Here is a 57,671-nt window from a genome sequence, read left to right as displayed (position 1 = left end):
GAATAGGAAACCGTGACCTCGGCGCCCAGCTCCGGCGTTACGCCAAGCAGCTGCAACGCTGCCGTATCCATGGCTACCTCTTTGCCGCTTTCGGGCATCCGTCCGGTAGTAGGGGTTGCATAGCTCCATTTAGTGCAGTTGACATCCATGTAGCTGATCTCTGCAGGGGTTTTGGAAAAGACACCCTCCGCAGTGATACCGATTACCTTCCGTACCCCCGCAGCCTTCACCTTTGGGTGGGCAGCGATACGTTCCGCCTGCTCGGGGGAAACATCCTTAAAGGTACCGTGTGCATAGCCACCTACCTGCCGAAACTGGTAGGTTTCATAACTGGCGTTCAACGACAAGACAATGGTGAACATGGACGTAAATAGCAGCGTTGTCAGCGCAATGGCAAAAATAGCGATCAGATTGCGGCGACGGTTCGCATAAAGAGATTTTAAGCTGAGCTTTCGAATACATTTTCTGTTTTTGACATTCATCGTAGCCACCTCCCGTTAGTTCTGGGAGACGATCCGACCATCTTCGATACGGATAATGCGGTCTGCCATCTGCGCAATTTCTTCGTTGTGAGTGATCATTACGATTGTCTGGGCGAACTTTTGACTGGTGACTTTCAAAAGGCTCAATACATCCTGGCTGGTTTTGGAATCCAGATTGCCGGTGGGTTCATCTGCCAGAATGATAGCGGGTGCTGCCGCCAGCGCACGGGCAATGGCTACTCGCTGCTGCTGACCGCCGGAGAGCTGATTGGGCAGGGCATCCAGACGATCATCCAGCCCAAGTGTCTGTACAATTTGCTGTACGAAATCCTTATTGACCTTGCCACCGTCCAGCTCAATGGGTAGAACAATATTTTCATACACATTCAGCACCGGAACAAGATTATATGCTTGGAACACAAAGCCGATTTTCCTGCGGCGGAAGATGGTCAGCGCTTCCTCCTTCAGGGAGAAAATATCCTGTCCGTCCACCATGACCGTGCCACTTGTAGGGCGATCCAGCCCGCCCAGCATGTGCAGCAGCGTGGATTTGCCGGAGCCGGATGTGCCGACAATTGCAACAAATTCGCCCTTCTTTACACTTAAATCAACTCCATCCAACGCATGAACTGCGTTATTGCCGGAGCCATAAATCTTTTTCAGGTTTTTTGCCTGTAAAACTTCCATAAATGAGTACCTCCATGAAAAAATCTGTATGTATGAAAGGAAATCATCCTTTGATACATACAGATTATCGCATAGGAATCTTTCCACATTCTTTCCGGCGGAAAATGAAATCTAACAGTTTTGATAGAATTGTTGTTATTTCGGCAGAAATATGGAAAACGTACTTCCTTTTCCCGGAACGGAAGCAATCTTGATATAACCTCCCTCGCCGGATATGATCTGTCGGGCAAGGTATAAGCCGATGCCGACCCCTTCCTGCTCCTGAACCGCCTTTGAGCGGTAAAAGCGAGCAAATATCTTCGCTTGCTCAGTTTCCGGTATGCCTGAACCGGTATCCGATATATCGATCCTTGCAAACATTTCGTAACTTACGGCAGAAATCCTGATTGTGCCATGCTCTGTATATTTGATGGCGTTGTCTACGATATTCGCCAGCGCTTCCGCTGTCCATTTGAAGTCGAATACAGCAAAAGCATCTGTATCCTGCATTTGCAAAGACAATCCTTTTTCAGAAGCCTTGGCAGTATATTGTTCTACCACACTTTCAAGCAGCGGCTGCAGCGCTGCTTGCTGAGGGGAGAGTGAAATGATCCCGTTTTCCAGTCTGGAAAGCTTTACGAGAGAATCAATCAGAAATCGCAGCTTTTCCGATTGTTTGTACAGCGCCTCCACATTTGCCTTCGCCGATGCAGGCATAGTTTCCTCCATCAGAAGCTCGCTGTATAACAGCAGGTTTGCAATCGGCGTTTTTGTCTGGTGGGAGATGTCCGCAATCAAGGTTTTGATTTTGTCTTTTTCCTGCGCTATGTTTTGAGAAGATGCTTCTGCGGCGGAAAGATAGTGCGCAAACTTCGTTTCCAATGCAGATAGCCGGCTTTCATCAAAATTGGTTTCAGAAAAGGAGCCGGTCATGGCAGCGTCCAGCATCCTTTCGATTTCTTCCATCGTTTTTCTGATCTTCCTCCGCTCCCATAATACAGCAGCTATCGCCGCCAGAAAACATAGCAGTATGATCACAATGCCGGTTTTATTCATCTTTTGTCACCCAGCTATAACCGATTCCGTAGATGGTTTTAATGTATTTCTGTGCGCCAAGCTTATCCCTCAGACGCTTGATCGTAACAGACAAAGCATTTTCATCCACATATTCTGCGCCATCTGTCCAGATCCGGTCGACAAGGTCTCCACGGGTCATGGTTCGACCACGGTTTTCAACAAGCAGACGCAGTAATTTTTGTTCTGTTTTACTCAATTCCACTTTTGAATCTCCCACATAAAAGGTCATAGACTCAAAGTCAAAGTGAAATAGATCCATATGGAACGGCGCATTTTTATGGTTTGACGCTTGCTTTCGCAGTTGGGTATTCACCCTTGCACGCAAAACCGAAAGAGAAAAGGGCTTGGTAATATAATCATCAGCGCCTCTCTCCAGTCCGTCTACGATGTCCAGATCGGTGTCGTTGGCAGTCAGCAGAATAACAGGAATTCCGGGCAGGTTTTCCTTGACCTCCCGAAGCAGCTCAAGCCCGCTGCCATCCGGCAGATTGATATCCAGCAGGATCAGGGATACACCGCCGCAAAGAAGCTGTTCCTTCGCCGTTTTTAGGTCTTGGCAGGATATAATCTGACGGTCATCTGCTTTCAGTGCTTTACTTAAACCCTGATTCAACCCTATATCATCTTCAATAATCAATAATTGTTCCATGTATCTCACTCCCTCGTTATTCAAAGGCCACCATTATTTCCTTGGGTAATTTTTCGTTCTCACAGTTCAGAAGATAGGCGATTGCTCTGCTTGCAAATTTGTTTGTTTTCACTGTATCCCAATCGGCAAGCAAAATGACCTCTGCCTTTCCGTTCTCAAAATCTAATGATATTTCGCCCCATTCGCCGTCGCAGTCTGCCTGATATTCGTAGATTGCGGCGGCGATTTTCTTTTTTCGCTTGGTCTTGGATTTCTGTTTTAGCCGGACTGCATGGATTGCGCCCTCGGCAACCAACAATTCCGTCAACTTGTCCACTGCTTTTCGGTAGGCTCGTTCTGCACCGCTGGCTGTACTGCCCTCAAACATAACCGCCAGTTCTTCAAAGGTGGGGCGGTCTTTCCATGAGCTGACACGCCCACAAGTCATGCAAATTGCTAACCGTTTTTCGAGCAAGGTCTGTTCCCGGTAATTCAGTTTCTCAAATGCCTGCTGCACCTTTTCTGCTTGTATGCCGTTCCAGAGGATATCGGTATAGTTCCAGCTATCGTCAAGGGCTACATCCTCGCCTATTTCCTCGCCATCCTCGTCTGTTACATAGAATGGCTGCTGATTGCGGATACCTCGCACAACTTTCAGATAGTCTTCGGCAAGAGCAAGATCACAGTTGTATTTCTTGGAAAATTCGTTGACCGCATCCTTGGTATTGTGGTACAGCCAAGCCATTGACCGCACCATTTTGTAATTGGTCAGAGAGGACACCGACCATTTTTCTTCACCCATGCGGAAACGGAGCATAGCATCCCGGATGAACGGGAAAATGTATGTAGCATACTCTGCACCCTTGGCAAGGTCATAGTCCATCAGCTTTTGGAGCATTTGCTCCCGGCAGGAGAGCTTTATATCTATAAATCGGTCTGTGTCATACAGATCGCCGCCATCCACACCGAGAAAGTCTTTGATGCGCTTGTTAAGCTGCGGCTCGTAGTGGTGTAGGAAGAATGAGAAATATATCAAATTCTTTTCCTGCAAGGCAGACAGGATATATTCGTTCAGACTGCCCACCGCTGGCGGCTCCGGTTCCAGTTGGAAGATGCGCTCTGCCACATAGGGAATGATGCCGTCACCGTGCGGATTGACATGATGTTTCGGTATGTATCCAGTCATATTCCATGTAAAATCATTCAGCATAGCGCACCTCCTTCCGGTTTACCATATCAGTATTTAGAACTTTCTTTGCAAATACACCATATCCACCAACTGTACACCACCTTCATATATTGGGTGGTCATAATTGTCTGTAAAGAAATTTGGTATTATGTGAGAACGGACAAAACCACATTTTTCATAGAATGGTATTGTCAGTGGACTATCGCCCGTTCCAACTTGCAGAACAGCATATTGTCCGCTGTATTTCTCGATGATAAAGTCAATCAAAGCTTTTGCATAGCCTTTGCCTTGATGTTCTGGAACTGTTGCAATGTTCTTAATTTCAAGCACACCATTTCTTTCGCCGGTTATGACACATTCGCTTTTAACTCCATTATCATCGAGGATATACATCCTGCCATTATCAAGATAGCAATCTACCATGTTTTCCTGCTCATCAGCCAATAACAGCAAATCCAGATATTCCTTTTTGTTTTCTGTAACCTCAATAATTTTCATTGTTTATACCTATAAGTTACTTTCAATGCTTCTTTTTTCAAAGCCGCCTGTCCCATCTCTTTTTCGTAATCACCTTTGGCATAGGCGACATTGCTCAGCGCTCGAAGCATTTTATCCTTTGCCAGCTTCTTCATAGCCTCCGCAAGATCAGCGTCCAGAGTACCACGCTTCACATAGCGGTTTATGGTGTTCAGCCGTTTCTCATAAATCTGTTTCACCGGATGATCGTCCGCAAGTTCTCGCTGTTCTCTACCTTTCAGATTACCGATCTGCCGGCAAGTGCGGTGCAGCTTGTCCCCCGGTGCATAGCCGCCGCAGTATTTGGTGTGCCTTGCGTTGGTGGTCAGAAACCACTTGCCGCAGATTTTGCATTTCTTCGGTGCATGACCAACACATAAGCCCTCAAAAAGATCAGACCGGAACATCCCTACAAAGGATACATAGTGCATCCGCTTGACCAGCTTTGCTACATCCTCGCTGGGACGAATGGCGGATACATACTGAACGGAATTGTTCAGGATAGACATCCAGGCATTGCCCTCTGTGATGGAAAACTCCGGCGGGAAATAATTGCCGAACATTCTGGCAAAGCCCTCTGCGGTGCGGTCAGCTTCGTTTCTGTCCGATTGTTCTGCAAAATCAAGCATCGCCGTTTGGTATTCCCCAAGGGAGTATGCCAGATGCCCAAACACAGCAGTATAACGTTGGAGTATGATTGCATCAGCATAGTTCGGAACTTCTTCGAAAGGCAAGGAATTGGTTGCGGCTTTTATAGCGAACTCCACATATTTCAGCGCATTGTCCGCAGTAAAAACCCTTTCTATCCGTTCCCTGTGCTTTGGTATATCCATATAGGAGAACGGCGGCGTTTTGCTGAGAATCTCTAACATTGTCAATGCAGCTTCCTTTGCCATAGGAAAGAGTGCAGAAGTATCCTGTCCGGCGTTTAATATTCCAAGCAGCAGATTGATTTTCTCGCATTGCTCGTTCATCCTTGAAATGGTATCCGCAGGGACATTCAGCGCATCACAGGCAAGCATGCCGACAGGGAATGTTTTGCCCTCATATATGACCGTATCCTGCCAGAAGTCCAATGTCATCAATTCTTGGTTCATGCTTACCCTCCTGTCCTGTTTTTTCATTTTTCTAATTATATCATGTAAATGTGAAGAAATCTACGTCCTCAGATAAGTTGTCCTGTTTTTTGAAACAGGATTGTCCTGTCATTAGCCTGTTTTTTGAAAAATCCGGCATAACCATAGTAGAAAGAGCCAAACACCTGCCAATCACGGTGGGTGTTTCGTGCTTTCTGAATACTATGAACGGAGGTTTTCTATGACATTCTATGAAACCATCAAGGCGGCAATCAGCGTAAAGCAAGCCGCCGAACACTACGGGCTGAAAGTAAACCGAAATGGTATGGCTTGCTGTCCATTCCACAACGACAGGCATCCGAGCTTGAAGCTGAATGAGGACTATTTTTTCTGCTTCGGCTGCGGAGCCAAAGGGGATGTGATCGACCTTGTGGCAAGGCTGTTCAATCTGAGCAGTTATGAAGCAGCGCAAAAGCTGGCTTTGGACTTCGGGCTTGACCCGAAACCGCCCACTGCCGCAGCTATGGTCAAGCCGAAGCGTCCCTATATCCGTCAGTTCCGGGAGGATGAAATGCTGTGCTTCCGGGTGCTGACGGATTATTTGCATCTGTTGGAAGATTGGAAAGTGCGCTATGCTCCCAAGACACCGGAAGATGCTCTGGATGACCGTTTTGTGGAAGCCTGCCAGATGCACTGCCATATCGAATATATGGCAGATGTGCTGACGGTGGGTGATCTGGAAGAACGGGTGGCATTGGTGGACAAGCTGATGCAGGACGGCAAAATTGCTTTTCTGCAAGAGTATACCGCACAAAAGAAAAAGGAGGTGGCGCACCATGCGAAGAACCGGAAAACGCCTGATATGAACTTGCCCATGTGGTTTGACGGGCAGAACATCAACGAAGCTCTGTTTTGTGAAGAATTTCTGCAAGAGCGCAGGATCATCTTCGCAAACGGAGCTTTTTTCACGCCCGATGGTCGAGTGACGGACGATCTTCCTCTGCGTGGGGAGATTTACGACAAGCTGAAATTCTGTGCCGTAAACAATATCCCCCGGAAGATCACCAACATTCTGGAAGTGCTGAAACTGGAAGCGCAAGTGCCGGACTTTCCACCGGAGCAGGATCGGATTCATTTGTCCAACGGTACGCTGCTATTGAACGGCACATTTACCGAGGGCAGACCGGCTATCGTGCGGAGCCGTTTGCCGGTTGCTTACAATCCCGATGCTACTGCGCCGGTGATCTGGCTGAACTTTCTGGATGGGTTGCTTTACGCCGAGGACATTCCAACTTTGCAGGAGTTTATCGGCTATTGCCTGATTCCCTCCAACAAGGGGCAGCGCATGATGGTGATTAAAGGCAACGGCGGCGAGGGTAAATCTCAAATCGGTGCGGTACTGTCTACCATCTTCGGCACGAATATGAAAGACGGCAGCATCGGCAAGATTTCTGAAAACCGCTTCGCCCGTGCCGATTTGGAACACATTCTCCTGTGCGTGGATGATGATATGCGGATGGAAGCTCTGCGCCAGACCAACTATGTAAAATCCATCGTGACAGCACAAGGCAAGATGGATTTGGAACGTAAAGGCAAGCAGAGTTATCAGGGCTGGATGTTCGCCCGATTGCTGGCATTCAGCAACGGTGATCTGCAAGCCTTGTATGACCGCAGCGACGGATTTTATCGCAGACAGCTTGTGCTGACCACCAAGGAAAAGCAGGTGGACAGAGCTGACGATCCTGATCTTGCAGAGAAGATGAAAGCTGAAGCCGAGGGTATCTTCCTGTGGGCATTTGAAGGCTTGCAGCGGCTTGTTGCCAACAACTTTAAGTTTACGGAGAGTGACCGCATCCGTGAAAATCGGGAAGCGGTCAAGCGTGACAACAACAATATCTTTGATTTCATGGAATCAGAGGGATATATCCGGCGCAAAGCGGATGCGTCCATCAGCTCCAAGGATTTCTATGAAATCTACCGGATGTGGTGCGAGGAAAACTCCCTTGCACCGCTGAAAGCCCGCAGCTTCAGCGACGCCATGATTGCCAATGCCAGAAAATTCAATCTGGAGCATTGCAACAACATCACCAACTCTGCCGGACGGCGGGTTTGGGGATTCATGGGAGTGGAAGCCATTGCACGACCTCATATAAATGGGTTTTACGGAGATTCGCCGTGTACGTACGTACCGGAGGCCATTCCGGAGGATGGCGGCAGGTCGAGTAAATCCCATTGCTGGTACGTATGTACGCAGCAAAAGAGCGTGAAACGCTTGTTATAGAAACAGCACACATCCTCTCGTTCGGGCTGTTTCTATGTCCACAGGCTTTTGAAAAAGTGTCTGTGGACACCGGCTGCAAGAGGAAGTTGACACAGAACAGCTTCATGCAGACGGGCTGACCCTGGGAAAAGGCGCAGACATTTTCGCCTTGGTCAGCAGAGGTCACCGCAGTGACCGCATTCCCCCTCGGGAGAGCCCTCGGAGAGCCCACGGCACTTTGCAGCCAGTATGGATGAAAGTGTCATAGTGGGTTATTACACTTTGAAAAAGTGCCGTTCTCCAGCCTTCCGCTGTTGCAAATCTCAAAGAAAGGAAAAATCCAATGGCAAGAAATGATGGAATAGACCGTACCGTAGCCAGAAATCAGGACTTGGAAACACCGGCTGATGTGGCGAAGGTACAGGAACACAATGAGCGTGAAAAGGACAGCTACAGCAATCAGGACATCGTGCCGGAACGCACTTCTCTGAACGTCCATTTCAAAGCACCCACGGACGATTATGTAAAAATGTTTGAGCAGATGGAACAAGACGGCGTGATCTCCACCAGAGGTCTGAAACCGGATGCCGTCAAATACGGTGAGTTGGTATTTGCTGTGAATTCCGCTTATTTCTACAATCATGGCGGCTATGAATTTGCGAAACAGTTTTATGCCGATGCCTACAAAGCTGCTGCGGAGATCGTAGGTGGTGAGCAGTATATCCTCTCCGCTGTGATGCACGCCGATGAGCGCAACCGAGCAATGTCCGAAGCTTTGGGCGAAGATGTGTACCACTACCACCTTCATGTGGTTTATATCCCGGTGGTGGAAAAGCAGATCCTTTGGTCGAAGCGATGCAAGGATGAAGCCCTCCGGGGAACCGTTAAGGAGGTCATCACACAGGTCAGCCGCAGTAAGAAATGGGAGTCCAAGCCGGTGCTTGGCGAGGACGGAAATCCCATGCTCAACGCAAAAGGGAAAAAGATTTTGAAGTCATCCTACAGTGTGTTGCAGGATGACTTTTTCAATTTCATGCGAAACGCCGGTTATACCGATGTGGAGCGTGGAGAACGTGGAAGCACCGAGGAACATCTGACTGTGACCCAGTTCAAGGTGCAGGCAGAACAGCAGCGGCTGGAAGCTGTGACCGGGCAGGTGGCACAGGCAGAACAGAATTTGGAGGATGCCAAAGCTGCCACAGCAAAACAGAAAAAGAAACTGGAATCTTTGCAAAAGGAAACCAAGGCGGCAAAGACCATTGCGCTGACAGTGCAGGACATTGAAGTAATGGCAAAAAAGCCACATTCGGAAACAATATCACGCTGACACCGGATGAATGCGACACACTCAAACGCTATGCGGTCAATGGCATTATCGCCAATGCTGACAACAAGCGTCTGAAAGAAAAACTGGCTTCCGCAGAAAAGACGGTTTCCATCTGGAAGCAGCGGTATGAAGCGGTAAACGAAAAATATATGGAACTCAAACAGAAAGCCCAACCCTTTCTGGATGCACTGGAAATCGCATCCGAAAAGGTTCGGGCTTTTATCAATTCTATCCTCATCAGAGGAAAGCAAACACAGGAACACGAACACCCTGCCCGGAAGCGTGGACAGGATATGGAACTTTGATGGAGGAATCGCCTATTGAAGAAATATTATGAGGAAGCGAAATATAATGCGGCATTTGACCGCTGTGTGGATGTTATGAGCCAGATGCTCCAGAAATATGGACATCAGGTTTTGGATAAATTGGAACAGGACGCACCGCAGGGAGTGGAGCATTCCGAGGAAAGTAATCAAGCGCAGCTTCTGACGGATAAGGCTGCATAAAATTTGCAATTTACACGTTGCGTATTCGCTATGGCTATGCTATAATGATTACGCAACGTGTATTTTTTTGCTTTTGTGGAGAAAAGACGGATGGATTGTAAAAACAGAATTATAAAGTTGCGTGAAAGCACAGGACTGAATCGGAAAGATTTTTGCAAGCTCGTCCATATTCCTTACCGGACTATGACTGAATGGGAATTGGACAACCGCCATGCACCGGATTATGTGCTGTGGCTTTTGGAGTATTATATCCGCAACGAGGGACTTATGGTAAAAGGAAGGAATGAGGGAGGTGGAGATTCTGAAAAAGAAACAACTTAAATGCTATCTTTATACAAGAGTGTCCACCTCGATGCAGGTTGACGGATACAGCTTGGATGCCCAGCGTGACAAGCTGCGGAAGTATGCGGCATACGAGGATATGATCGTTGCCGGGGAGTATTCTGACGAGGGCTTTTCCGGAAAGAACATTCAAGGGCGGCAGGAGTTTCAACGGATGCTGAATGACATCCAGGACGGCAAAGATGATGTTTCTTATGTGTTGGTCTTTAAGCTGTCCCGATTTGGCAGAAATGCAGCGGACGTTCTGAATTCTTTGCAACTCATGCAGGATTTCGGTGTCAATCTGATCTGCGTGGAGGATGGCATTGACAGCTCCAAGGATGCAGGAAAGCTGATGATCTCTGTGCTGTCTGCGGTGGCAGAGATTGAGCGAGAAAATATCCGCACACAGACAATGGCAGGACGTGAGCAAAAGGCTCGTGAGGGCAAATGGAACGGCGGTTTCGCTCCATATGGATACAAACTGGAAAATGGAAACCTTGTCATTGCAGAGGATGAAGTGGAAGTAATTCGTGTCATTTATGACCGCTACATTCACACTAATGAGGGTGTTGCAGGAGTTGCAAAATATCTGAACCGCAATGGTTATACTAAGAAACTAAGACAGAATAATACCATTCCGGGATTTTCAAGAGATTTTGTGAAAAATGTATTGTACAATCCTGTTTATATGGGAAAGATTGCTTACGGCAGACGAAGAACAGAAAAGAAACAGGGTACAAGAAACGAGATGCACGTGGTTGAGCAGTCGGAGTTCCCGGTTTATGAAGGACAACACGAAGCTATCATTTCCGAAGAGGATTGGTATCTGGCACAGGAAAAGCGCAAGATCAATTCTTTTAAGCGGGAAAAGGTTAACAATCCAGACCACGCACACATCCTGTCCGGTATCTTGAAATGCCCATGCTGCGGAAAGAGTATGTACGGCAATATCGCCAAGGCGCACAGCAAGGACAAGAAAACACGGTATTATTACTACTGCAAAAATACGGTAACACCTACCGGGCATGAGTGCAGTTTCCGTCTGAATATTGAGCAGACGGAAATCAACAAATTTGTGGCGAAGGTTATCTCCGCTATGGTCAACAATCCACGGTTTGTAGAAGCGATTCAGGCGAAAATCGGAACAGCAGTTGATACAGAAGATATGGAACGGCAGATTGCTGTCCTACAAGGGCGGCTAAAGCAAGCCTTTGGAACGAAAAGCCGCTTGGAGCGTCAGATGGATACCTTGGACATCAATGATGCCCACTATGACAGAAAGATTTTGGACTTGCAGCGCCGCTATGATGAGCAGTATGACACCATAGAGGAAATCGAAGTTCAGATTGGCGAATTGCAAAGTCAGATCCGCAGCATCCAGCAGGAGAAGATTTCCGGAGACAATATCTATCGCTTGTTGCTGGCATTTGATGAAGTCTACCATTCCGCAACGGAAGCGGAGCAGAAGGAGTTTATGAAGGCCTTTATCGAGCGAATTGAGATGTTCCCGGAGAAAAGGAAAGACGGAAGCTGGATAAAGAAGATCGTATTCAATTTTCCTGTGCCTGTTGATGGTGAGGAAGTGAAAGAACTTCCCTTGGAAACTGAAACAACTGTCGAGACGGTAGTTTTAATGTCAAAGGTGAACCCTAATAAGTAAATAAAGTGTAGAAAACAAAGGACTTTCTCAAGGACTATCGTTAAAAGGTATATGAAGTCATTGTGAAAGTCCTTTTTTAGTGCTCGAAAATAGTCGAGTGGGAATTGGTCTACTCGGTCGGGTTGACACTAGGGAATGGATAACAAAGATTTGAACCCTAGAGGGGTTCATTATGTATTCAACCTTATGTTGGCGTACAGGATATAGATATCCACGGAATTGCAAAACGATAGGACATCTTGATAAAACTCAAATTTCGTGATATAATATTATGACTAAGTTTGACTAGAATTAAATTGCCGGAAGAGTAGATTAAGGAGTGGATAAATGCAAATTAGTTATAAGCCTTTATGGCATACACTTTTGGAAAAGGGAATGTCTAAAGAAGATCTTAGAACAATGGCAAAACTATCAACAAATGCCATTGCGAATATGGGAAAGGATAAGAATGTAAGTATGTCAACCTTACTTAAAATATGTGAAACCCTTCAGTGTGATTTGGATGCTGTGGTGGAATTAAAAGGACTGGATTCAGTAAAGGAAACGGAAAGTGAGGAAACGGTGACTCGGTTTGATCATAAAACATATTCACCAAGACTGGTGTCATTGTTTTCTGGCTGCGGTGGAATGGACAAAGGATTTGAAGATGCAGGCTATTCTAGAGTATGGGCAAATGACTTTGATAAAGATGCCCAAGCGGTATTTAGACTCAATCTAGGCGAAATTGATGGAAGAGATATAACTACAGTACCTGTAGATGATATTCCGGATTGCGACATTCTAACTGCTGGATTTCCATGTCAGCCATTTTCAAACGCCGGCAATCGTAGGGGTGTTTATGACGAGAGAGGTGAATTGTATCTCGAGTGTTTGAGAATTATAGAACATAAGCAACCACGAGCAGTATTATTTGAAAATGTTAAAGGTTTGATGTCTTCCAAACACCAGAGCGGAAAAAAATTAATTGATGTAATTAAGGAGGACTTAGAAAGACTGGGCTATTTCGTCAATTACAAGGTTGTAAATGCATCAGATTATGGAGTTCCACAAAACAGAGAACGTATGATACTAGTAGCTTTGAGAAAAGATCTTGGAAAGACATTTGAATTTCCACCTGTTCAGAGCGATAAAAGTAAGCTAACGTTACGACATATTTTGGACATTCCTGCAGATGTACCAAATCAGACATTTTGGCCATATTCTCCTCAAGCACAAAATATGGTTGATCAGATTCCAGAAGGAGGTTCATGGAAGAGCATTCCATATGAGAACCTTTCCCCGAGATTCAAAAGAATTAGAGATGATATGAAAAGATATCATGCTCCAAATTTTTATAGACGCTTTAGTAGAGATGAAATAAACGGAACGATTACAGCATCTGCTCAGCCGGAAAACTGTGGAATAACACATCCAACAGAGAATCGACGATATACAATTCGAGAAATTGCACGAATTCAAACGTTCCCGGATGACTTTAAATTTATTGATAATACAACTAAAAATATAGTAGCAATGTATAAAGTAATAGGAAATGCTGTACCTTGTCATCTTGCAGAGGTAATAGCAAATGCTATTTACGAGCAAGCTTTTGAGGAGGAAAAATAAATGAATTATTACATAAAAAAAGACCAGGTTAGTGAATCAATAGAATACTTTAAAAATGCAGGATTTGATACCGATGATATGCTGTTCTTGTTTTTAATGGCTAAGCATATGGGAGTGAGTGCTTCTTACCCTGTAACATTCTTAAACAGTGCTTTAACTTCTGAGCAAAAGAAGGAAGAGTTAAATTCTTTATGGTTGCTTGGTGGATTATTTGATTCTGGAGAAATGTGTAGTTCAAAAGGAGTTATGTTCCCAACTGCCTTTAGAAAGTTGGCCTTTTATCAACCAGGAACTGAATTTAATAAAATTCCAGGAAGAATGAAAGATACCGTTGAAAAGAAGAATATTAATGTGACTATTTTTAACGATGTGGATTCAAAACTTACCCTTAGAAGTAATTATAAGGATTTGATTGATGACAAATATTTAAAGGGTCAAAAAATATCATTATCCAAATTAGCAGCTTGGATTTTCCGCTTTAGCTCATTTGAGTTTGATTCAATACCAAATGAGAAGCAGTTTTCAAGAGTATTGGATAAAGCAATCAAGAAGTATTTTAAAATAACAAAGAATGATTTCCTTTGGTTGTTCGAGGATGACCTCTCAAATTGTCGTTTAATTCCCGATGCAGACAGTATTACGGGGCAGGAAGTAAGAGAGCAGTTTGATTTTGACGCAACAAAGATGCCTGAAGTTAATGTGATTTCAGCACCTGAAGACGCCCAGGTTAGTATCTATGATAAGGATACGGTGGCACATTACTTGGCATTAAATGGAGATAATCCTAGCGACAGCGATATATATGATATTCTGATGAATAAGGAACAAATTGTGTTAACTGGAGTGCCAGGTGTCGGAAAATCAAGATATACAAAAAATCTTACAGAAAGTGGGAAATTTGTTGATAGCTTAACGATACAGTTTCATGCAAATTATTCATATGAAGATTTTATTGGTGCTGAAGTTCTTAAATCAGAAGTTGGAGGAACATACGTCACTACTAAACAAGGAGTGTTCTTAAAATATATTGAGAAGGTCAAGAGTGATCCGAATAAATCAAATAAATATTTGCTGGTGATTGACGAATTGAACCGTGGAAATATTGCAGAAATATTTGGAGAATCAATACTTGCTTTGGACAGAAATTATGAGGCGAGTTTGTCAAAAGAATATGAAGATGTAGGAACGCTCTCAATTCCACGCAACTTGTACATTGTGGCAACAATGAATACAAGTGATAGAAATATTGCTTTCTTGGATTTAGCTATAAGAAGAAGATTTGCATTCGTACCTCTTTTGCCAAACTATGACTTCTTATCAGAGGAAGTTGTATTCCAAGACTTTGATTTGGGAAATATTTTAAAACAGATTAATCAGAGAATTATTGACACTTTAAAAGACCCAGAGCTTATTTTAGGCCAGTCCTATTTTATCCCGAGGCAGATGAGTCGGGTAAATATATTTGGGAAGCCAATGATTTTAAAAACCAGTTTAATTTTGTCTTGTTACCAACATTAAGAGAATACAGCTTTAATAATGCGAGTGCCATTGGATCAATTGTCGGAGAAAACCTGTCCGATGGAATACAAGATTTAGATGATTTCATGGCTTCATTCTCTGCTGAATTTGGAGAATGAGGAGATGTGCTATGGAAATAATGGAGTCTGCTGAACAAAACATTATTACTGTTCAACCAGAAGAAATTGCTTTTTTTGAAGAGTTCACTAAAAAGTATGCGATTAGCTGGACCAGAGAAGAAAAACTGAACAATATCCTTCCTTTAAGTAAGTCGTATGTTGGTTATATAACAACTCCAACAAGAATTATATCTTTGAATCCTAAGTATCACGAAATTGGATTTGAACACATTATACGAATTTATCTTTATGTGTATGGGTACAGACCAACTGATAGTGCAGCGATTTTGGATGTTTCTGAGTCTGAAACAAGTGCTGATGTTGCATCAATGTTTATTAAGAATCTCAAAAGAAATATTCAAGAGGGAATTATACGTTCTTATCAAAAGACAGATATTAGAAGCGAGTCGTTGCAGGGTAAAGTTAATTATACTCGAACTTATACGAATGTACTTACTGGTAAAGGGAAACCAGTTATGAGTAGAGTATCAAAATTGTCGATTAAGAATAATATTAATTCGCTGATACTATCTGCATTAGAAAAATTAAAACATACGGACGAATATTTCTCAGACGCGGCACAGTTGGAAATGTATTTTTACGGAGCGGACAGAAATGTTCAAAATGGCAGTGCTTTACTTCAAGAAATAACTTTTAATTCCAATACTGCTAGATATAGGAGAACTTTAACGTATGCAGCAATGATTATTGATCAATTAACATACAGTGATAAGGGGTCTTCCGTTGGAACTGACAGTTTTTTGATTAACTTTGATAGGCTGTTTGAAGATTTTGTGGCTAAAGTCCTTAAAGAAATCCCAGAAAAACGTGAATTTACAACGTGGTCAGCTAAGAAAAGATTTGCAGATGTAATAGGTAGTACTGGCGTATATTCCGGAAGAGAATATCAACCGGACATCATATATAGGTATAAAGAGGAAGATGAAGCATTTGACTATATGCCATCGGCTTATGCTGTATTGGATGTAAAAAATAAAGCATATGGACAATTTAAAAATGCAGATATCTACCAGATTATGATGTATGCAAAATTGCTTCATAGTGAAAAAGCATTGTTGCTATACCCATCGTTCACCAATAGAAGAACGGAAACACTCTCGTTAAATTCCGAAATTTTCAATCCATCCTTAATATATGCTTGTTTTGTAAATATAGGTGATGAGAGTGGTGAAAAATTTCTGCAATCGATTCATGAGTTTGCAAATAATGTTGTATATACAATACAGGATATACAGCATTTGTAGAGAATGAGCTAAACTAAGGCTTGATCAGTGAGTTATGCAAGGATATATTTCTTTGAAATTTCAACAATTAACACTTGACTATATAAGGAGGTGATCTGGTTGAAGATAATACTTAATTACAAATCGTATTATGAAGCATTTAAACTCGGTGTTACAGACAACGGGTTTACGGATGTTGCCAGATTGCTTTTTTATCCAATATTTGAAGAAAAGACTATTCTTGACGAGAAATTAAATCCATACGATGTGGATAATGTTAACGCAAGTGCCTGGGGAAACGGATATAAAACAATTCCTAAGGAAATACAGGCAGCTGTTGGGAAGAATGAAATGCTCACGAAGATCATTGCATATTTCAACTCATCAGTAGTTCCGGTATTAAGCGATGCAATTGCCGATGAAATGTATGATGGGATGTAAAGGATATAATAAAAGTGGTAATAAGAACTTAGAAAGCGAGTCATATCACAGACTTGCCGATCCAAAGTTGAAGATACAAGTAGTGTCAATGCTTATTGATCTTGATGGAGATGAAATTGTTTTATCAAGAGAAATAGACTCATCAGATATTAATATCTCAAGTAGATCTGAAAAAGTTGAATCTGGAACATATACTGTAGGAAATCCAACTAAGAAAAAAGGTTCCATTAGCAGTGTATGGCTTAAGCTGATGGGGATTGATGATGAGGGGATATTCATTCATCAATATGCAAATGGCTCTGTACAGGCGTTAAAGTTCAGGACATTTGCACATGTACTTTTGGTAAATGAAGACCGAATCACATCTGGAAATAGCGTACTCAAAAAACAGATTGGATACACAAATAATATTCCGGTAGACGTGATCTCCTCATTATTGTACTTTAAGGATGAAATTAGTACAGAGAAACCTTCTAAAGATGGTGATGATGATAAAATTATCACAGCAAGAAAATCAGCCGTACAGATGATGTATGACAGGAGCTTAAGTGCATTAGCGGAGCAAGATTTTATTCGTTTAAAAGATCAGACTGACCAACGTAGTGCTGCAGAAATTGAACTCGAAATAAACGATTTATTGCAAGACATTGAAGCAGCAGAAAGTTCGCTTGACGAAGCGATCAGTAAGAATCAAGAGTTGACTACACTAATCATAGATATTGATGATAAGATTGCCGAAAGTAAGATGTTAAAAGATCGGTATGCATCTTTGAGGACGCAGTATGAGTCAGACATAAGGCGATTGACTTTTATTGCAGAGGGTGACTTACATCGTGACAGTATTCCTAAAATTTCTGTATGTCCATTCTGCAATGGTGAATTGCAAAAAGATAAATCGGAATCATGTATAGAGGCAGCTGAATTTGAGGTAGAGAAAATCTTCTTGAAAATCAAAGATTTAAGAGAGGCTGATTTATCTATTGATGAAGAAACCTCCAGGTTGCTTTTGCAAAAAATCCAAGAGTGGCTTGAAAAGGAAGGTCGGCATCAATTACAGTTTTTGCTTTTAGATTCCCCGATTTTGAGTTTAAAAGAAAAAGAAGAAAATATTGGTACTCAAAAAACCAGTAGCGGAATGAGAAATGGCCTTTTTAAATATTTTGTAGATCACAGAAATGATAGACAGACTATTGTTCTTGAAAATGAAATACCGAACATTGATTATGAAGACGCCAACTTAATTCATTTTTCGAGAGTGGAAGGCCAGGGAAGATTCGGTCTACTATCTCCTCTGATGTAGAGGTTATGGACTGTGATAATGACCATACACGAAGGATGCAAAAGGAAACCTAATCGTTGATAAGAAAGAAGCGAAGGTTGTGAAGCGTATCTTCCGAGAGTATTTGGAAGGGGCAAGCTTTAGAGATATCGCAATGGGACTGGAACGGGACCATATAAAAACCGGAGGGAAACGTTACAAATGGCATCAGAGTACGGTTCGAGGAATTCTTTCGAATGAGAAATACATCGGTGATGCCCTTTTGCAGAAGACCATCACAACAGATTTTATCGAAAAAACAAGAATTAAAAATGATGGAACGGTTCCTCAGTATTATGTAAAAAACAGTCAGGAAGCAATCATACCGAGGGATGTTTTTACACAGGTTCAAGAGGAAATGCTAAGACGAGCCAATATGACAAGTGGGAGAGATGGGCAGAAGCGAAGGATTTATTCCAGTCGATATGCACTCTCAAGTATTTGCACTTGCATGAAATGCGGGGATATTTATAGGCGAGTGGCTTGGAATAACAGGGGTAAAAAATCAATAGTATGGCGATGCTGCACAAGAGTGGAAAATGGACCATCGGGTTGCACAGCGCCGACAGTGCCGGAGGAAGAACTTCAACAGGCAGTTATCGATGCCATGAATGCTGTATTGGAAAGTTCCAAGGATGTGATAGCTATATTGGAAGAGAATATTCTGGAAGTTATCAGCCAAGATAATTCTGATGAAATTGAGAAAATTAACAAGACCATTGCAGAAAAGCAGAAGGAACTCTTGGAATTGGTACACGGCAAAAAAGACTATTCGAAATGTGCCAATGAAATGGAAGAACTTAGGCAGAACAAACAGCTGCTTTTGGTAAAGCATGCTCAGACCGAAGGCACCAGACAACGAATCAATGAACTTGCTGCCTATGTTAAAACGCAGGATACGCGGATAACCGAGTATGATGATAAGCTAGTTAGGAAGTACATCGATCAGATAAAGATTTATGACGATAAGTTTGTGGTCTGCTTTAAGGCAAAGATGGAAATCAATGTTTTAAGATAAAATATAAAGAAATTAGTAGCGTCCAGACGGAAGTCTGGACGTTTTAATTTGCAAATAATAAAATTATATGAATAATAATTTAAAAATAATTGTGATATATTGACATACATAGTCGAAATATGTATAATAAAATAAAAATGTACGATAAGGAGAAAAATTATGGCTGAATCTAAGCATGATAAATTTATAAGAGTTGCTGAAGCTAGAACAAATAAAATTATTGATATGATTCGACTTTTAAGTAACTGCTCTAATACCGCAACATATGAATACACTGATGAAGACGTAAAAAAGATTTTCTCTGCACTAGAATCAGAATTAAAAACTTGCAAAAGCAAGTATCAGGATAATAGCAATAAAGAAAGCAAATTTACGTTGAGGTGATTTAGATGACTATTGAATGGAAATTTCCGCATAATGGATTTGGACAAGTGCGTGGAGTATCGGACGCAGGCATTGAAACCTTTACAGGAACAGAGATACAGTCGCTTGCAAGAGAAATTTGTCAAAACTCATTAGATGCAGCGGTGGAAGGCAGTAATGCGACCATCAAAGTTGATTTTGAACAGTATAGAATTCCTTCTTCTGATATTCCTGGATATGAGCAGTACGCTTCTAAAATTCAGAAGGCTTATGATTATTGGTCGAAAAAGAATAGTGAAAAGACCATTAAGGTACTGACAAAGGCATTAAATGCAATTAAGAAGCCTACTACAGTTGTTTTACGAATTAGCGATTTCAACACAACTGGACTTAGCCATCCGTATGAGGATAGTGACGAAGGCTGGAATGCATTGACAAAACTCGATGGTGGTGCGACAAAAACGGGTGATAAAGCCGGAGCATTTGGAATAGGAAAGAACGCACCATTTACAAATTCGGATTATAGATTAGTCTTTTATAGAACTCTAAATGAAGATCAAGAGACTGCTGCACAGGGAATGTCACGCTTTATATCCTTTCCAGAAGATTTAAGCAATAGTATGAATACGATGACAACTGGAATTGGTTACTACGGAAATCCGGAAGGTAATTTACCTGTTGATTCTATCAGTGAGTTAGAAAAATTATATCAGAGATCTGAGATTGGTACAGATGTTTTTGTGTACGGATTTAATGCAGGACATGAATGGAATAGCGATGTAATTAACGAGGTTCTAGAAAATTTCTTAATGTCTATTCACAAGAATTTATTAAGTGTTACAGTTGACAATAAAACCATCGATAATTCTACGCTTGCAGGATATCTCAGTACTTATAATACAAAAATAAAGAATGCATATTGGTACTACCAAGTGCTTGTTCGACCTGAAACAAAAGTGTTCAAAAAGGACTTTCACGGGATGGGAACTCTAAAACTTAGCGTTCTAGTCGATCCTTCGGAGAAATTAAATAGAAAAATTCTCATCACTAGATCTTCCGGAATGAAATTATTTGCATTGGGTAATATGTCGAGAATTATTTCATTTTCTGGTGTGCTTGAAATGGAAGGTAAAGAGCTTAATGAATTCTTTAGAGAAATGGAAACGCCAGCACATGATAAGTGGTTGCCAAGCAGACATTCAACAAATGTGCCGCTTGCAAAAGAATATAACAATGAGCTAAAGGATTGGATAAGAGACTGTATTCAAACGTTGGGCGAACATTCCAGTGACGATGAAATTGAAGTTGCAGGTTTGGCTGGTGTTCTTCAGAAGGAATCAGATAAGACTAATCAGCGTGGAGATGATAGCAATAAAGAAAGTCTTCAAGATACGATTGGTTCCATTACAATTCAGCCCCGAACATCAAAAACAAAGCCAAAGGGTTTATTTTACGGAAGTGATGGAAATGGAAAGTCGAAAAACACGGATACGGAAGGAACCATCGGTTCTGATGGAGGCGATCCAACGACTCGAAATTTAGGTGGAACTAGACATAGGAGTAAAAGGATTCTCATAAAGGAAGAGCGGAACAAGGTGGACATGATACCGTACATAAAAGATATGGTGGAGATATAAACCAAGAACTTAAGAATGTTAGAGTTATAAAAACTTCAAGAACTACCTATAGAGTTTCCTTTATTTTGCCACGAGATATTCGTGCAGGGCATGTTGAGATTGTTACAGTTGGTGAAAATGGTAAATCAAATCGACTGGCCATCCATTCCGCATCAGAGTTGATGGGGTGCACAGGAATAAAGAAGAGTTCGGAAGGTGTAAGTTTTTCTAGTATGAAGGGAAACGAAAAAGTCCAGTTTGAAATCGCTTTGCTTGATAACCGGGATTATGCGATGGAGGTGAATGTATATGAACATAACTAAAAGATTATATACATATCCAGTTCTAAGCGAAGAAAGAGATGATTACAATGATTCTGTCTTTGATGCAGATGTGCAGTATAAAATGAATGGTGTTAATAATCTGTTGTTTGATTTCGATATAGAAATGGATAACAAAGAACTTCAGAAAATGATTCTGGAAGGTGATGCTGAATACGTGGTTCATATTGAATGTGCAAACACATCATATAGAACTACGATTCATGATATTTCAAATCACGTAAGTAAAGAAATTTCGATTGGAAGAATCAACGGAAGAATAGAAATTATCGTTTTAATAGTGACAAAAAAAGATGTTAATCATTTTGTGAACTCTAATTGGAACGAGGACTATCAAGGTCTGTCATTTGAACTTGCAAGGGGAAGTATTCTTGCATATAAAAATATACCTGCAATTGATATTGTAAAGAATTACGAGGAATTTAACAATGCAAGTTCTATTTTTAAGGTGTATAAGCGATTAACAACGGAGTCAAAGCCTATGGAGGTGGAACTGTCAACTGCTCAAATTGGTATTGGTTTGGGATTAGAGGAGTATGAGATTTATTCTCGGTTCTGTGACAAAGAAGAATTCCAACCAATATTGAACTCCATGATGGTTTTCCCTGCTTTGGTATATGTTTTTGAAGAATTAAAGCAGGAGAATGGTATTGAAAATTACGCAGGTACAAATTGGTATATTTCTTTATCAAAGGCCTATGAGAAACGTGGAGTAGACTTGGAAAATGAGCTGTTATATTCTGATAAGACTTCTGTGCAGTTAGCACAGGAAGCAATGGAATTACCGTTGAATGCTGCATTGAGAAAATTTGCAGATTTGTTTGAAACTGGTGAGGAAGAGGAGGATGCCTGAATGAAATTATATTTTATGAAAAAAGAAGCACTGGACATCCTTAAATCAAACCTCGATATGGTTTACAACATGTATTTCACGGAAAAGGATAATAAATGGCTTTGGAAGGTCTGTGGAGGAGATCCATTTGTCGAATTTAAGGAGATACAAGATTTCCAGTTGGCACCGATTGATTCTGATATGTCAAAAGGTGAAGTTGAGTTTGCAAACTGTAAGATTATATATCAACACTTGTCATTTTTGACAGAGTCACAGGCTTGTGATGAAAGACTGTGGGCGGGTCTATGCCATTCGGTTTATTACGATTACCTTAGAAAAAGATGGGATTATGATACAAAATCACCTAAAACTCAGAAGGAGGCTGTATCAAATATAAAATCGAGATTTTTCTTTTCTGGTGGTACAAGAGCCGGATTATTTAGAAATTCCATAGCCAAGTGTTGGTGGGTTGGAAGAAATACCTATGATCCAAGCAATGTAACAAATCCATTTGAAAAATTGGATATTATAGGTAGTAACGATATTAGTAGTAAAATTTCCGATATTTTTTACAGTAATAATTTCTCTGCGAATCCGGTTATTTTGAATGGTATCGTTAAAGCATTCAAAAACTTCAAAGAGGAAAACACACAGCTTTCCCTCAAGGAACATATAAGACCATCATTGCAATTCTTGAATGCAGTAGGCGGTGGAGTTGTTTTAGATTGTCTTGATGAGGATGAGATTGCCGATATGCTCATTGATAATATTTATGGTATTTTACAAGGTGATGAGCAGGGTGTAGAGATTGAAGAGGAATCTGAAGAGTATGAAGATATGGATGTTGATGGCAATGACATATCAGAAGAAGAAAACTCTGAAGATAGTGTTGAAGAAGAGTATATAGTTATTGGTCAAAAAGTCAATGTTCGTATTAAGGAAACCGATGAAGCAAAAACGATACTGGTAAATTATCTTCCGAATTCCACAAAGATTCCGCCATTGGCAAAAAGCCTTTTAGGCTGCTGGATTGGAGATGAGGTTCCTTTCCAAGGAAAGACATATATTATAGAAGCAATTCAAAAGTAAAGGAGATATGAATGGCTAAAATGATAACTGAGCAGCAAGTAAAAGATGCTTTGCAAATTGATTCATTTAGGAATCTATCAAAAGAAAAAATCATGGAATTTGCTTCTTTAATCCCTAATATGGATAAAGATGTTGCAATAAGCATTATTAATCAGTTTCCAGCTTATGCTGAGTCTAGCAGAAAAATGGTAGAGCAGTTTAAAAATGTATGTGATGCAGCACTGGAGAATAATAAGGATAGTCAAAAGGATGCAATCCTGGCATACCGCAAAATTCTTGATGATTTAGGGGAAGTATTAAAAAAAGAGGAACTTACTCCTGAGGAAAGAAATCGTATAACAGAGAAAATGCTTGAGGTTGCAGATCGTATATCTGCAAAAGATACTGAAAATAAGCAGTTTATAGATAATCTTGTTAAATATGGAACTCAGTTAACAGCAGGTGCTCTTTTATTGGGAGCAGTTATTTTAGGAGTAAATGTGAAAGGCATTAATCTTCCTAAATTAAAAAAATAGGAATATCTAGCATTTACACCTTTTAACGATAGCTTTGACCTATCGTTAAAAGGTGTGTACGTAACAAGTGTGAGAAACTTGTATGACTATATCCTGATTGACTGCAATTCCAGCCTTGGCATGGTGACAATGAATGCCCTGACTGCGGCTGATTCGGTCATCATACCGATAGAAGCAGCGTACCTTTCCGTAAAGGGGTTGCAACAGCTTATCACTACCCTTGGCAGGACAAAGAAATATCTGAATCCGAATCTTGGGATAGAGGGAATCGTTTTCACAAAGATGGTTGGACGTACCAATTACGCAAAGGAAATCAAGTCCATGGTGGAAGAAATCTATGGCAAAAATGTCCGTGTGTTTGGTGCGGTTATCCCACATTCTGTGAGAGCGGCAGAGACTTCCGCAGAGGGTGTGAGTATATTCAAGCATGACCCAAACGAAAGAGTCCGAATAGAAGCACCAGAGATGTTTCGGGTGTTAGGAAAACGAACGCCTGAGCTTGTGCGACCATATTTAGAAAAATTAGAATATATAGCAACGCACGATGAGGTTAGTGTAGTTCGTATTCACGCCAAAGGGGCAATTAGAGCTATATTATCTAAAACCATCAAAGAGCCAGACGCTAAGACGCAGAATAAACAAGTGAGATAACTCATAGCTCATTGGCTCTTTCATTTCTGGCTATTCGGCTTAATTACAGTTTTCATGCATATTAGTGGAAAGTTTAAAGAAACGGACTTTGAAAGTGCAAAAGTGGACATTGAGAATGCAGAAGAGGACATTGAAAGTCAAAAAGCGGACATTCGAAACAAATTACTTGCTTTTTCAGATATGATTTCAGAAAAAACAATAAATCACACTTTTGAACTGTTTTCAAAATGTGGAAAAGAAGAATATTTCGGCAGAACGATTGTAGAAGATATTACCGGGATAAAATCAACAAGAGCATCCGAGCTGATAAAACTGTTGGTTGATAGTAAGGTAATCGTATCCGTAACCGGACATGGAAGAGGGAAATACCGATTTCAATTATAGTGAACGTTAAAGGAGTGTTATATAGGAAGTGGCATGGTGATTCGATAGGGAATGGAGGTACAGACTTGAAAGTACAGGAGGGATACCAACTTGGCAGCATTGTTCGCAGAGATTTTTGCCCTGCGTTACAAATAGATGCAGATTCCGAGCAGGTTGTAACTTCAATGCTGAATCAGAATTTTGTCCCCATCGTTGATGGCCGGAATGCTCTATGCGGGATTCTGACAAGGAAACGGCTGATTGAATTTCTGGCACAAGCTCGTGATAAAAAAGAATAAGTCCTGCATCTTTAGACGGTCTTAATACAGATGCGCATTCTCTTTTACTTTCTTTACTCCCTTTGATTTATAATTAAGGGCACATAAAGGGGTATAAAGGAGGATTGCAGTTATGGGAGTAGTGTTGTTAAAAAGGAAGTTGACTTCGTTTCAAATTATCATCCTCGGGTTTTCCGGTGTGATCCTTTTCGGCACCTTCCTTTTAATGTTGCCGTTTTCCAGCCGAAGCGGACTGGCAACGCCTTTCTCGGATGCATTGTTTACTTCTACCTCAGCAGTTTGTGTAACTGGACTCATTATACATGATACGGCAACATATTGGTCGACCTTCGGCCAGTTTGTAATTTTACTGCTGATTCAGATTGGAGGCATGGGGGTTATTACCATAGCCGCATCTTTTGCAATGATTTCCGGTCGGAAGATTTCTTTGATGCAGCGCTGTACCATGCAGGAGGCGATTTCAGCGCCAAAGGTAGGGGGAATCGTTCGCTTGACTGGCTTTATCGTCAGGGTGACACTGGTGATGGAACTGCTGTGTGCAGCCGTGATGGCGCCGGTGTTTTGCCGTGATTTCGGGAAAAAGGGACTTTGGATGGCACTGTTTCATTCCGTGTCCGCTTTTTGTAACGCAGGCTTTGATCTATTGGGTGTGCGCACTCCCTTTTCCTCCCTGACCAGCTATGCAGCAAATCCAGTCATAAACTTTACGATTATGTTCTTAATTGTGTTTGGAGGCATTGGCTTTCTGACTTGGGATGATATTCGAACAAATCGATTGCATTTGCACAAATATCGGATGCAGAGTAAGGTGATTCTTTGTACCACAGCGGTTTTATTGATCGTTCCGGCAATGTACTTTTATTTTTTTGAGTTTGCTGATCTTACCCGAAAGGAACGGCTTTTATCTTCTCTTTTTCAAGCTGTAACACCACGAACAGCTGGCTTTAATACGGTGGAATTAACTGATTTGAGTGAGGCGGGACAATTTATCACCATTGCGCTGATGCTGATCGGCGGTAGTCCCGGGTCTACCGCAGGCGGTTTGAAAACAACAACCATTGCTGTTTTGCTTACTACTGCGATTTCTACCTTTCGGCGCAGAGAAAATGCCAACCTCTTTGGACGTCGCATTGATGATGATGTCGTAAAAAATGCAGCGACAATTTCACTTATGTATATCACGTTATGTTGTACCGGTGGCCTTATCATCAGCGTTTCCGAAGGACTTCCCATGCTTACCTGCCTTTTTGAAACTGCCTCAGCTGTTGGTACAGTCGGCCTGTCCCTGGGAATTACGCCGGAACTGAATCTGCTCTCACGGAGTGTTTTGATTCTGCTGATGTTTTTTGGACGAGTCGGTGGCCTTACATTAATTTTTGCGGCCTTGTCCAGTGCACAAAAGAAAGTTTCAAAACTACCAAAGGAAAAAATAACAGTAGGATAAAGGAGACATTATGAAATCAATTCTTCTAATTGGTCTGGGGCGATTTGGAAAGCATATTGCCCTGCACTTAAATCATTTGGGTCATCAAGTGATGGCGGTAGATACTTCGGAGGAACGTGTAGAGGCTGTTCTGCCCCTTGTTACCAATGCACAGATTGGAGACAGTACGAATGCCGATTTTTTGGAATCTCTCGGTGTTCGCAACTATGATGTATGCATTGTGGCCATCGGCAACAACTTTCAAAGTTCATTGGAAACAACTTCTCTGCTCAGTGAATTAGGAGCGAGGTTTGTAGTTTCCAGAGCTGCAACTGACGTTCAGGAAAAATTTTTGCTGCGTAACGGTGCAAATGAAGTAGTCTACCCGGAAAAACAGCTCGCAAAGTGGACAGCAATCCGTTACAGTGCGGATCACATTCTCGATTACATAGAACTGGATGAAAATCATGCCATGTTTGAGATTCCCATTCCCAAAGATTGGGCGGACCATTCGATTGGAGAGCTTGATATTCGTAAAAAATTTAATATTAACATTATGGGAATCAAGAAAAGCGGCAAGCTGGAGTTATCTATTTCTTCAGACACAGTGCTGAAAGCAGGAGATACCATGTTGGCGTTGGGAAGTAACAGAAATTTGCAAAAGTGCTTTCATACTTGATTTTAAGAAAAATCAAAGGAATTGGGGGGTGAATCCATGCAGGATGTTATTTTACTTGTAAGTACATCAGCCATATTTATTTTTGGGTATTTTCTGATGAATAAACTGGATGTTTTTCTGGAAAACAATTTTGAGCCGATTACCCAGAATCAAATCACACAAATAGCACTATGGAGGGATTCCAAAAAATCACCTGCCGTCGATTTTTTCATTGGATGCCTGAACAAATTTGCCGTGGATCAGTCGCAGATGTAGGTTTTGACGTTGTGTGTTATAATATTGAAAAAGGAAATCGCTTTTACTTGAGTGACAGATAGGAGGGTTAAAATGGAACTGCCAAGACAAGATTCGGATCAGCTTCTTCGTGCGATCCGTAACGATGCATCCACTAAGAAAAGCGGAAAACTCAAAATCTTTTTCGGTTATGCCGCAGGTGTCGGAAAGACCTATGCCATGCTTCAGGCGGCTCATCAGGCTAAGGAGCGTGGCATCGATGTGGTTGCTGGATACATAGAACCCCATGCCCGACCCCAGACGATGGCACTTCTGGACGGCTTGGAGCAGCTTCCTGTGAAACAAGTTGCTTACGAAGGAATGGCCCTTCGTGAATTTGATATTGATGCTGCGCTCAAGCGAAATCCCCAGCTCATACTGGTGGATGAGTTGGCCCATACCAACGCCGAAAGCAGTCGGCACACGAAGCGGTATCAGGATGTTCAGGAACTGCTAAATACTGGAATTGATGTCTATACGACTGTAAATGTCCAACATATTGAGAGTCTCAACGATACGGTAGCCTCTATCACCGGAATTCTTGTGCGGGAGCGCATTCCGGATTCCACCTTTGATCAAGCAGATCAGGTAGAACTGGTGGATATTGAGCCTGCGGAGTTGCTGGAACGACTGGCAAGTGGAAATGTGTACCGGGAAGATCAGGCGCAGCGGGCAACAGTTAATTTTTTCACGCTGGAAAATCTCACCGCATTGCGGGAAATCGCCCTCCGTCGGTGCGCTGACCGGGTGAACTTGCTGACGGAAAGCGCCAGAGTACAGAGCCGAGGCGATTACCATACAGACGAGCGCATTCTGGCATGTCTTTCCTCGTCGCCATCCAACGCAAAAATTATTCGGACTGCTGCAAGGATGGCAAGAGCCTTTCGGGGAACATTTACCGCTCTTTATGTGGAAACGCCAAATACAGCGGCGATGAGTGACGATGATAAAAAGCGTTTGCAGGATAATAAGCGTCTGGCCCAGCAACTTGGCGCTGCGATTGAGACAAGTTATGGCGATGACGTGCCTTATCAGATTGCGGAATTTGCCCGTCTTTCCGGCATCTCAAAAATCGTAATTGGACGAAGTACCATTGCACGAAAGAATATTTTCAGCAAGCCCACCTTGACGGAACGCCTGATTTCCAGCGTACCTAATCTGGATATTCATGTGATACCGGATGCCAGCACAGGAACCAGCTATCAGGAAAAAAAGAGTAAGGTGCAGGTAGATGCGATGCCCCTGCGTGATGTTCTGAAGAGTATAGCTGTATTGCTGGTAGCTACACTGATTGGCTGTGGCTTTGACGCTCTTGGGTTCACGGAGAGTAATATTATCGCAGTTTATATATTAGGCGTACTTGTGACCGCTGTAATCACAACCAACCGACTGTGCGGGATTCTGACCTCGGTTGTCAGTGTGCTGGTTTTCAATTTCTTTTTTACCACTCCGAGACTGACATTCCATTTTGACGATCCGAACTATATTATTACCTTTACCATTATGTTTATAGTAACACTGCTTTCCGGATCTCTCGCTACCCGGCTGAAAGAAAATGCGAAACAATCTGCCCATACAGCTTACCGTACAAAGATTCTTTTTGAAACCAACCAGCTTCTGCAAAAAGAGCAGGATGAGAATGCGGTAATCACCGCTACGGCAGGGCAGCTCATGAAGCTGCTGAAAAAAGATATTGTCGTCTACCTGTCTGATGGTAAAGAACTTGCCACCCCTAACGTTTTTCGTGCTGTTAATAGCATTCAGGAAGATTTAATTTCTGAGAACGAGAAAGCAGTCGCCGATTGGGCCTCCGAAACAATAAACACGCCGGTGCCACAACAGATACATTATCCAGTGCAAAGTGTTTATACCTTGCGATTCGGGTTAACCAGAATGTATATGGAGTAGCTGGTATTGCTGTGAACGGTACTCCATTGGACTCTTTTGAAAATAGCGTGCTTCTTTCCATTCTTGGCGAGTGCGCATTGGCGCTGGAAAACATCAAAAATGCCAAGGAGAAGGAGGAAGCGGCTGTCCTGGCACAAAATGAACAACTTCGTGCCAACCTGCTGCGGGCAATCTCCCATGATCTTCGGACGCCTTTGACAGCGATTTCCGGCAGCGCAGACAATTTGCTTGCAAATTATAAAAAAATGGACGATGCACTACGGGAGCAGACCTTTACTGATATTTATGACGATTCCATGTGGCTAATCAATCTGGTTGAAAATTTGTTAGCAGTCACACGAATTGAGGGCGGACAGGTCAATCTAACTTGGAGTATCGAACTCATGGATGAGGTCGTTTCTGAAGCGCTGAAGCACATCAACAGAAAAAGTAAAGAACACACCATTCGTGTGACCAGCGGTAAAGACTTTATCCTTGCCCACATTGACGCGAAGCTGATCGTTCAGGTGATTATCAATTTGGTTGACAACGCCATCAAATATACCCCTGTCGGTTCAGTAATTGAAATACACACCGATCAAAAAGAGCAATGGGTCACGGTTTCCGTTTCCGACAACGGCCCTGGGATTCCCGATGAGCAGAAACCCCGTATTTTCGATATGTTTTATAGTGGGGCCAATAAAGTGGTCGACAGCCGCAGAAGCCTTGGATTGGGGCTGTCCCTCTGTAAGTCCATTGTGACCGCCCACGGCGGCACGATTTCCGTATCAGACAATCAGCCAAATGGCACTGTTTTTAAATTTACATTACCTGCAGAGGAGGTAGAACTTCATGAATAAACCTTTGATATTAGTGGTTGAGGATGACCCGTCTGTACGAAATCTCATTACGACCACTTTAAAAACAAATGATTATCGTTATGTGGTAGCACCTAATGGCTCGGCAGCCATTATGGAGGCCACATCGCACAATCCTGAAATCATCTTACTGGATTTGGGCTTGCCGGATATGGATGGCATTCAAGTCATTCAAACGGTTCGCTCTTGGTCCAATGTTCCGATTATTGTAATCAGCGCCCGAAGCGAGGATAACGATAAAATCAAGGCGCTGGATGCCGGAGCGGACGATTATTTGACAAAGCCCTTTTCGGTAGAAGAACTGCTGGCACGACTTCGGGTGACGCAGCGAAGACTCTCTCTGATGACGGCAGAGATGTTTACTGCCAGTTCTGTATTTGTGAATGGTAAGTTGAAAGTGGATTATGCCGGGGGATGCGCTTATCTGGATGAAAACGAACTTCACCTGACACCCATTGAGTATAAGCTGTTGTGTCTGCTGTCCAAGAATGTCGGCAAGGTACTGACCCATACCTTTATCACACAAAATATCTGGGGCCGCAGTTGGGATAACGATGTGGCTTCGCTGCGGGTATTTATGGCAACATTGCGAAAAAAACTGGAGCCAACAGAGGAGTCTCCACAATATATTCAAACACATATTGGTGTGGGCTACCGCATGATGAAAATAGAATAACGCTATGAGGACGGCCAGTGTTCTCTATGAAAAATAGACGATTGAGTTTTGGATTGCCCTAATCATTTTTTGATTTTTAGGAATAAGCACTCCAAACACAAAACCGTTGCTATTTAACAGCGATGATTTGCGCTTGAGATGTCGTGGCGGTTGAAACCAAACATTTCTGCCGCCTTCCTCCTCCGGGCAAGTATAACATTGCATCGGCATTATCGTTCCATGTAATTCAGTATAATAATGGCTGTTCTTGGCGCGCCAGTTTTCCCTCACGGAAATCTGGCGTTTTTTGTTGCCATTTTTTCGGAGGTGACCCGGTTGCCTGCCGGTGTCGGTCTCCGCCTCCATTCGATTCACCCGTCAATCACCCGTGAATCGAAATGGAGGTACATAATGAAGAAAATTAACCTTCGGGAACTTTATCCTGATGTTTATACAAGTAGGAGAAGAAGTTTATATCAGTATGATAAATAAAGCTGAAAAATATTGTTGGTTTATGACTCCATATCTAATCATAACAGATGAAATGACGCATGAAAAATAAATTTTGTTGAGGTTAAATTGAGATTGACTTTGTATTGTATAAGTATGAAATAAAAAGGAATCAGGTGATGTACAATGATAAAGCATAAAATATGTAAAATCCTTCTTGTTATACTGACAATTTTTTTATGTGTGGCTTTTTATGAATTGCTCGGAATCTGCGTTGCATATAAAAAGCAGCCGGAAGTGTCCAATACAACCAAAAAAGAAACAAAAAATGGGTCATGGAACGAATGCAGTGAAAATACAGAACGGGCAGTAATCATAGAAAAGAATCCAGAAGCGCTTTTACAAAGAGTGCGTTTGATCAAGAATGCAAAAAAGGAAATTATTCTTTCTACTTTTGCATTTCAATCCGATGAAAGTGGAAAATTGATTTTAGGAGCACTGCATGATGCGGCAGACAGAGGTGTACATATTCGTCTGTTAGTAGATGGAATGGAGAGCTGGATTGATATGGAAGGAAATCCGTATTTCTATGGATTATCTTCCCATGAGAATGTTGAAATTAAACTGTATAATAAGGCCAATCCGTTGAAACCGTGGAAAATGATGGGTAGAATGCATGATAAATATTTGATTGCAGATGGAAAGAGATATATTCTTGGGGGAAGAAATATACACAATTATTTCCTGGGTGATTTTCCGGGACATAAGAACTATGACAGAGACGTGTTAGTGGTTTGCGATGAACCTGAGAAAGAAAATTCAGTTAACCAGTTGTCAGAGTATTTTGAAACCATATGGAATCAGGAAGACAGTGGTTATTTTCATAACAATAAAAAACTGGCAAATAGAAAATCTGTAAAGAACGCAGTTTTAGAGCTGCAGAACAGCTATCAGAAATATTTTGAGGAGAATAAGGAAAGAATCTGCGAGACCGATTATACGGACGAAACTTTTGAGACAGAAAAGATTACATTAGTGTCAAATCCTATTCACACAGGTTCCAAAGAACCAGTAGTGTGGTATCAGTTGGGAGAATTGATGAAAAATGCAAAAAATCGTGTGAAGATCCACACGCCATATATTATCTGTAATGATATGATGTATAATACATGGGAGGAGATTGCAGAGAACGTTTCAGATTTTTCTATCATGACAAATTCAGTTGCGAATAATAGGAATCCATTTGGGTCTGCCGATTATGCGAAAAACAGAAATAGAATCTTAAGTACAGGAATTAATATCTGGGAATATGAAGGCGGTTATTCATACCACGGAAAAAGTATTCTGATTGACGATGATCTGTCTGTAATAGGTTCCTTTAATATGGACATGAGAAGTGCATATTTGGATACGGAACTGATGCTTGTAATACGCAGTAAAGATATTAATAAACAGTTGGAAGAGGGCATGATGGAATATGAGAAAGTGTCCCGCCAGATATTAGAAGGTGGAACTTATAATGATCCATATCATGTAGAGCCAATCGAATTAACAAAGAAACGTCAGAGAAAAATATTTTTGGTACAGCATCTGCTTGGATGGGCAAGGTATCTGTTTTAATAAGGAGGAAGGAAAACGTGTTTCAAATATTGATTGTAGAAGATGATAAAGAATTAAGCCAGCTATTCCAAAAAGTGCTTGAGAAGAATGGATATCAAGTCAAAAGTGCATCGGATGGAGCACAGGCATTAGAAGTATTGGATAAGGAATATATTGATCTGATCATTTCTGATATTATGATGCCGGTTATGGATGGCTATGAACTGGTGTCAGAACTTCGTTCAGCAGGATATCAGATACCAGTGCTTATGATCACTGCGAAAGGTTCCTTTGATGATATGCGTCAGGGATTTTTTTCGGGAAGTGATGATTATATGGTAAAACCGGTAAATGTGAATGAAATGGTTTTAAGAGTCGGAGCACTGCTTCGCCGTGCACAGATATTGAATGAACACAAAATTGTGATCGGTTCAACAGAGTTTGATTATGATGCAATGACGGTTACAACTGATAAGGAAAGTCTTGTTTTACCTAAAAAACAATTCCTGCTTTTATATAAGCTTGCAGCTTCGCCAGGCAGAACATTTACAAAACAACAGTTGATGGATGAAGTATGGGGGTACGAGACGGAGGCAGACCCACATACAATAGAGGTACATATAGGAAGACTCAGAGAGCGTTTTAAAGATAACCCGGATTTTGAAATCGTAACAATGCGTGGAATTGGATACAAGGTGGTGAAAAAATAATGGAACAAAAGAAAAAAAAAGGATTGCGGATCCGATCCTGTCTGACTGGTGCAATCTGGCTGGCACTTGTATTTTCAACAGTCATATCTGCTTTATTATTTGCTTTTTTGAATCATTTTTTTAATCTGCCGGGTAGCATACCTGTGCTTGGCTGGCTTTTGATTTTCAATACATTGATTGCAGGGCTGATCACTTCCTTTATCAATGCAAAGTTACTGGAACCAATTACCAGACTTAGTAAAGCAATGAAGGAAGTTTCTCAGGGAGATTTTGAACAGCATTTGGAAACGAACAGCCGTATAGCAGAAGTTGGAGAATCTTATCAAAGTTTTAACGTTATGACAAAAGAACTTCGTGCAACAGAGGTGCTGCAGATGGATTTTGTATCTAATGTTTCTCATGAGTTTAAGACCCCGATTAATGCCATTGAAGGATATACAATGCTGCTACAGGGAGAAGAACTGTCTCCGGATCAAGAGGAATATGTAGAAAAAATCTTATTTAACACCCAAAGGCTTTCCGGATTGGTTGGTAATATTTTGCTGTTATCCAAGTTAGAGAATCAGAATATACCAATGAAAAAAACAGAATATCGTCTGGATGAACAGATCCGCCAGGCATTTCTTTCATTGGAAACAAAATGGACAGAAAAAGAAATTGGTTTTCAGGTAGAATTGGAGGAAGTTAAGTATACTGGGAATGAAGGACTTTTTATGCATATCTGGATAAATCTTTTGGATAATGCGATTAAGTTCAGCCCTTCAAAGGGGACAATTACGATGTTTCTGAAACAAGAACAGGATTCTGTTAAGTTCATTCTGGAAGATGAAGGACCAGGAATAGAGGATGATGTAAAATCCAGAATATTTGACAAGTTCTATCAGGTAGATGGATCTCATAAAGCAGAAGGAAATGGCCTAGGTCTTGCACTTGTAAAACGGATTGTAGACAGTGCCGGAGGAACAATCAAAGCAGAAAATCGTGAATATGGTGGATGCAGATTTGTTATAGAGCTGCCAAAGCAGAAAGATGAGATTATATAGTTTTAAGATAAATTAGAAGATAGGAGGATTTATATGACATTTTATCAGGAGTTGCAGTTAAATCAGGCAGGTTCTAAAAAACTGTTGAAAAAGAGTGAAACACTAAAAGAAAAATTATATCATATGTGGGTATATCTGGTGAAGATAGCTGTTACAATGGCATTTTGTTTTTTCTTTGTTAGTATTTTCAGCACCCTATTTGGAAATGAGAACAGCATTGTAGGTGTAGTAGTCTTATTATGTCTCATGGTGTTTAGAAATGCGGATTTGGGGATCCACACCGGACAATCTACGATGCTTTTGGCTTTGTTCTTTGTAATTATGACTGTATGTCCGCATTTAGCAAATCAGTTTTCACCGGTATTGGGAATGCTGTTAAATATTGCGGCACTGGCTGTGTTGATTCTGTTCGGATGCCATAATCCACTCATGTTTAATCAATCTACATTGGTTCTTGGGTATCTGCTGCTATATGGTTATGATGTTACGGGAAAAAGCTATCAGATGCGATTAGTCGGAATGGCTTTAGGTGCAGCACTTACCTGCTTCGTATTTTATCGAAATCATAAAAACAGAACTTATAAAAGAAATCTGAAAGATCTGATACAAGAATTTGATATCACTTCTTCCAGAACAAAATGGCAGATATGTCAGATTTTATGCGTACCGATTGTCCTTTGCATTGCAGAACTTTGTAATATGCCACGTGCAATGTGGGCTGGTATTGCGGCCATGTCCGTGATTTTGCCGTTTATGGAAGATATGCACTACAGAGTCCGTAAAAGGATTGTCGGAAATATTGCAGGTGTTATATGTTTTACAGTATTATATTTTCTGCTTCCTTCGTCAATCTATGCATATATAGGAATTCTTGGTGGAATCGGTGTAGGATTTTCAGCACAATATGGCTGGCAGGCGGTATTTAACACATTTGGTGCTTTAGCCATTGCTGCAGAGACTTATGGACTACAAGGAGCGGTTAGTCTTAGAGTAATCCAAAATGTTTTTGGTGTTGTGTTTGCTTTAGCATTTTGTGTTATATTTTATTGGTTTATGTCTAAAAAAAAGGAAAGTGAGGTGCCCGTACATGCAGAGTGAAGTGAATCAGGAAGAAAATTTGAATAGAATTATTACGGTTCCTAATCTTCTTTCTTTTTTTCGGCTTTGTTTGATTCCGGTAATTATATGGAGTTATTGTGTAAAGAAAAATCCTCTGTTAGCTGGTGAAATCTTATTGCTGTCTGGTCTTACGGATCTTGCTGATGGATATATCGCAAGAAGATTCCATAGGATTAGTAATTTAGGAAAAATACTTGATCCGGTGGCTGATAAGCTGACACAGGCAGCGATGTTAATCTGTCTGTTTACTCGTTTTCCGCATGTGCTTCTTTTAATCGTAATAATGGCAGGTAAAGAGTTGTATATGGTAGTCAGTGGATGTCTTGTGATACGAAAGACAGGAAAAGTACATGGTGCAGACTGGCATGGAAAGATAGTAACCTTTTTATTATATGGAACTGCAGCGGTGCATATTATATGGTTCCACATTACACCGATGGTATCAGATCTATTGATTGGTTTGTGCGCTATAATGATGGTCATATCGGTCGCTCTGTATATTATCCAGAATACCAGGACTCTTAAGGGAGAGACTGTATAAGCAATTTTATATTGCAATGACTAGAAAAATATTTAGGAGAAGATAGATATAAACAGTAAGTCAAACACACAAACTATGGAGTCTTTAGTCGGTTTAATAAAATTTTAGATTCTCTATTTACCAGGTTCTTCCACAGCTGATTAAACTCTGGGGACTGAATGTAAAAACGGATGTTGAATCTAAAAAAAGTTCGCCCAACTGAGCGTGAAATGACAACCCCATTGTTTCTGCTTCGATGTGTGCAGTTAGGCTTATCGATGGCAGATCTTGATATGCTGTCGATAGGTCTTATCAATGATATGTATGCAGAGAGCAGAAACGATGATTGCAAATATGCAGAACTAGCAACGCAGGAAGATTTCGACAAGTTTTAATGGTAATAATTATTAATAATATGTTATACTCAAATCAGTAAAGAGGTGATTATATGGTTAATAGCCATTTTATTCCTCAACTCATTTTGAGACATTTTTGTGAAGACGAAAAAATCCAGTATTATGATTTGAATTCAGGAAATATAGAGTCCAGGAGTACCAAATCAGTATTTTCCGAAAAAGGGTATTATCCTGAGAATATTGAGAAAGACTTATGTCACAAGATAGAGGTTCAGTTTGCTAATATATTGAACAACAAAATTCTTAAAGAAAACTACAATATTGCTTTAATATCAGAGGACTTATTAACAATAAAGAAGTATTTAATTATTACGACTTTAAGAGTTAAGGATGAAAATATGGAGCATAATCTCTGGTATAAGACCTTAAAAAGAGATGGATTTATTTTTGAGAATGACCCATTTAAGGATATATTCAGTGGTGATTTCTACGAAAACATGAATAAGATTTTAGAATGTCAAAATAAGGAAGAGTTGGTTAGGATAGCAAAAAAAGGCGAGAACATGAATCTTTTTAATTATGTGAAAGATGTTGTTTTTTCGTATAATGTATTTGTAAGAACAAACAATAGTAAAGAGGATTTAATTATTACTGATAGAGGATGGGCTGCATATATGGGGCCTATTGGTGTAAGAAAGATGAACGCACTAATGCAAAGTGGTCGGATTGAAGATGCTATGTTGCTTCAAATGGTATCACCGCAAGATTATGGTATATTTCCTTTATCAAGAAATATGGCAATAATTACAATGAGTCCTGCATATAAACAGCACTTAAAGGGTTCAGGTACAAGGATAATATATCCGCCACATGCCCCAACTTTATCTGCGTGTTTGGGATTTGGGAGTGAAGATACGATAGAACCACCTACAAATAAATTTTTAAAATCTGGTGCGATGGTGTATCAATATAAAATTAAACAGTTAGTAAAAAGAGATGTTATCTTTTTGAATTCATTGTTACTAGATTATGCGAATCAGTTTTTTGGCTATGCAAATGCAGATAAAGTAAGATCAAGTTTGAAGGAAAAGAATATTGATATTTAGTTGAGAGCATCAATCCTTAAGTGGGTTGGTGCTTTTTCTTGCTCGGAGAAATCCGAGCATTTTTATGTCAAAATTTAGGAGAGAGGAGGTGAGAATTCATGGCAAGGCGTATACAAGGAATTACCGTAGAAATTGGTGGTGATACAACCAAATTACAGAATGCCCTTAAAGGTGTGAATGGACAGATCAAGTCCATCCAGTCGAAGCTGAAGGATGTTAACAAACTGCTGAAACTGGATCCGGGCAATACGGAACTTCTGGCACAAAAACATAAACTGCTTGCTGAGGCCGTTGGTGAAACGAAAGAAAAACTGGCAACCTTAAAGACGGCAGCAGAACAGGCAAATACAGCACTTGCCAATGGAGAAATCTCACAGGAACAGTATGATGCCCTTCAAAGGGAAATCGTAGAGACGGAGCAGGATTTGAAGAACCTTGAAACACAGGCAAATCAGTCAGCTACGGCAGTCCAGAAGATAGCCACAGCCGGAGAAAAGTTAAAGACCACAGGAGATAACATTTCCTCTGCCGGACAGAAACTATTACCCGTTACAGCAGGGGTGACTGCTCTTGGAACAGCATCGGTTACTACGGCTGCCAATTTTGAATCTTCCATGTCACAGGTACAGGCAACAATGGGAATCACAAAAGATTCTATGTCAAAGGTAAACGGTCAGTCAGTGAATACAATGGATACCCTTTCTAAACTGGCAAAGAAGATGGGTGCAGAAACTGCATTCTCTGCATCAGAGTGTGCAGAGGCTCTTAATTATCTGGCTCTTGTAGGATATGACACACAGCAGATCTAGAAGGTTGGTTAGGTTTCCAACATTGACCTTGTGGTAACTTTGGACAGGAAAAGGAAACATAACAAGTAAAAATATCTGTTAATATAAAGGATACTACAGAATAAATTTAAACAGGTTTTATCGACAATGCAATGTTGGTAGAACCTGTTTTCAGTTTTGGGATGACCTGTGTTATAATGAATATTAATTTATTTATAGTTGCAAAAGAAAAAGGAGATGCATAACATGTGGTCTGTGACCAGAATAGATGAAGCAGATTATGGCTGCGAGGAGCGGATGCCCGGGGAACCGCTTCTGGTGCTGGTAACAATCGAAAGTGACGATGGCAGAATGTGCCGGTTTGAGTGTGCGGAGAACTGGCTCCTGCAACAGGGCATAGATGAGGGTGATGAATGGCCGGAGGATATTGAACAGGTGGAAGCGGACAGAGAACAAATTGACCGGATGAGCGAGTGGATGAACAAATACTATGAAGCCGTAGAGGAAATGGAAGACCTGTTTGATGCAGAGTGAATAAGTAAACGAAGAAAGACAGAAAAGAGAGGACTTACCATGCAGATAATGAATGCAACAGAAGAAGATAAAGATGAACTGCTGGCTTTATACCATGCGATGATCGGGGGACCATGTGAGTGGAGCGAGACATACCCGGATGAGAACACGATCGCATTTGACCTTAAGAATGAAGACCTGTTTGTGATGAAGAACGATGCAGGAGAGATCATTGCGATGATCTCAATCGACCATGACGATGCCGTAGAGTCACTGACCTGCTGGCATGAAGATCAGGCACCGTCGGGAGAATTGTCCAGACTCTGTGTAAGAAAGGATATGCAGGGACAGGGAATCGCAAAGCAGATGATGAATTATGCCGGTGATGTGTTGAAGAACAGGGGCATGAAAGGAATCCATATTCTGGTTCGGGAAGGCCATGTGGTAGCACTTTCGACATATGCAAAGATCGGATTTAGAACTGTCGGGGAATGTGATCTGTTTGACAAACATTTTATCTGTATGGAGAAGAAATTCTAAGGAAAATTATAGACATAAAAATTATATCAGTCAGGAAATATAGCACTGCGTTCCGGTCTTTGCCGCAACGCCTCAAACACGCTATTTTCCTGACTTTTTCATGATTTTTCTTGCCTGAAACGCTTGTGGAATCAGGTGCTTTTTGATAGAATGACTGCAAATAACTTCCCTGGGGAGGGAAGCAGATGGAGGACAAAATTATGAGGAAAAAATTAGGGATTTTTCTAAGTTTATGGCTGTGTATCAGTATGATATGGTTGCCATTTGCCAGCACACAGGTAAGGGCTGCAGAAACCAACATGGCAACATTGAATTTTATCGGGGCATCTATTGAAAATGGAAAAGCGACCTTTGCTGTTGATGATGCCTATAAAGTAAGGCTGACATTATGTACGAGAGATATTGTTATGGACAGTTACACAAATTGTCCGATCAATGGAAATAACATGCAGATCGATCTGTCAGATAAAGAATATTATCTGAAAGCAACTACCGTTTTGGATGTTTCCTCACCAGATGACCTGCTTGGAATCTCAAGTGTGAAACTTCAGTTATATATCAATGATGAATCGTATGATATCAGCTCGAATCCTTATGTAAAATTGGATACAAACCGTTTTAGCGGTAATCTGAATTTCAGAATAGAAAAAGTATCAACGCCTCCGAACCCCGGTTACCCGGATGATATTCAGATCATGGGAACCTATGATGGATTTGGAATGGAAATTTATCTGAATTCAGAGAAGATCGGAGCTGAGAGCAGTCATATACAGGGAACTGGAAAGGGATATGCGTCCGGCGAAATCTATAATCTGCTCAGGATTCAGTTGGCATTTGGAGATGGAGATATCGGAACGGTCACAGTAAATGGAAAGACGATCACATTGCCGGAAGGAACGAAGGATACAGTGGAATTCACGATTGCGCCTGCCAGTGAATATGTGATCGAAGTTACAAAGAAGCCGACGATCATACCAAGAACTATTATATGGGCCAAAGATAAAACAGGTAATAATGGATTGAAAGATTATGAGCTGTTAAAGAATGGAACGCTTGAGATCCTTGAGATCAAAAACCCGGATGGAACATCGATCGGTTTAGATGGTGTTAAGCAGGACACCAATTATGGATGGGCAAGTGTTATACCGGGTTCAGAAATTATTCTCCGGGCAGTACCGGAATATGGATATCAGCTTGAATCGATAACGATAAATGGTCAGTCTTTAACGCCTTTGTCAGATGCATCTATATTTTCATATACAATGCCGGATGAAAATGTACATATCAGCAGCATATTTACAAAGGCAGAAGATCAGGTAGAGCTTAAAACAGATAAAGTGAAAAGAGCATTGATCCAGCTTGCGGAAAATGAGATCACATCAGGAAACAGCAGACTGACGATAAAGGATGCAGTCCTCACACAGCAACAGCTTGAGGCTTTTAAAAAGGCAGCAGGTGATTATCAGATCACCGGGTATTTTGATATCAAGCTGGCACAGATCCTGTATAAGAATACAGCAGCAAATCTGTGGGTAAATAATATAGAGACTTTGAAGAAAACGGCAAAGGTATCCCTTCAGATAGAAGCCGACTGGGAATCTGAAAACAGTGAGCTGGCAGTTATTCATGAGAAAAAGGATGGAACCTATGAGATTATTCCTGCTTCTTTTGATGTGGCAACTAAAATGGTGATGTTCCAGACGGATGGATTTTCTAATTATGCGATCGCATATAAGAAGGTTGAGACGACAACAGAGGATCAGACAGGAGCAACGACTGAGGATCCATCGGAGGATACGACCGGGGATGTAACAGAAGCTTCAACAGAAGAAACAACAGAACCGGAAACAGAGACCACAACCGGAGAGACAACAGAAGTTACGACGGAAGATTCTTCAGAGGCCACAACAACAGACCGTACAGAAGATGGAACAGGCAGCACGACACAGAGTGGTGATGGTGATACAACAGAAGTGAAAAAAGATGATAAGACAGCATCACCCAAGACAGGAGATGATATGAATCTGGCTGTGCTTTATATTTTGTTGGCGGTGTCTGGAATGGGATGTCTGTATACGATTCGAAAACGGTAATCTGGTATTGGTAACAGATATAGGAGTAGTTCTCTTATTTGAAAAATAATGTAGAACAAATTGTGTAAATAATCTTGACTTTTATAAAATAACAGTGTTATAATAACACTGTTATTTTATATTGGATATAAATGATTAAGGTGTGTTTATGAGAAAAGAATCAGAAGGTGTAACTGAAAATTTACTGGCCAGTGCCAGAAAGGAATTCTTAGAATACGGATTCCATGATGCAAGTCTGCGGAGAATATCGGCAGACAGTGGTGTCAGCACGAATTCAATCTATACAAGATTTGGCGACAAGAGTGGATTATTTACAGCGATTGTAAAGGAAGCCGCAGATGAGTTGATGGCGATTTATTCTGACAGCATAAAGAAAGCAGGAGAAGCGGCAGATATCAGCCGGGCAGAGGATGCCGGGGATGAGGGAACGGATCTTGTACTGGAATATATTTATGGACATCTGGAAGAATTCAAACTGATCTTCTGCTGTTCGGCGGGGACAGAATATGAGACATATTTTGACAGGCTTGCGGCAAAGGAAGAATACTATTATAAACAGTTTGCGAAGCAGTTTTCGGATGGAGGACATCCGATAGATGATTTTTTTATCCATGTATATTGCAGGAACGGATGGCAGTATGTGTATGAACTCATCACACATGATAAGAGCTATGAAGAGGCAAAAGAATTTATGGCAAATGTCAGAGCATTTAACTATGCGGGCTGGCAGGCGGTGATCGGAATGAAGTTCTGATAATAGGGACTGCTGCATGAAATACAACATGCATCAGTCCTATAAAAATAAATATAGGTTAGCAAATACTAACTTTAGTAACAGGAGGTTAACTATGAAAGAAAAGAAACAAAGTGCATTGTCCAGACTCATGGGCATAGCAGGAGGGCATAAGTATTTTACCTATGCGTCCTGTGTTTTTGCGATCCTTTCTGCTTGGATCGCATTGATACCATTTTATGATATCTGGCGTATTATGAAAGAGATCCTTGAGGTTCGGCCGGATTTCGCAGATGCGACACATATCAAAACCTATGGCTGGCAGGCGGTTGGATTTGCTCTGCTTGCAATGGTTATCTATATTGTCGCGCTGATGTGCTCCCATATTGCGGCCTTTCGTGTACAGGCAAATATGAGAACCACTATGATGGAGCATATCATGAAGCTGCCGCTTGGCTACGTTGAGAAAGAAGGAACCGGAAAGCTCCGTAAGGTTGTAAATGATTCAAGTGCAGCAACAGAGACTTTCCTCGCACATAACCTTCCGGATAAAGTAGTTTCCGTTGCAACGCCGGTTGGACTGTTAGTGGTGATGTTCGTATTTGACTGGAGACTGGGAATTGCCAGTCTGATTCCTGCGGTTCTGGCATTTATCATGATGGGAACATTGATGATGGGACAAAAGATGGCAGAGGATATGAAGCAGTATCAGAATGCACTTGAGACCATGTCTTCCGAGGCAGTTGAGTATGTAAGAGGTATTCCGGTTGTTAAGACCTTTGGACAGACGGTGTACTCATTCAAGAAGTTCAAAGCGGCAATCGATGATTATGAGAAATGGACGCTTGATTACACCAAGGGGATGATGAAGCCGATGGTGCTGTTTACAATGTCAGCAAATGGAATCTTTGCAGCACTAATCATTGTTGCTTACATTCTGGGTGGTAATCATGTAAGTAATACATTTGTATTAAACCTGATCTTCTATATCCTGATCACTTCGGTTCTTACAACTACACTGATGAAGATTGCCTATGCAGGCGAATCCCAGATGCTGGTGGAGGATGCATTACAGAGAATGGATGATATTCTAAATGCAAAGCCTCTGGTAAATACAGAAAAGCAGGAGATACCAAAGGATGCATCGATCACGATGGAGCATGTTACATTTGCCTATGACGAAGCAAAGAAAAATGCAATTGACGATATATCCATGAAGATTCCGACCGGTGCACATATCGCTTTCGTTGGACCATCCGGTGGTGGTAAGACGACATTGGCATCTCTGGTTGCAAGATTTTGGGATGTAAAGGATGGCAGCATAAAGATCGGTGGTGTGGATGTTAAAAATATTGACACTAAGAAACTGATGGAAGAAGTATCGTATGTATTTCAGGACAGCAAGCTGTTAAAGATCAGCATATTGGAAAATATAAGAATGGGTAGACCGGATGCGACTGACGAAGAAGTTATGCAGGCACTTTCTGCTGCTCAGTGTATGGATATCATAGAGAAGTTCCCGGCGGGGGTACATACGATGATTGGCTCCAAGGGAATCTATGTATCCGGTGGTGAAGCACAGCGGTTATCGATCGCAAGAGCATTTCTTAAAAATGCACCGATCCTGATCCTAGACGAAGCAACAGCATTTGCCGATCCGGATAATGAGCGTCTGGTTCAGAAAGCGTTTGAGAATCTGGCAAAGGACAAGACGGTTATCATGATCGCGCATCGCCTGTCAACCATAACGGATGCGGACTGCATCTATGTGCTGAAGGATGGTAAGATCGCAGAGAACGGAACACATGAGGAACTGTCGGAAAAGAACGGAATCTATACTCATATGTGGAAGGAATATAACAAATCTGTCAACTGGCAGGTAGGAAGGAAAGGTGAAACAGCATGATAGAAAAATTAAAGCACAAATATGCCTTGTCCGAAAAGGGTGCAAATGCTATGGTTCGCGCCTTTGTGGCAGTTACGATCTCCAATCTGGTGCTGATGCTCCCGGTAGGACTGCTGTATCAATTAGCTTCCTACCTGTTGGAGAACCGTGTTCCAAAGGATAAACTGATATTCTTTATTATTGGAATCAGTGTAACTTTATTGTTAATTGTAATATCAACAAGTTTTCAATATAATTCGACTTTCTATTCGACCTACGTAGAGAGTGGAGTCCGTCGCAGAACGCTTGCAGAAAAGCTGAGAAAGCTTCCGCTTTCTTTTTTTGGCAAGAAGGATCTTGCAGATTTGACAAATACAATCATGTCCGACTGTGCATTGATCGAGACAGCAAGCTCACACTGGATTCCTGAGCTTGTAGGCGCATTTATATCTACAACATTGATCGTGATCGGGCTGTTTTTCTTCGACTGGAGAATGGCGCTGGCGGCTGTATGGGTTATGCCGGTAGCATTTGCCATCGTTGGTTATTCAAAGACAGTTATGGGTAAGGTTCATGAGAAGACGATAACCTATAAGCTTGCATGTCTGGACGGGATACAGGAAGGTCTGGAAACGATTCGTGATCTTCGTTCCAATAATATGGCTGATTCTTATATGGAGGGTCTGAATAAAAAGATCAAGGATGTCGAGCATCATGCGATAGTATCCGAATTTGCAAATGCAGCATTTGTCTGCTCCGCACAGATGATCTTAAAGCTTGGTATCGGGACAGTGGCACTTGTTGGAAGTATTCTTCTGGTTGATGGCAAGATCAGTGTACTGACGTTCTTTGCATTTCTGTTGGTTGTAACCAGAATGTATGAGCCGCTTCAGATCTCGCTTCAGAATCTGGCTGCCGTTATCAGTATCAATAAGAACTGTGAGCGTATGGATGAGATCCTGTCTCATGATGAACAGACAGGAAGAGAGAATCCGGATAATAAGGGATATGACATCGTATTTGATCATGTGGCATTCTCCTATAAGGCTGGAGAGCAGGTACTCTCCGATGTCAGCTTTACGGCAAAGCAGGGTGAGGTCACAGCCCTGATCGGACCATCCGGCGGGGGTAAGACAACGGTTTCCAGACTGGCAGCAAGATTCTGGGATAACAATGCCGGTACGATCACAGTCGGCGGCATGAATGTTCTGGAAATTGATCCGGAGCAGTTATTGTCCTTGTATTCGATCGTGTTCCAGGATGTTACATTGTTCAATAATACAATTATGGAGAACATCCGGATCGGTAAAAAGGATGCGACCGATGAAGAAGTTATGGCAGCAGCAAAGCTTGCAAACTGTACAGATTTCATCGAGAAGCTTCCGGATAAATGGGATACCATGATCGGTGAAAACGGTTCCGAGTTGTCCGGTGGCGAACGTCAGAGAATCTCGATCGCAAGAGCGTTCTTAAAGGATGCGCCGATCATTCTGATGGATGAAGCAACCGCATCTCTGGATGTAGATAACGAGTCTGTTATTCAGGAATCTATCTCCAAGCTGATCCAGAATAAGACGGTACTTATCATTGCACATAGAATGCGTACGGTAGATGGCGTTGATAAGATCGTTGTGTTGAAGGATGGCGTAGTTGCGGAGCAGGGAACACCTGCGGATCTGAAAGCCGGGAACGGCATCTACAAGCATATGGTTGACCTCCAGCTGCAGTCTGAGCAGTGGAAATACAATTAAGGTTATGAAAAATTTGGAGCCGGTGGGATATATATATTTATTACGCAGAGCACTTTCGTTCGATTATTACGTAGCGGTACTAAACTCATCACCAGATGGTGATTCGTTAAGGACCGACGTAATAATAGGTCTGCTTCATAAAATATATATCCCTCCGGCTTCAAATTTTTTAGGCGTTAGTTCATCATACCAATCGTTTGTATTTCCACTGCTCTATGTTAGTGTTGGTCTGAATGGAATAAGTTGCAGTTTGGGTTAAAATAGAGTATGTTGAGTATATAATTATGTAGAATATAGAATAGTGTAAAATATAGAGTAGTGCAGAATATAGAGTAATGCAGAAATTTTGAATAAGAGAATGTATAATAAATTACAGGGCTGCAGGAGGTTGTGATTATGGCGAAGATTGATATTAGGGAGATACAGATACCATCGATATTAAAGGTGGAGAAAGATCTGCTCAGACGGATCGGGGGGTATCTTGCAGATGAGGGAATCTACAAGGTTGTGATTCTGTTTGGCAATGGGTTGATCGATATGTTTGGACATACGGTGATGGAGGGGATGTCAGACAGCGGTATTGAGGTGCTTCAATATATGGAGATGGATACCGTTCGGATCGACTATCTGGTGCAGCTTGCATTTTCATTCCCGAATACTGCACAGGCGGTACTTGGTATCGGAGGCGGTAAGGTGGTTGATGCGGCCAAATATTGTGGCTTCTTAAGAAAACTGCCATTTATCAGTGTGCGACGTCGGCATCCAGTGATGGATTTTCCAGTGCCAGCGCATCTCTGATCGTGGAGGGACGACGCAAATCCGTACCGGCAGGGATCGCATATGGAATCTTTGCAGATATCGATGTGATAAAGGGGGCACCGGAGGCATTTCTGTTTTCCGGTATCGGTGATATGGTATCGAAGATCACGGCACTTTATGACTGGAATTTTGAAGAAGCACATGGACATGGTTCAGTAAATGACTTTGCGATGATGATATCGAAGAAGGCGGTTAACAGCTTTGTGCGGACGCCGTTTAAAGACATTCACGATGAACGGTTTATCAAAGAACTATTAGATTCTCTTGCCATGAGCGGTGTGGCAAATGAGATTGCAGGAGACAGTGCGCCGACCAGTGGAAGTGAGCATCTGATATCACATGCATTGGATCAGATGTTGGAACGTCCGCAGCTTCATGGTATTCAGGTCGGAGTTGCAACATACCTGATGAGTGTTGTTCAGGATCACAGATATGAGCGGATCAATACGGTATTTACAGATACAGGATTCTGGGATTATGTGAAGACAGTCGGCATGAAGCGGGAAGATTTCATTCGTGCGATCGAAAAAGCACCGGCTATAAAACCATTCCGGTATACCTATCTTCACGAAGAACAGTACCGAAAGAAAGCGATAGAAGTATTGCAGTCAGACACGAAGCTGTCAGAGGTTTTACAGGCATAATTTGTGCCAGGGACGGATAAGCGAAGGAGGGAACAGTATGACATACGAACATTTTTTAGAGGAATACAGACGAAAACTCCGCACACCGGAGGAAGCGGTTTCCGTTGTAAAAGATGGTGACTGGGTGGATTATACCTGTTCACTTGGAAAGCCGGAGATCCTGGATCGGGCATTGGCGAAACGTAGAGACGAGCTGTTTGATGTTAAGATCCGTGGTAATCTGATCTCAGGACCGATCGCAGTTGCAGAATGTGATGAGAGTCAGGAGCATTTTACTTATCACAGCTGGCATTGTTCAGCATATGAGCGGTCGTTATGTGATCGTGGACTCTGTTATTATATTCCGATGGTATTTCATAATAATGCAGCATATTATGAGTATTTTCTTAAGGTAAATGTAGTTATGCTCAGTGTGTCACCGATGGATCGGCATGGATATTTTAATTATTCGGTCAATACCGGAGTGGCAGCACCGATCGTGCGCGCGGCAGATATCGTGATCGTAGAGATCAATGAGAATCTTCCGAAGGTTCGCGGCGGTTATGATGAGTGTATCCATATTTCGGATATTGATTATATCGTGGAAGGAGAGCATGAACCGTATCCGGATATGCTGATGCCAGAGCCGACTGCAGTTGATCGTAAGATTGCGGAACTGATCATTCCTTATATTGTGGATGGAGCAACCCTGCAGATCGGTATTGGAAGTATGCCGAATGCACTGGGTGATATCATTGCGGAGTCTGATCTGAAGGATCTTGGTATGCATACGGAGCTTTGCAGCGATGCATATCTGAAAATGTATCTGGCGGGAAAACTCACGAACAAATACAAGCAGATCGATCGCGGAAAAGGAGTATTTGGTTGTGCGGTCGGAAGTAAGAGCCTATATGATTGGATTGACGATAATCCGGGAGTCGCGGCATATCCGTTAGAGTACGTGAATCGTCCCGGAGTGATCGGTGAGATTGATAACATGGTTTCCATCAATAGCTGTGTTGCTGTTGATCTGTATGGTCAGGTGGCAGCGGAGAGTGCAGGTGTCAGACAGATATCCGGAACCGGTGGACAGTTGGATTTCCTCGTTGGTGCATCTGCATCTAAGGGAGGTAAAGCATTTATCTGCATGAGTTCTGTGTACAAGGACAGTAAAGGGGTGGTTCATTCAAGAATTCATCCACAGTTTAATGGAGATATCGTTACTTCTCCAAGAAGTCAGGTTTATTTTCTGGCAACGGAATATGGGGTTGTGAATCTGGAAGGCCGTTCAACATGGGAGCGGGCAGAGGCTCTGGTATCGATTGCACACCCTGATTTCAGAGATGAATTGATCAGGGAAGCAGAAGCGAGAAAGATTTGGCGGAGATCCAATCGGAGATAGACAATGGATGGTGCAATTGATATATGTCATATATCAGATGGTTGATAACAGGGGGCTGAATAGAAGAAAGGCAAAGATAATGGTTGTGCATAGCTCCACTTTTCTTTTATAATTGCAGTATAAGAATATACAGATATAAGAGGCAGAGATGAAGATAACATTAGCGGCTACATTACGTCATTATGATAAGAAAAATTTCATAAAGGATCTTCTTGCAGGTATTATTATCATGGCAGTATCCATTCCGATCTCCATGGGATATGCGCAGATTGCCGGACTTCCTGCGGTCTATGGACTGTATGGTTCGGTATTTCCGATCTTGATATTTGCTCTGGCCTCGACATCGCCTCAGTTTATTTTTGGAGTGGATGCAGCTCCGGCAGCCCTTATTGGGTCGGCATTGTTAAGCCTTCATATAGAGAGTGGATCAGAGGAGGCGATGGCGGTTGTTCCGGTACTGACCTTCTTTGTGGCATTGTGGCTTCTGGCGTTTTATATTATGAAAGCAGGAAAACTGGTCAACTATATATCGGCACCGGTTATGGGCGGATTCATTACCGGAATCTGTACGACTATTATACTAATGCAGGTACCGAAGCTGATGGGAGGATCGGCAGGAACCGGAGAGTTTTTTGAGCTGGCAGAACATATTATAAAGACAGCCAAAGATATCAATTGGCAGTCGGTGGTACTGGGACTTGCGGCTCTTGTGCTATTGCTGGTATGTAAGAAGCTGATCCCAAAATTCCCGATGGCGGTTCTTTTGATGATAGCCGGGGCAGGCATGACATATCTGCTTCCTATAGAGAACTGGGGTGTGCAGACACTTGCATCTGTTGATACCGGACTCCCACACTGGGCGGTTCCGGATTTTAGTGTGATATCGATCCGCGAGGCTGTAACGATCAGCCTGTCGGTAGCAGTCGTTATAATGGCAGAGACACTTCTGGCGGAGAATAATTTTGCGCAGAAGAATGGTTACCGGATCAATGATAACCAGGAGATTCTGGCATTTTCAATGGGGAATTTCCTTGCGGCATTTACCGGCTGTTGTCCGATCAATGGCTCGGTATCAAGAACGGCAATGGGAGAACAGTATCAGGCAAAGACACAGCTTACCGGTATCATAGCAGGTCTTTCCATGATCGTTGTTCTGGTCTGTGCGACCGGATTTATCGGTTATCTTCCGGTCCCTGTGCTTACAGCCATTGTGATATCAGCGTTGCTTGGAGCAACGGAATTTGATCTTGCGGTAAGACTCTTTAAAGTCAGCCGTACAGAATGCCTGATCTTTTTCGGGGCATTCTTTGGTGTGCTGTTACTTGGCACGATTAACGGTGTATTGATCGGTATTCTTCTTTCCTTTACAGAGATGATCATACGGACAGCCAAGCCTGCAAGATGTTTCCTTGGAATCCAGCCGGGGCATAAGCATTTCCGGGATCTGAAGGAGAGCAGCCAGATCCATGCAATCTCCGGTGTACTGATCTATCGGTTCAGCAGCAATCTGTTCTTTGCGAATATACAGATCCTCCAGAGAGATATTGAAGATCATATCACGCCTGAGACAAAGGCGGTTATCATAGATGCCAGTGGAATCGGCAGTATCGATATAACAGCGGCTGACAGGATCGCCATGTTATATCAGTCGTTAAAGGATAAGGGAATCCGTTTCTACATGACAGAGCATATCGCAGATGTGAATGAACAGCTGCGTAAGTTGGGACTTGGTTATCTGATTGAGGAAGGCTGTGTCAGACGAACAGTACATATTGCCTTAAAGGATATGGGAATTAAGCGACCATATCCATTAGAGGGGGATGTAGACAATCAGCCGAGAAGTGCGTCCAGAAAGCGTGCAGATAACAGGGTTCAGGAATTTGTCTGGGCGTTTGGAGCGGAGAGTGAAGATGAGATAGAGAAGCAGATCAGACTTCAGATCGAGCATTTGAAACAGACCGGAGATGTTGATGAGCTTTTGCATGGAAGCTGGTCACATATGGAAGCTATGGATGAGGATGAGTGGTTAGAGCATCTGGAAGAGCATCTGAAGGAGATCGTTCATATATCAGGTAAGGAAGAGGAAACGATTGCCAGACGCTTCGAGGAGCATCGTAGAGAGATCCATGACCGTATTGCAAAGGAACATCCGGAGCTTGCGGAGAAGTTTAAAGAACGAAGACATTTGCTGGATGAGCATTTGAAAGAAAAACATCCTGAGGTTTATGAGTTGGTCGTAAAACTCCGGGAGAAAGATAATTAATAAAAATAACAAAATAAAAATTCTGTCATATATCGTACTATACCTGAATATAAGAAAGGAAGAGAGCAATTTATGGCACAGTTTACAAATCAGGCACAGCTTCGCTATGGTAATTCCATAGCAAATTCCAATATAGCAGTCGGAGAACTGCTGGAGGTACTGTCAGCAAGTAAGACCGCAGTCAGAAAGACATATGGTCAGAATGATACAGTGACATATGTTATCACGATCGTAAATGCAGGAGCCACAGCACTTAGCGGTATCACGATCACAGATAATCTGGGAGCATATACATTCGGGGAGGGAACGCTGGTTCCACTCACATATATTGCAGATACTGTAAAATATTATGTGAATGGTGTTCTTCAGACTGCACCTGTTGTAACAGGAGCACCATCGCTTGTAATCTCGGGGCTTACAGTTCCTGCAAATGGAGATATTACAGTTGTATATGAGGCAGAGGTGAATGCATTTGCACCGATGGATGCAGCAGGAACGATCACGAATACAGCAGTTGTATCCGGTGGTGGCATTACTCCGATCACGGTAACAGAGACGATCGGTACAGAGAGTACGCCGATCCTTACAATCACGAAGTCTGTAAGTCCGGTTCCTGTAACAGAAAACGGAACATTGACCTATACTTTCCTGATCCAGAATGCAGGAAGTGCACCGGCAGATATCGGAACCGATGCGGTGATAGTGGATACCTTTAATCCGCTTTTGTCAAACCTTGCAGTATCCTTTAATGGAACGGCATGGGCAGAGACAACAAACTATACCTATGATGAGACAACAGGAGTGTTTACAACGATTGCGGGTCAGATCACAGTTCCGGCTGCAACCTATACACAGAATCCGGCTACCGGTGTATGGACGGCGGATCCGGGTGTCAGTACATTGGTTGTAAAAGGCACGATCTAGGGATTTTCTGTATGCAGAATTGTGTTGAGCAGACAGACGAAAGTCTGTAGTGACATTATATAATATTGTAAGACTACAAAGGCGGTTGCTTCTTTGACCTGTAAGAAGCAGCCGCCTGTCTATAAATTACCCCTCATATGAATAAAGTGAACATCAAATGATGTAACAATAAAAACAATTAAATATTACCATGCTGATGTACAAAAAACCAGAAGTGGCATTTATAAAGTTGAATCTGCCACTCTGTTTTGATTTTCAGAAATTAACTTTTGGAGCTCGTGTTTTACATATTTTTTATCCAGAATAAAATCATTAAAATCTACGGAATGAAAGGTATAAGTTAATGCCTGTATAATATCCGGATCAGACACACAGATGATAAAATCTAGTTCTTTATTTGGAACAAGCAGGGCATATTGATCTGGATATAAAAGGAAAGCCCAGTTATCGGATACCGGAATTTTTTCGGTATCAAGGACAAAGAGGTTCCGGTCAAGCCGTGATTTTAACTGTTCCAGAGCATTGATAATATCTGCCGTGTTTGCTTCTACATAGAACCCGGATTCGGAAATCACATGATTTCTTGCAAATTCCCGGATGCCGTCCAGTGTGATGCCCTCACTGGCATTCATTTGCTGCATGAAATGAAAATGCTGTTTTAGGGTTTCCTTGAATTCTTCAGGAACATATTTCTCAACCAGATCATCGGTCACCATCAGGCAGGCACCGGGATGCTTCTGGATAAAGATCACTTCTTCTGCAGGAATGGATCTTGCCTGAAACTGTGGAAGCTCCTTCTGGCTGAAGCTGGACAGAAATGGTTTCGCATGGTCAAATACCGAATCAAATTCTTTACGCATAAATCCGATGAGGCTCGGATCGGTCAACAGACAACCTTTGTTGGCATCGGCATTTAGCAGGAGACTGGCATCATCCGTTATGATATAGAACGGGAAAAGTACACCGGAGTTCTTGCTGACTTTTTGTTCATTGGAATAATAGTAAATGTTATAGGTGATGTTGGTCCCTTTTGTAAGAATCGATTCTAACAGCGTGGCAAATCCGTCCAGTTTTTCAGTGATGTCATTCGGATTTTTTGTTTGGAAATGCAGTATCTGGGAAATTGTTGCATTTTGAAATTTCCCAGAAGTGATAAGTGAGTGAATGTTGGAAAACAGTTTGATCCGTGATGACAGGTCGAACGGAAGTGATACCTGTAAGTGATTGTTTTCTTTTTTGCTGGCGTGTATTAAGAATTTAGTCAGACCACAGATGATCTCATCCGTGGAGTGATAAAGTATAGTTCCTGCGGCAGCCTGTGACTGATCTGTATCAATCGGATTGTCAGATAGTTTATTTTGTAATTCCTGTGAGCAGGAAGGTGTCTGGTTGTTAGATGCATTGGCGTCTATATATGGAGAACCGATCACCCTCAGACATTTCTCTGTGAATTTCAGGTAATGATAATTGGTCTCGCCCAGCCGTTCCAGATAAAAGGCATCATATAAAGCCATCTCATCGGCAGCAGATATATCAAGCTGGCGGATAATATTTGTAATCTGATCTTTTGTGGGAATACGTTTGCCGCTCAAAATCTGATAGAAGCTTGAACGGTCGATCCCGGTTTCATTGATCAGAGAATTTTTCGTTACGGATTGTGAATCGATGATTGAATTTAATAATGAATGAAATGACATGCAGTTATACCGGCAATAACTTTAGATTAGTAAAACATGGAAGTAAATATGTAATGTTAAGCCGATCTTCCTCCTAACAATAGTATTTACATCTGTATAGTTTAACTGAAAACGTAATATGTGTCAACATCATTGCGTGTAACAAGAGAAGACAAGTGTAGTTTTCTACTGATTCAACAAGAGCTGGGAGTATAAATCATACTGCATATTTGTTGGCTATAAGAAAAACTTATAGCCAGTCAAATATATATCCTATAACTTAAATAGGATATAATGGTTGACAACCGGAAAAACGGACGCTATAATCATGAAACATGAAAGGAACAAAACAGATAAAACATATCAACATAGTATGAAAAGTTCCTGAGAATAAATCATAGAGAATTTACAAGGAGGATAAGCATATGGGCTCAGAAAGAATCATGACAACTGCAAAGAACAATATGTGTTGCTGCCGGATGATGTGTGATTGTATGGCGTTTATTTCATATGCTTTGAACACCTGATTTGTTAGATATATAGTATTGTTTATCATATAACAAAGGGCAGTTGTCATAAGCATATGATGACTGCCTTTTGTTATGCGGCAGGATGGTATCTATTACATGGATAAAGTAGAAGACTGTCTGATTTATAATAGGAAAAGAACTTGAAAGGGGAGAACAATATGGCAATTATTCAGATCGAGCAAGTGTCGAAGACGTTTCAGACCAAAGACGGAACGATCGATGCTTTAAAGGATGTATCACTGAATATTGAAGCCGGCGACATTTATGGAATTATCGGAATGTCCGGTGCAGGAAAAAGTACCCTGGTACGATGTATCAATCATATAGAAGTACCGACATCGGGAACGGTCGTGGTACAGGATAAGGAGCTTGGTGGTCTGTCAGATAAAGAGCTTCGTAAACAGAGAGAACATATCGGTATGATCTTCCAGCATTTTAATCTGCTGATGCAGAAATCGGTTCTTGATAATGTATGTTTTCCACTGTTCATTCAGGGAAAATCAAAGGCAGAGGCGAGAAAAAAGGCATATGAGCTGTTAGAGATCGTTGGTTTGCGGGATCGTGCAAAAGCATATCCTTCACAGTTGTCCGGTGGACAGAAGCAGAGAGTTGCGATCGCAAGAGCACTTGCATCCGATCCACAGATCCTGCTTTGTGATGAGGCAACCAGTGCACTTGATCCACAGACAACATCGTCGATTCTGGAACTGTTAAAGGATATCAACCAGAGATTTGGAATTACGATCGTTGTGATCACTCACCAGATGGCGGTTGTCCGAGAGATCTGTAATCAGGTAGCGATCATGAAGGATGGTCAGGTCGTTGAGCATGGTAGAACGATTGATATCTTTAATCATCCAAAGTCCGAAGTAGCCAGAGAACTGTTACAGAAGGACGAAGGAAATGCTACAGAGCCGAAGACGTTAAAAACGGCTGACCGCATAAAGAATGGAACCAGAATCCGAATCGTATACACGGAGAATTCAGCATTTGAACCGGTAATTGCAAATATGATCCTGACATTTAAGGAGCCGGTCAATATCTTAAAAGCAGCGACAAAGAATGTCGGAGGAGTGGCGAAGGGTGAAATGATACTTGAGCTTCCGAAGGGTTCAACAAATGTTGCAGCGATGGAAAAGTACCTGAAAGAACGGGGACTGGAGCTTGAAGAATTAAGTGACAATGTGAATGGAGGTGAGGAACATGTGGACGGAACAAATTAGAGAAATGATCTTAAATGGTATCTTAGAGACACTTTATATGACAGTTGTTTCTACATTGTTTGGATATGTATTCGGACTTCCGATGGGCGTGCTCCTCTGTATCAGCGATAAAGACGGACTGAAACCGCATCCGGTTTTGTATAAGATTCTTGATTTTATCGCAAATATCGTTCGAAGCGTACCATTCCTGATCCTGTTGATCTTATTGATCCCATTTACCAGATTTCTTCTTGGTAAGAGTTACGGATCGACAGCAACGATCGTACCGCTTACGGTAGCAGCTATTCCGTTTATCGCAAGAATGGTAGAGTCATCCTTGAAGGAAGTTGACAACGGAGTTGTTGAGGCTGCCCGCGCGATGGGTGCTGGAACGATGCGGATCATCCTTCGTGTGCTCCTTGTAGAAGCAAGAACATCGCTGATCACCGGAGCAACGATCGCGATCGGAACCATCCTTGGTTATTCTGCGATGGCAGGTGCAGTCGGAGGTGGTGGACTTGGTGATATCGCAGTCCGCTATGGATATTACAGATACCAGACAGATATCATGATCGTGACAGTTATCTTACTGATCGTGATCGTTCAGATCTTCCAGTCAGTCGGAATGCTGATCGCAAACCGATTAGACCGGAGAAAATCATAATCAGATAAACCCTGACCATGACAGCCGGATCAGTACCGGAACGTTATTGGCGGTTTACAAACAGATGTCAGGAAAGTGCACACCGGGCATCCGATATATAAAAATGAAAATAAAAAAGGAAAAATAAAGAAAGAGAGGAATCTTCCATGAAAAAGACATTTAAGAAATTATTAGCACTTACATTAACAGGCGTATTAGTAGCAGGAGCCCTTTCAGGCTGCGGCAAGAAAGAAGATAAAGACAGCAAAACAAATTCAAAGACAATTACGATTGCAGCATCTGCAACACCACATGCTGAGATTCTTGAATATGCAAAGACAGCATTAAAGGAAAAAGGATATGATCTTCAGGTTACAGTATTTGATGATTATGTAAAGCCAAATGAAGTTGTAGAAAGCGGCGAGTTCGATGCAAACTACTTCCAGCATGTTCCATATCTTGAGAGCTTCAATGAAGAAAAAGGTACACATCTTGTAGTTGCAGGCAAGATCCACTATGAGCCATTCGGTATCTATCCGGGTACAAAGAAAAGCTTAGATGAGATCGCTGACGGTGATTCTATCGCAGTTCCGAATGATACAACAAATGAAGCAAGAGCCCTTCTGTTATTACAGGACAACGGAATCATCAAGTTAAGGGATGGCGCAGGTATCAATGCAACTGTTAATGATATCGAAGAAAACCCACACAATGTAGAGATCGTTGAACTTGAGGCAGCACAGGTTGCCAGAGTTGTAAACGAGACAGCATATGTTGTTTTAAATGGTAACTATGCACTTGCAGCAGGCTTCTCAGTAGGAAAAGATGCTCTTGCATATGAGCAGAATGATTCAGAAGCAGCTAAGACCTATGTAAACGTTATCGCTGTTAAGGAAGGTAACGAAAACAACGAAGCAATCAAGGCACTAGTTGACGTATTAAAGTCTGACGATGTAAAGAACTACATCAAAGAAACTTACGATGGAGCAGTTCTTCCTTACGAAGAGTAAGCCGCTCGCATCCCGTAATAAAATACCCTGAGACAGATATGGTGAAAAACTCATTTCGTATTCTATAAAGTTCGTGCACTGATTTGTCAGCAGTCGCCCTAACTCATCCTGACGGGTTCAGACAAGGGCTTGGTGCTGACAGTTAGCACAAACTTTATCACGAATACTACATGAATGTTTTTCACCATATCTGTTTCAGGGCTTTTTTATTACGGGATGCTAGTTGCATTTCAGCCATGTGAGCTGAATAGAATATGTAAGGTTTTCTTCTTAGCTGCCTAATGGCTTTTTTGTATCATAAATTGTTGTGCTACATTTCTACTTCCTGTAAGGAAGAGCTGCAGTTAGTAATAATAGACATAGGCAAAGCTTTACGGTGTTAGTTGGTATATACTTTAGAGCACAGACTTTAAGGAATGTATTTGCGATATTCACTTCAATTTCGTGGTTGTGAGATGCTGGTCCGTTGGTCTTTCTTGCGAGAAACAGAAAACTATAATAACAATACAAACAAGAAAAAGGAATTAGGCAAATA

Annotated in this window: 54 protein-coding genes and 3 pseudogenes (1 of these 57 only partly in view); 48 read left to right on the top strand and 9 right to left on the bottom strand. The window is 41.8% G+C overall.

The features are described from left to right. The 7 genes from DW959_RS02720 to DW959_RS02690 all read right to left on the bottom strand — a co-directional run. Positions 1-482 carry the beginning of an ABC transporter permease gene (locus DW959_RS02720; RefSeq protein ID WP_118615336.1) on the bottom strand. 2,164 nt of this gene lie to the left of the window's left edge, so only the first 482 of its 2,646 coding nucleotides appear in the window; the start codon lies at positions 480-482; its stop codon lies off the left edge, out of view. A 15-nt stretch (positions 483-497) separates the two neighbouring features. Further along, positions 498-1,169 (bottom strand): ABC transporter ATP-binding protein, encoded by a 672-nt coding sequence (locus DW959_RS02715; protein ID WP_006858253.1) that lies wholly within the window; start codon positions 1,167-1,169, stop codon positions 498-500. Positions 1,170-1,304: 135 nt separating this feature from the next. After that, the gene (locus DW959_RS02710) at positions 1,305-2,204 is read right to left on the bottom strand and encodes a HAMP domain-containing sensor histidine kinase (RefSeq protein ID WP_117494646.1); all 900 of its coding nucleotides are present in this window, start codon (positions 2,202-2,204) and stop codon (positions 1,305-1,307) included. After that, positions 2,197-2,874 carry a response regulator transcription factor gene (locus DW959_RS02705; protein WP_117489490.1) on the bottom strand — a complete coding sequence of 226 codons (678 nt, stop codon included), beginning with the start codon at positions 2,872-2,874 and terminating at the stop codon, positions 2,197-2,199. Before DW959_RS02705 ends, DW959_RS02710 begins: the two co-directional genes overlap by 8 nt. Before the next feature lie 16 nt (positions 2,875-2,890). Continuing rightward, a complete protein-coding gene (locus DW959_RS02700; RefSeq protein ID WP_117494648.1) occupies positions 2,891-4,063 on the bottom strand; it encodes a hypothetical protein in 1,173 nt (390 codons plus the stop codon). A gap of 33 nt (positions 4,064-4,096) precedes the next feature. Next, positions 4,097-4,540 (bottom strand): GNAT family N-acetyltransferase, encoded by a 444-nt coding sequence (locus DW959_RS02695; RefSeq protein ID WP_117526580.1) that lies wholly within the window; start codon positions 4,538-4,540, stop codon positions 4,097-4,099. Continuing rightward, positions 4,537-5,655, bottom strand: coding sequence for a DUF6076 domain-containing protein (locus DW959_RS02690; RefSeq protein ID WP_117494650.1), 1,119 nt, complete (start codon positions 5,653-5,655; stop codon positions 4,537-4,539). Before DW959_RS02690 ends, DW959_RS02695 begins: the two co-directional genes overlap by 4 nt. A 220-nt stretch (positions 5,656-5,875) precedes the next feature. On the opposite strand from DW959_RS02690, the pseudogene DW959_RS15015 reads away from it, so the two are divergent. The 26 genes and pseudogenes from DW959_RS15015 to DW959_RS02565 all read left to right on the top strand — a co-directional run bounded on the left by DW959_RS15015 (position 5,876) and on the right by DW959_RS02565 (position 30,859). Continuing rightward, a pseudogene (locus tag DW959_RS15015) lies at positions 5,876-6,495 on the top strand (CHC2 zinc finger domain-containing protein). 1 nt (position 6,496) lies between these two features. After that, positions 6,497-7,915: a phage/plasmid primase, P4 family gene (locus tag DW959_RS02680; RefSeq protein ID WP_243023320.1), complete on the top strand. Its 1,419-nt coding sequence runs from the start codon at positions 6,497-6,499 to the stop codon at positions 7,913-7,915. A gap of 322 nt (positions 7,916-8,237) precedes the next feature. Beyond that, a pseudogene (locus DW959_RS02675) lies at positions 8,238-9,526 on the top strand (plasmid recombination protein). A gap of 15 nt (positions 9,527-9,541) precedes the next feature. Beyond that, positions 9,542-9,727, top strand: coding sequence for a hypothetical protein (locus DW959_RS02670; RefSeq protein ID WP_021683581.1), 186 nt, complete (start codon positions 9,542-9,544; stop codon positions 9,725-9,727). Between the two features lie 90 nt (positions 9,728-9,817). After that, the gene (locus DW959_RS02665) at positions 9,818-10,048 is read left to right on the top strand and encodes a helix-turn-helix transcriptional regulator (RefSeq protein WP_015540908.1); all 231 of its coding nucleotides are present in this window, start codon (positions 9,818-9,820) and stop codon (positions 10,046-10,048) included. After that, positions 10,011-11,711: a recombinase family protein gene (locus DW959_RS02660; RefSeq protein WP_118615334.1), complete on the top strand. Its 1,701-nt coding sequence runs from the start codon at positions 10,011-10,013 to the stop codon at positions 11,709-11,711. Before DW959_RS02665 ends, DW959_RS02660 begins: the two co-directional genes overlap by 38 nt. A gap of 327 nt (positions 11,712-12,038) precedes the next feature. Next, on the top strand, positions 12,039-13,316 hold the full coding sequence (gene dcm / locus DW959_RS02655) for a DNA (cytosine-5-)-methyltransferase (RefSeq protein ID WP_243840111.1): 1,278 nt from the start codon (positions 12,039-12,041) through the stop codon (positions 13,314-13,316). Next, positions 13,317-14,834: an AAA family ATPase gene (locus DW959_RS02650; RefSeq protein ID WP_118615332.1), complete on the top strand. Its 1,518-nt coding sequence runs from the start codon at positions 13,317-13,319 to the stop codon at positions 14,832-14,834. Between the two features lie 130 nt (positions 14,835-14,964). Further along, positions 14,965-16,218 carry a hypothetical protein gene (locus DW959_RS02645; protein ID WP_173757489.1) on the top strand — a complete coding sequence of 418 codons (1,254 nt, stop codon included), beginning with the start codon at positions 14,965-14,967 and terminating at the stop codon, positions 16,216-16,218. A gap of 99 nt (positions 16,219-16,317) precedes the next feature. Then, positions 16,318-16,638, top strand: coding sequence for a hypothetical protein (locus DW959_RS02640; RefSeq protein ID WP_118615328.1), 321 nt, complete (start codon positions 16,318-16,320; stop codon positions 16,636-16,638). Continuing rightward, entirely contained in the window at positions 16,625-17,938 is a 1,314-nt protein-coding gene (locus DW959_RS02635) for a hypothetical protein (RefSeq protein WP_147353061.1), read from the top strand. Before DW959_RS02640 ends, DW959_RS02635 begins: the two co-directional genes overlap by 14 nt. A gap of 52 nt (positions 17,939-17,990) precedes the next feature. After that, positions 17,991-18,974, top strand: a complete 984-nt coding sequence (locus DW959_RS02630; protein ID WP_118615324.1) for a recombinase family protein — start codon at positions 17,991-17,993, stop codon at positions 18,972-18,974. A 159-nt stretch (positions 18,975-19,133) separates the two neighbouring features. Next, positions 19,134-19,358, top strand: a complete 225-nt coding sequence (locus DW959_RS02625; protein WP_117688270.1) for a hypothetical protein — start codon at positions 19,134-19,136, stop codon at positions 19,356-19,358. Positions 19,359-19,363: 5 nt separating this feature from the next. Further along, positions 19,364-20,974 (top strand): hypothetical protein, encoded by a 1,611-nt coding sequence (locus DW959_RS02620; protein ID WP_243023309.1) that lies wholly within the window; start codon positions 19,364-19,366, stop codon positions 20,972-20,974. Positions 20,975-21,039: 65 nt separating this feature from the next. Further along, the gene (locus DW959_RS14395) at positions 21,040-21,276 is read left to right on the top strand and encodes a hypothetical protein (protein WP_243023307.1); all 237 of its coding nucleotides are present in this window, start codon (positions 21,040-21,042) and stop codon (positions 21,274-21,276) included. Continuing rightward, entirely contained in the window at positions 21,263-22,147 is an 885-nt protein-coding gene (locus tag DW959_RS02615) for a hypothetical protein (protein WP_118615322.1), read from the top strand. Before DW959_RS14395 ends, DW959_RS02615 begins: the two co-directional genes overlap by 14 nt. Beyond that, a complete protein-coding gene (locus tag DW959_RS02610) occupies positions 22,148-23,215 on the top strand; it encodes a DUF6339 family protein (RefSeq protein ID WP_118615320.1) in 1,068 nt (355 codons plus the stop codon). It abuts the gene before it with no gap. Positions 23,216-23,226: 11 nt separating this feature from the next. After that, positions 23,227-23,730 (top strand): hypothetical protein, encoded by a 504-nt coding sequence (locus tag DW959_RS02605; protein WP_118615318.1) that lies wholly within the window; start codon positions 23,227-23,229, stop codon positions 23,728-23,730. A gap of 69 nt (positions 23,731-23,799) precedes the next feature. After that, entirely contained in the window at positions 23,800-24,381 is a 582-nt protein-coding gene (locus tag DW959_RS14390) for a ParA family protein (RefSeq protein WP_243023306.1), read from the top strand. 54 nt (positions 24,382-24,435) lie between these two features. After that, positions 24,436-24,765, top strand: coding sequence for a hypothetical protein (locus tag DW959_RS02595; RefSeq protein ID WP_182430047.1), 330 nt, complete (start codon positions 24,436-24,438; stop codon positions 24,763-24,765). 65 nt (positions 24,766-24,830) lie between these two features. After that, a complete protein-coding gene (locus DW959_RS02590) occupies positions 24,831-25,043 on the top strand; it encodes a CBS domain-containing protein (RefSeq protein WP_147353060.1) in 213 nt (70 codons plus the stop codon). A gap of 112 nt (positions 25,044-25,155) precedes the next feature. Continuing rightward, the gene (locus DW959_RS02585) at positions 25,156-26,487 is read left to right on the top strand and encodes a TrkH family potassium uptake protein (protein WP_118483255.1); all 1,332 of its coding nucleotides are present in this window, start codon (positions 25,156-25,158) and stop codon (positions 26,485-26,487) included. Between the two features lie 10 nt (positions 26,488-26,497). Beyond that, positions 26,498-27,145 carry a TrkA family potassium uptake protein gene (locus tag DW959_RS02580; RefSeq protein ID WP_117785753.1) on the top strand — a complete coding sequence of 216 codons (648 nt, stop codon included), beginning with the start codon at positions 26,498-26,500 and terminating at the stop codon, positions 27,143-27,145. 36 nt (positions 27,146-27,181) lie between these two features. Next, on the top strand, positions 27,182-27,400 hold the full coding sequence (locus tag DW959_RS02575) for a hypothetical protein (RefSeq protein ID WP_118615314.1): 219 nt from the start codon (positions 27,182-27,184) through the stop codon (positions 27,398-27,400). 72 nt (positions 27,401-27,472) lie between these two features. Next, positions 27,473-30,165, top strand: a pseudogene (locus DW959_RS02570) (sensor histidine kinase KdpD). Continuing rightward, complete coding sequence (locus DW959_RS02565; RefSeq protein WP_008402109.1) at positions 30,158-30,859, top strand: response regulator transcription factor; 702 nt, start codon at positions 30,158-30,160, stop codon at positions 30,857-30,859. Before DW959_RS02570 ends, DW959_RS02565 begins: the two are co-directional and overlap by 8 nt. Positions 30,860-30,883: 24 nt before the next feature. Here the strand turns inward: DW959_RS02565 and DW959_RS02560 are convergent, their stop codons facing one another. Continuing rightward, positions 30,884-31,204: a hypothetical protein gene (locus DW959_RS02560; protein WP_118615312.1), complete on the bottom strand. Its 321-nt coding sequence runs from the start codon at positions 31,202-31,204 to the stop codon at positions 30,884-30,886. A gap of 270 nt (positions 31,205-31,474) precedes the next feature. Here DW959_RS02560 and DW959_RS02550 point away from each other — a divergent pair, with 270 nt between their 5' ends. The 19 genes from DW959_RS02550 to DW959_RS02470 all read left to right on the top strand — a co-directional run bounded on the left by DW959_RS02550 (position 31,475) and on the right by DW959_RS02470 (position 52,075). Further along, positions 31,475-32,908 carry a phospholipase D family protein gene (locus DW959_RS02550; RefSeq protein ID WP_118615310.1) on the top strand — a complete coding sequence of 478 codons (1,434 nt, stop codon included), beginning with the start codon at positions 31,475-31,477 and terminating at the stop codon, positions 32,906-32,908. Beyond that, a complete protein-coding gene (locus DW959_RS02545) occupies positions 32,887-33,597 on the top strand; it encodes a response regulator transcription factor (protein ID WP_005421560.1) in 711 nt (236 codons plus the stop codon). The genes DW959_RS02550 and DW959_RS02545 overlap by 22 nt, the downstream gene beginning before the upstream one ends. Beyond that, positions 33,597-34,640 (top strand): HAMP domain-containing sensor histidine kinase, encoded by a 1,044-nt coding sequence (locus DW959_RS02540; protein WP_005421561.1) that lies wholly within the window; start codon positions 33,597-33,599, stop codon positions 34,638-34,640. Before DW959_RS02545 ends, DW959_RS02540 begins: the two co-directional genes overlap by 1 nt. 33 nt (positions 34,641-34,673) lie before the next feature. Continuing rightward, positions 34,674-35,738: an FUSC family protein gene (locus tag DW959_RS02535; RefSeq protein WP_118615308.1), complete on the top strand. Its 1,065-nt coding sequence runs from the start codon at positions 34,674-34,676 to the stop codon at positions 35,736-35,738. Continuing rightward, positions 35,728-36,300, top strand: a complete 573-nt coding sequence (locus tag DW959_RS02530; protein ID WP_005335451.1) for a CDP-alcohol phosphatidyltransferase family protein — start codon at positions 35,728-35,730, stop codon at positions 36,298-36,300. The genes DW959_RS02535 and DW959_RS02530 overlap by 11 nt, the downstream gene beginning before the upstream one ends. A gap of 170 nt (positions 36,301-36,470) precedes the next feature. Beyond that, complete coding sequence (locus DW959_RS14085; protein ID WP_008402119.1) at positions 36,471-36,674, top strand: hypothetical protein; 204 nt, start codon at positions 36,471-36,473, stop codon at positions 36,672-36,674. Between the two features lie 53 nt (positions 36,675-36,727). Next, the gene (locus DW959_RS02525; protein ID WP_118615306.1) at positions 36,728-37,741 is read left to right on the top strand and encodes a DUF4238 domain-containing protein; all 1,014 of its coding nucleotides are present in this window, start codon (positions 36,728-36,730) and stop codon (positions 37,739-37,741) included. A 98-nt stretch (positions 37,742-37,839) separates the two neighbouring features. Next, on the top strand, positions 37,840-38,550 hold the full coding sequence (locus DW959_RS02520; protein WP_347475307.1) for a phage tail tape measure protein: 711 nt from the start codon (positions 37,840-37,842) through the stop codon (positions 38,548-38,550). A 225-nt stretch (positions 38,551-38,775) separates the two neighbouring features. After that, positions 38,776-39,063, top strand: coding sequence for a hypothetical protein (locus DW959_RS02515; protein WP_021943411.1), 288 nt, complete (start codon positions 38,776-38,778; stop codon positions 39,061-39,063). A gap of 39 nt (positions 39,064-39,102) precedes the next feature. Beyond that, a complete protein-coding gene (locus DW959_RS02510) occupies positions 39,103-39,582 on the top strand; it encodes a GNAT family N-acetyltransferase (RefSeq protein ID WP_118615304.1) in 480 nt (159 codons plus the stop codon). A gap of 200 nt (positions 39,583-39,782) precedes the next feature. Further along, on the top strand, positions 39,783-41,675 hold the full coding sequence (locus DW959_RS02505) for a hypothetical protein (protein ID WP_147353059.1): 1,893 nt from the start codon (positions 39,783-39,785) through the stop codon (positions 41,673-41,675). Positions 41,676-41,823: 148 nt separating this feature from the next. Then, positions 41,824-42,429, top strand: a complete 606-nt coding sequence (locus DW959_RS02500) for a TetR/AcrR family transcriptional regulator (RefSeq protein ID WP_118615300.1) — start codon at positions 41,824-41,826, stop codon at positions 42,427-42,429. A gap of 94 nt (positions 42,430-42,523) precedes the next feature. Continuing rightward, on the top strand, positions 42,524-44,314 hold the full coding sequence (locus DW959_RS02495) for an ABC transporter ATP-binding protein (protein ID WP_118615298.1): 1,791 nt from the start codon (positions 42,524-42,526) through the stop codon (positions 44,312-44,314). Beyond that, entirely contained in the window at positions 44,311-46,044 is a 1,734-nt protein-coding gene (locus DW959_RS02490) for an ABC transporter ATP-binding protein (RefSeq protein ID WP_118615296.1), read from the top strand. The genes DW959_RS02495 and DW959_RS02490 overlap by 4 nt, the downstream gene beginning before the upstream one ends. Positions 46,045-46,440: 396 nt before the next feature. Further along, the gene (locus DW959_RS15010) at positions 46,441-46,842 is read left to right on the top strand and encodes an iron-containing alcohol dehydrogenase (RefSeq protein ID WP_347475306.1); all 402 of its coding nucleotides are present in this window, start codon (positions 46,441-46,443) and stop codon (positions 46,840-46,842) included. After that, positions 46,758-47,507, top strand: a complete 750-nt coding sequence (locus tag DW959_RS02485) for an iron-containing alcohol dehydrogenase family protein (protein ID WP_347475305.1) — start codon at positions 46,758-46,760, stop codon at positions 47,505-47,507. The genes DW959_RS15010 and DW959_RS02485 overlap by 85 nt, the downstream gene beginning before the upstream one ends. Before the next feature lie 37 nt (positions 47,508-47,544). Next, positions 47,545-48,888 carry an acetyl-CoA hydrolase/transferase C-terminal domain-containing protein gene (locus tag DW959_RS02480; RefSeq protein WP_117822248.1) on the top strand — a complete coding sequence of 448 codons (1,344 nt, stop codon included), beginning with the start codon at positions 47,545-47,547 and terminating at the stop codon, positions 48,886-48,888. Between the two features lie 148 nt (positions 48,889-49,036). After that, complete coding sequence (locus DW959_RS02475; protein ID WP_118615294.1) at positions 49,037-51,151, top strand: SulP family inorganic anion transporter; 2,115 nt, start codon at positions 49,037-49,039, stop codon at positions 51,149-51,151. A 72-nt stretch (positions 51,152-51,223) separates the two neighbouring features. Beyond that, positions 51,224-52,075 carry a DUF11 domain-containing protein gene (locus DW959_RS02470; protein ID WP_118615292.1) on the top strand — a complete coding sequence of 284 codons (852 nt, stop codon included), beginning with the start codon at positions 51,224-51,226 and terminating at the stop codon, positions 52,073-52,075. Between the two features lie 221 nt (positions 52,076-52,296). On the opposite strand, the gene DW959_RS02465 is transcribed toward DW959_RS02470, so the two are convergent. Next, complete coding sequence (locus DW959_RS02465) at positions 52,297-53,772, bottom strand: hypothetical protein (RefSeq protein WP_118615290.1); 1,476 nt, start codon at positions 53,770-53,772, stop codon at positions 52,297-52,299. Positions 53,773-54,439: 667 nt separating this feature from the next. On the opposite strand from DW959_RS02465, the gene DW959_RS02460 reads away from it, so the two are divergent. The 3 genes from DW959_RS02460 (at position 54,440) to DW959_RS02450 (ending at position 57,136) form a co-directional block, all read left to right on the top strand. After that, positions 54,440-55,504 carry an ATP-binding cassette domain-containing protein gene (locus DW959_RS02460; protein ID WP_118615288.1) on the top strand — a complete coding sequence of 355 codons (1,065 nt, stop codon included), beginning with the start codon at positions 54,440-54,442 and terminating at the stop codon, positions 55,502-55,504. Then, entirely contained in the window at positions 55,485-56,147 is a 663-nt protein-coding gene (locus tag DW959_RS02455) for a methionine ABC transporter permease (RefSeq protein ID WP_008402135.1), read from the top strand. Before DW959_RS02460 ends, DW959_RS02455 begins: the two co-directional genes overlap by 20 nt. A gap of 146 nt (positions 56,148-56,293) precedes the next feature. Next, positions 56,294-57,136 (top strand): MetQ/NlpA family ABC transporter substrate-binding protein, encoded by an 843-nt coding sequence (locus DW959_RS02450; RefSeq protein WP_117822244.1) that lies wholly within the window; start codon positions 56,294-56,296, stop codon positions 57,134-57,136. Positions 57,137-57,671: the final 535 nt, after the last annotated feature.

The sequence above is a fragment of the Clostridium sp. AM46-21 genome, assembly GCF_003480025.1.
Lineage (GTDB): Bacteria > Bacillota > Clostridia > Lachnospirales > Lachnospiraceae > Coprococcus > Coprococcus ammoniilyticus.
Note: the sequence above shows the minus strand (reverse complement) of the source record. Positions and strands in the feature narration are given on the sequence as shown.

What these genes read in the sequence shown, in the direction of transcription:
- DW959_RS02465 (WP_118615290.1), bottom strand. Translation starts at nt 53,772, where the DNA reads ATGTCATTTCATTCATTATTAAATTCAATCATCGATTCACAATCCGTA.
- DW959_RS02710 (WP_117494646.1), bottom strand. Translation starts at nt 2,204, where the DNA reads ATGAATAAAACCGGCATTGTGATCATACTGCTATGTTTTCTGGCGGCG.
- DW959_RS02455 (WP_008402135.1), top strand. Translation starts at nt 55,485, where the DNA reads ATGTGGACGGAACAAATTAGAGAAATGATCTTAAATGGTATCTTAGAG.
- DW959_RS02490 (WP_118615296.1), top strand. Translation starts at nt 44,311, where the DNA reads ATGATAGAAAAATTAAAGCACAAATATGCCTTGTCCGAAAAGGGTGCA.
- DW959_RS02475 (WP_118615294.1), top strand. Translation starts at nt 49,037, where the DNA reads ATGAAGATAACATTAGCGGCTACATTACGTCATTATGATAAGAAAAAT.
- DW959_RS02605 (WP_118615318.1), top strand. Translation starts at nt 23,227, where the DNA reads ATGGCTAAAATGATAACTGAGCAGCAAGTAAAAGATGCTTTGCAAATT.
- DW959_RS02525 (WP_118615306.1), top strand. Translation starts at nt 36,728, where the DNA reads ATGGTTAATAGCCATTTTATTCCTCAACTCATTTTGAGACATTTTTGT.
- dcm (WP_243840111.1), top strand. Translation starts at nt 12,039, where the DNA reads ATGCAAATTAGTTATAAGCCTTTATGGCATACACTTTTGGAAAAGGGA.
- DW959_RS15010 (WP_347475306.1), top strand. Translation starts at nt 46,441, where the DNA reads ATGGCGAAGATTGATATTAGGGAGATACAGATACCATCGATATTAAAG.
- DW959_RS02520 (WP_347475307.1), top strand. Translation starts at nt 37,840, where the DNA reads ATGGCAAGGCGTATACAAGGAATTACCGTAGAAATTGGTGGTGATACA.
- DW959_RS02705 (WP_117489490.1), bottom strand. Translation starts at nt 2,874, where the DNA reads ATGGAACAATTATTGATTATTGAAGATGATATAGGGTTGAATCAGGGT.
- DW959_RS02610 (WP_118615320.1), top strand. Translation starts at nt 22,148, where the DNA reads ATGAAATTATATTTTATGAAAAAAGAAGCACTGGACATCCTTAAATCA.
- DW959_RS02550 (WP_118615310.1), top strand. Translation starts at nt 31,475, where the DNA reads ATGATAAAGCATAAAATATGTAAAATCCTTCTTGTTATACTGACAATT.
- DW959_RS02680 (WP_243023320.1), top strand. Translation starts at nt 6,497, where the DNA reads ATGAACTTGCCCATGTGGTTTGACGGGCAGAACATCAACGAAGCTCTG.
- DW959_RS02690 (WP_117494650.1), bottom strand. Translation starts at nt 5,655, where the DNA reads ATGAACCAAGAATTGATGACATTGGACTTCTGGCAGGATACGGTCATA.
- DW959_RS02450 (WP_117822244.1), top strand. Translation starts at nt 56,294, where the DNA reads ATGAAAAAGACATTTAAGAAATTATTAGCACTTACATTAACAGGCGTA.
- DW959_RS02515 (WP_021943411.1), top strand. Translation starts at nt 38,776, where the DNA reads ATGTGGTCTGTGACCAGAATAGATGAAGCAGATTATGGCTGCGAGGAG.
- DW959_RS02500 (WP_118615300.1), top strand. Translation starts at nt 41,824, where the DNA reads ATGAGAAAAGAATCAGAAGGTGTAACTGAAAATTTACTGGCCAGTGCC.
- DW959_RS02595 (WP_182430047.1), top strand. Translation starts at nt 24,436, where the DNA reads ATGCATATTAGTGGAAAGTTTAAAGAAACGGACTTTGAAAGTGCAAAA.
- DW959_RS02460 (WP_118615288.1), top strand. Translation starts at nt 54,440, where the DNA reads ATGGCAATTATTCAGATCGAGCAAGTGTCGAAGACGTTTCAGACCAAA.
- DW959_RS02700 (WP_117494648.1), bottom strand. Translation starts at nt 4,063, where the DNA reads ATGCTGAATGATTTTACATGGAATATGACTGGATACATACCGAAACAT.
- DW959_RS02650 (WP_118615332.1), top strand. Translation starts at nt 13,317, where the DNA reads ATGAATTATTACATAAAAAAAGACCAGGTTAGTGAATCAATAGAATAC.
- DW959_RS02560 (WP_118615312.1), bottom strand. Translation starts at nt 31,204, where the DNA reads ATGGAGGCGGAGACCGACACCGGCAGGCAACCGGGTCACCTCCGAAAA.
- DW959_RS02565 (WP_008402109.1), top strand. Translation starts at nt 30,158, where the DNA reads ATGAATAAACCTTTGATATTAGTGGTTGAGGATGACCCGTCTGTACGA.
- DW959_RS02625 (WP_117688270.1), top strand. Translation starts at nt 19,134, where the DNA reads ATGGCTGAATCTAAGCATGATAAATTTATAAGAGTTGCTGAAGCTAGA.
- DW959_RS02715 (WP_006858253.1), bottom strand. Translation starts at nt 1,169, where the DNA reads ATGGAAGTTTTACAGGCAAAAAACCTGAAAAAGATTTATGGCTCCGGC.
- DW959_RS02665 (WP_015540908.1), top strand. Translation starts at nt 9,818, where the DNA reads ATGGATTGTAAAAACAGAATTATAAAGTTGCGTGAAAGCACAGGACTG.
- DW959_RS02535 (WP_118615308.1), top strand. Translation starts at nt 34,674, where the DNA reads ATGACATTTTATCAGGAGTTGCAGTTAAATCAGGCAGGTTCTAAAAAA.
- DW959_RS02495 (WP_118615298.1), top strand. Translation starts at nt 42,524, where the DNA reads ATGAAAGAAAAGAAACAAAGTGCATTGTCCAGACTCATGGGCATAGCA.
- DW959_RS02530 (WP_005335451.1), top strand. Translation starts at nt 35,728, where the DNA reads ATGCAGAGTGAAGTGAATCAGGAAGAAAATTTGAATAGAATTATTACG.
- DW959_RS02645 (WP_173757489.1), top strand. Translation starts at nt 14,965, where the DNA reads ATGGAAATAATGGAGTCTGCTGAACAAAACATTATTACTGTTCAACCA.
- DW959_RS02510 (WP_118615304.1), top strand. Translation starts at nt 39,103, where the DNA reads ATGCAGATAATGAATGCAACAGAAGAAGATAAAGATGAACTGCTGGCT.
- DW959_RS02470 (WP_118615292.1), top strand. Translation starts at nt 51,224, where the DNA reads ATGGCACAGTTTACAAATCAGGCACAGCTTCGCTATGGTAATTCCATA.
- DW959_RS02580 (WP_117785753.1), top strand. Translation starts at nt 26,498, where the DNA reads ATGAAATCAATTCTTCTAATTGGTCTGGGGCGATTTGGAAAGCATATT.
- DW959_RS02620 (WP_243023309.1), top strand. Translation starts at nt 19,364, where the DNA reads ATGACTATTGAATGGAAATTTCCGCATAATGGATTTGGACAAGTGCGT.
- DW959_RS14085 (WP_008402119.1), top strand. Translation starts at nt 36,471, where the DNA reads ATGTTGAATCTAAAAAAAGTTCGCCCAACTGAGCGTGAAATGACAACC.
- DW959_RS02575 (WP_118615314.1), top strand. Translation starts at nt 27,182, where the DNA reads ATGCAGGATGTTATTTTACTTGTAAGTACATCAGCCATATTTATTTTT.
- DW959_RS02540 (WP_005421561.1), top strand. Translation starts at nt 33,597, where the DNA reads ATGGAACAAAAGAAAAAAAAAGGATTGCGGATCCGATCCTGTCTGACT.
- DW959_RS02545 (WP_005421560.1), top strand. Translation starts at nt 32,887, where the DNA reads ATGGGCAAGGTATCTGTTTTAATAAGGAGGAAGGAAAACGTGTTTCAA.
- DW959_RS02505 (WP_147353059.1), top strand. Translation starts at nt 39,783, where the DNA reads ATGAGGAAAAAATTAGGGATTTTTCTAAGTTTATGGCTGTGTATCAGT.
- DW959_RS02585 (WP_118483255.1), top strand. Translation starts at nt 25,156, where the DNA reads ATGGGAGTAGTGTTGTTAAAAAGGAAGTTGACTTCGTTTCAAATTATC.
- DW959_RS02480 (WP_117822248.1), top strand. Translation starts at nt 47,545, where the DNA reads ATGACATACGAACATTTTTTAGAGGAATACAGACGAAAACTCCGCACA.
- DW959_RS02635 (WP_147353061.1), top strand. Translation starts at nt 16,625, where the DNA reads ATGATGGGATGTAAAGGATATAATAAAAGTGGTAATAAGAACTTAGAA.
- DW959_RS02615 (WP_118615322.1), top strand. Translation starts at nt 21,263, where the DNA reads ATGAACATAACTAAAAGATTATATACATATCCAGTTCTAAGCGAAGAA.
- DW959_RS02695 (WP_117526580.1), bottom strand. Translation starts at nt 4,540, where the DNA reads ATGAAAATTATTGAGGTTACAGAAAACAAAAAGGAATATCTGGATTTG.
- DW959_RS02660 (WP_118615334.1), top strand. Translation starts at nt 10,011, where the DNA reads ATGAGGGAGGTGGAGATTCTGAAAAAGAAACAACTTAAATGCTATCTT.